Source organism: Achromobacter sp. Marseille-Q4954 (genome assembly GCF_943737025.1).
Classification (GTDB): Bacteria; Pseudomonadota; Gammaproteobacteria; order Burkholderiales; family Burkholderiaceae_B; genus Achromobacter; species Achromobacter bronchisepticus_A.
The window spans coordinates 336127-390717 of sequence record NZ_CALSFQ010000004.1 but is presented as its reverse complement, the minus strand read 5'-3'; the positions used below and the strand labels follow the sequence as shown (position 1 = coordinate 390717).

General features: G+C 66.9%; 61 protein-coding genes (2 of these 61 cut by a window edge). 35 read left to right on the top strand and 26 right to left on the bottom strand.

What is annotated here, in order from left to right:
* From NGK62_RS30125 to NGK62_RS30105, 5 genes are all read left to right on the top strand, one after another.
* A protein-coding gene (locus tag NGK62_RS30125; protein WP_251881765.1) for a molecular chaperone HscC crosses the window boundary here: on the top strand, positions 1-140 show its end. It extends 1591 nt beyond the left edge of the window; the window shows 140 of its 1731 coding nt (coding positions 1592-1731); the start codon falls outside the window, past its left edge; its stop codon occupies positions 138-140.
* A 4-nt stretch (positions 141-144) separates the two neighbouring features.
* The gene (locus NGK62_RS30120; protein ID WP_251881763.1) at positions 145-1578 is read left to right on the top strand and encodes an energy transducer TonB; all 1434 of its coding nucleotides are present in this window, start codon (positions 145-147) and stop codon (positions 1576-1578) included.
* 327 nt (positions 1579-1905) lie between these two features.
* The gene (locus NGK62_RS30115; RefSeq protein ID WP_251881761.1) at positions 1906-2568 is read left to right on the top strand and encodes a class I SAM-dependent methyltransferase; all 663 of its coding nucleotides are present in this window, start codon (positions 1906-1908) and stop codon (positions 2566-2568) included.
* A gap of 132 nt (positions 2569-2700) precedes the next feature.
* The gene (locus NGK62_RS30110; RefSeq protein ID WP_251881759.1) at positions 2701-3009 is read left to right on the top strand and encodes a DUF4148 domain-containing protein; all 309 of its coding nucleotides are present in this window, start codon (positions 2701-2703) and stop codon (positions 3007-3009) included.
* A 26-nt stretch (positions 3010-3035) separates the two neighbouring features.
* Positions 3036-3398, top strand: a complete 363-nt coding sequence (locus tag NGK62_RS30105) for a winged helix-turn-helix domain-containing protein (RefSeq protein WP_118934348.1) — start codon at positions 3036-3038, stop codon at positions 3396-3398.
* A gap of 145 nt (positions 3399-3543) precedes the next feature.
* On the opposite strand, the gene NGK62_RS30100 is transcribed toward NGK62_RS30105, so the two are convergent.
* Together NGK62_RS30100 and NGK62_RS30095 are read right to left on the bottom strand one after the other, a co-directional pair.
* Positions 3544-4701 (bottom strand): porin, encoded by a 1158-nt coding sequence (locus NGK62_RS30100; RefSeq protein WP_118934345.1) that lies wholly within the window; start codon positions 4699-4701, stop codon positions 3544-3546.
* A gap of 206 nt (positions 4702-4907) precedes the next feature.
* Complete coding sequence (locus NGK62_RS30095; RefSeq protein ID WP_251881757.1) at positions 4908-5381, bottom strand: Lrp/AsnC family transcriptional regulator; 474 nt, start codon at positions 5379-5381, stop codon at positions 4908-4910.
* A 108-nt stretch (positions 5382-5489) separates the two neighbouring features.
* Between NGK62_RS30095 and NGK62_RS30090 the strand changes: the two genes are divergently transcribed.
* The gene (locus NGK62_RS30090) at positions 5490-6974 is read left to right on the top strand and encodes an aminotransferase class V-fold PLP-dependent enzyme (protein WP_059379967.1); all 1485 of its coding nucleotides are present in this window, start codon (positions 5490-5492) and stop codon (positions 6972-6974) included.
* 28 nt (positions 6975-7002) lie between these two features.
* On the opposite strand, the gene NGK62_RS30085 is transcribed toward NGK62_RS30090, so the two are convergent.
* Positions 7003-7362: a hypothetical protein gene (locus NGK62_RS30085; protein ID WP_118934343.1), complete on the bottom strand. Its 360-nt coding sequence runs from the start codon at positions 7360-7362 to the stop codon at positions 7003-7005.
* 37 nt (positions 7363-7399) lie between these two features.
* Complete coding sequence (locus tag NGK62_RS30080; RefSeq protein WP_240633426.1) at positions 7400-8488, bottom strand: glycosyltransferase family 9 protein; 1089 nt, start codon at positions 8486-8488, stop codon at positions 7400-7402.
* A 340-nt stretch (positions 8489-8828) separates the two neighbouring features.
* On the opposite strand from NGK62_RS30080, the gene fmdA reads away from it, so the two are divergent.
* Both fmdA and NGK62_RS30070 read left to right on the top strand, forming a co-directional pair.
* Positions 8829-10058 (top strand): formamidase, encoded by a 1230-nt coding sequence (gene fmdA / locus NGK62_RS30075; protein ID WP_059379964.1) that lies wholly within the window; start codon positions 8829-8831, stop codon positions 10056-10058.
* Between the two features lie 10 nt (positions 10059-10068).
* Positions 10069-10401, top strand: a complete 333-nt coding sequence (locus NGK62_RS30070) for a zinc ribbon domain-containing protein (protein ID WP_118934339.1) — start codon at positions 10069-10071, stop codon at positions 10399-10401.
* Positions 10402-10471: 70 nt separating this feature from the next.
* Here the strand turns inward: NGK62_RS30070 and NGK62_RS30065 are convergent, their stop codons facing one another.
* A complete protein-coding gene (locus tag NGK62_RS30065) occupies positions 10472-11209 on the bottom strand; it encodes an ABC transporter substrate-binding protein (RefSeq protein ID WP_118934338.1) in 738 nt (245 codons plus the stop codon).
* An 84-nt stretch (positions 11210-11293) separates the two neighbouring features.
* Entirely contained in the window at positions 11294-11719 is a 426-nt protein-coding gene (locus NGK62_RS30060) for a copper resistance protein NlpE (protein WP_251881755.1), read from the bottom strand.
* Between the two features lie 162 nt (positions 11720-11881).
* Between NGK62_RS30060 and NGK62_RS30055 the strand changes: the two genes are divergently transcribed.
* The 13 genes from NGK62_RS30055 (at position 11882) to NGK62_RS29995 (ending at position 22594) form a co-directional block, all read left to right on the top strand.
* Complete coding sequence (locus NGK62_RS30055) at positions 11882-12355, top strand: OsmC family protein (RefSeq protein ID WP_059379960.1); 474 nt, start codon at positions 11882-11884, stop codon at positions 12353-12355.
* An 11-nt stretch (positions 12356-12366) separates the two neighbouring features.
* Entirely contained in the window at positions 12367-13014 is a 648-nt protein-coding gene (locus NGK62_RS30050) for a glutathione S-transferase family protein (RefSeq protein WP_059379959.1), read from the top strand.
* 112 nt (positions 13015-13126) lie between these two features.
* Entirely contained in the window at positions 13127-13573 is a 447-nt protein-coding gene (locus NGK62_RS30045) for a carboxymuconolactone decarboxylase family protein (RefSeq protein WP_118934332.1), read from the top strand.
* An 11-nt stretch (positions 13574-13584) separates the two neighbouring features.
* A complete protein-coding gene (locus NGK62_RS30040; RefSeq protein WP_251881753.1) occupies positions 13585-14514 on the top strand; it encodes a sigma-70 family RNA polymerase sigma factor in 930 nt (309 codons plus the stop codon).
* Positions 14495-15052 (top strand): GNAT family N-acetyltransferase, encoded by a 558-nt coding sequence (locus NGK62_RS30035; protein WP_251881752.1) that lies wholly within the window; start codon positions 14495-14497, stop codon positions 15050-15052. The genes NGK62_RS30040 and NGK62_RS30035 overlap by 20 nt, the downstream gene beginning before the upstream one ends.
* Before the next feature lie 23 nt (positions 15053-15075).
* Positions 15076-15627, top strand: coding sequence for a cysteine hydrolase family protein (locus NGK62_RS30030; RefSeq protein ID WP_251881750.1), 552 nt, complete (start codon positions 15076-15078; stop codon positions 15625-15627).
* Positions 15628-15632: 5 nt separating this feature from the next.
* Positions 15633-15857 carry a DUF3820 family protein gene (locus NGK62_RS30025; RefSeq protein WP_059379955.1) on the top strand — a complete coding sequence of 75 codons (225 nt, stop codon included), beginning with the start codon at positions 15633-15635 and terminating at the stop codon, positions 15855-15857.
* Between the two features lie 179 nt (positions 15858-16036).
* Positions 16037-16366 (top strand): hypothetical protein, encoded by a 330-nt coding sequence (locus NGK62_RS30020; protein ID WP_059379954.1) that lies wholly within the window; start codon positions 16037-16039, stop codon positions 16364-16366.
* Positions 16367-16467: 101 nt separating this feature from the next.
* Positions 16468-17346: a helix-turn-helix transcriptional regulator gene (locus tag NGK62_RS30015; RefSeq protein ID WP_251881748.1), complete on the top strand. Its 879-nt coding sequence runs from the start codon at positions 16468-16470 to the stop codon at positions 17344-17346.
* 115 nt (positions 17347-17461) lie between these two features.
* Complete coding sequence (locus NGK62_RS30010; protein ID WP_251881746.1) at positions 17462-19585, top strand: TonB-dependent siderophore receptor; 2124 nt, start codon at positions 17462-17464, stop codon at positions 19583-19585.
* 56 nt (positions 19586-19641) lie between these two features.
* Positions 19642-20076 (top strand): cupin domain-containing protein, encoded by a 435-nt coding sequence (locus NGK62_RS30005; protein WP_118934325.1) that lies wholly within the window; start codon positions 19642-19644, stop codon positions 20074-20076.
* 20 nt (positions 20077-20096) lie between these two features.
* Positions 20097-21275, top strand: coding sequence for a RhtX/FptX family siderophore transporter (locus NGK62_RS30000; RefSeq protein WP_502803540.1), 1179 nt, complete (start codon positions 20097-20099; stop codon positions 21273-21275).
* A 65-nt stretch (positions 21276-21340) separates the two neighbouring features.
* The gene (locus NGK62_RS29995; RefSeq protein ID WP_059379952.1) at positions 21341-22594 is read left to right on the top strand and encodes an Hsp70 family protein; all 1254 of its coding nucleotides are present in this window, start codon (positions 21341-21343) and stop codon (positions 22592-22594) included.
* A 5-nt stretch (positions 22595-22599) separates the two neighbouring features.
* Here the strand turns inward: NGK62_RS29995 and NGK62_RS29990 are convergent, their stop codons facing one another.
* Positions 22600-23520: a LysR family transcriptional regulator gene (locus NGK62_RS29990; protein WP_118935240.1), complete on the bottom strand. Its 921-nt coding sequence runs from the start codon at positions 23518-23520 to the stop codon at positions 22600-22602.
* A gap of 200 nt (positions 23521-23720) precedes the next feature.
* Here NGK62_RS29990 and NGK62_RS29985 point away from each other — a divergent pair, with 200 nt between their 5' ends.
* From NGK62_RS29985 to NGK62_RS29975, 3 genes are all read left to right on the top strand, one after another.
* Entirely contained in the window at positions 23721-24740 is a 1020-nt protein-coding gene (locus tag NGK62_RS29985) for a zinc-dependent alcohol dehydrogenase family protein (protein ID WP_251881742.1), read from the top strand.
* Between the two features lie 93 nt (positions 24741-24833).
* Positions 24834-25421: an NUDIX domain-containing protein gene (locus tag NGK62_RS29980; RefSeq protein WP_059379951.1), complete on the top strand. Its 588-nt coding sequence runs from the start codon at positions 24834-24836 to the stop codon at positions 25419-25421.
* Between the two features lie 24 nt (positions 25422-25445).
* Positions 25446-25781, top strand: a complete 336-nt coding sequence (locus tag NGK62_RS29975; protein ID WP_059379950.1) for a 2Fe-2S iron-sulfur cluster-binding protein — start codon at positions 25446-25448, stop codon at positions 25779-25781.
* Here the strand turns inward: NGK62_RS29975 and NGK62_RS29970 are convergent.
* From NGK62_RS29970 to NGK62_RS29935, 8 genes are all read right to left on the bottom strand, one after another.
* Positions 25762-26247, bottom strand: a complete 486-nt coding sequence (locus NGK62_RS29970) for a hypothetical protein (protein WP_251881739.1) — start codon at positions 26245-26247, stop codon at positions 25762-25764. The two genes, NGK62_RS29975 and NGK62_RS29970, sit on opposite strands and share 20 nt — an antisense overlap.
* The gene (locus NGK62_RS29965) at positions 26198-26899 is read right to left on the bottom strand and encodes a DUF899 domain-containing protein (protein ID WP_059379949.1); all 702 of its coding nucleotides are present in this window, start codon (positions 26897-26899) and stop codon (positions 26198-26200) included. The genes NGK62_RS29970 and NGK62_RS29965 overlap by 50 nt, the downstream gene beginning before the upstream one ends.
* 54 nt (positions 26900-26953) lie before the next feature.
* Entirely contained in the window at positions 26954-27418 is a 465-nt protein-coding gene (locus tag NGK62_RS29960; RefSeq protein ID WP_251881737.1) for an SRPBCC family protein, read from the bottom strand.
* Positions 27304-27756 carry an ArsR/SmtB family transcription factor gene (locus NGK62_RS29955; RefSeq protein WP_251881735.1) on the bottom strand — a complete coding sequence of 151 codons (453 nt, stop codon included), beginning with the start codon at positions 27754-27756 and terminating at the stop codon, positions 27304-27306. The genes NGK62_RS29960 and NGK62_RS29955 overlap by 115 nt, the downstream gene beginning before the upstream one ends.
* A gap of 61 nt (positions 27757-27817) precedes the next feature.
* The gene (locus NGK62_RS29950; RefSeq protein WP_059379946.1) at positions 27818-29122 is read right to left on the bottom strand and encodes an MFS transporter; all 1305 of its coding nucleotides are present in this window, start codon (positions 29120-29122) and stop codon (positions 27818-27820) included.
* Positions 29123-29284: 162 nt separating this feature from the next.
* Entirely contained in the window at positions 29285-30469 is a 1185-nt protein-coding gene (locus NGK62_RS29945; RefSeq protein ID WP_251881733.1) for a hypothetical protein, read from the bottom strand.
* A 14-nt stretch (positions 30470-30483) separates the two neighbouring features.
* Positions 30484-31212 carry a helix-turn-helix domain-containing protein gene (locus NGK62_RS29940; protein WP_013394848.1) on the bottom strand — a complete coding sequence of 243 codons (729 nt, stop codon included), beginning with the start codon at positions 31210-31212 and terminating at the stop codon, positions 30484-30486.
* Between the two features lie 97 nt (positions 31213-31309).
* Positions 31310-31744, bottom strand: a complete 435-nt coding sequence (locus tag NGK62_RS29935) for a gamma-glutamylcyclotransferase family protein (RefSeq protein WP_059379945.1) — start codon at positions 31742-31744, stop codon at positions 31310-31312.
* A 137-nt stretch (positions 31745-31881) separates the two neighbouring features.
* On the opposite strand from NGK62_RS29935, the gene clpB reads away from it, so the two are divergent.
* A complete protein-coding gene (clpB, locus tag NGK62_RS29930) occupies positions 31882-34488 on the top strand; it encodes an ATP-dependent chaperone ClpB (RefSeq protein WP_054452508.1) in 2607 nt (868 codons plus the stop codon).
* 93 nt (positions 34489-34581) lie between these two features.
* On the opposite strand, the gene NGK62_RS29925 is transcribed toward clpB, so the two are convergent.
* The 9 genes from NGK62_RS29925 to NGK62_RS29885 all read right to left on the bottom strand — a co-directional run bounded on the left by NGK62_RS29925 (position 34582) and on the right by NGK62_RS29885 (position 43254).
* Positions 34582-35010 carry a DUF1641 domain-containing protein gene (locus NGK62_RS29925; RefSeq protein ID WP_059379944.1) on the bottom strand — a complete coding sequence of 143 codons (429 nt, stop codon included), beginning with the start codon at positions 35008-35010 and terminating at the stop codon, positions 34582-34584.
* Positions 35007-36197, bottom strand: a complete 1191-nt coding sequence (locus NGK62_RS29920; protein WP_118934294.1) for an NAD(P)/FAD-dependent oxidoreductase — start codon at positions 36195-36197, stop codon at positions 35007-35009. Before NGK62_RS29920 ends, NGK62_RS29925 begins: the two co-directional genes overlap by 4 nt.
* A 126-nt stretch (positions 36198-36323) precedes the next feature.
* Positions 36324-36686 (bottom strand): Rieske (2Fe-2S) protein, encoded by a 363-nt coding sequence (locus tag NGK62_RS29915; RefSeq protein WP_118934296.1) that lies wholly within the window; start codon positions 36684-36686, stop codon positions 36324-36326.
* Entirely contained in the window at positions 36661-37533 is an 873-nt protein-coding gene (locus NGK62_RS29910; RefSeq protein WP_251881731.1) for an intradiol ring-cleavage dioxygenase, read from the bottom strand. Before NGK62_RS29910 ends, NGK62_RS29915 begins: the two co-directional genes overlap by 26 nt.
* Positions 37534-37542: 9 nt before the next feature.
* Positions 37543-39003 (bottom strand): aldehyde dehydrogenase family protein, encoded by a 1461-nt coding sequence (locus NGK62_RS29905; protein ID WP_059379940.1) that lies wholly within the window; start codon positions 39001-39003, stop codon positions 37543-37545.
* A 33-nt stretch (positions 39004-39036) separates the two neighbouring features.
* Positions 39037-40056, bottom strand: a complete 1020-nt coding sequence (locus tag NGK62_RS29900; protein WP_059379939.1) for a hypothetical protein — start codon at positions 40054-40056, stop codon at positions 39037-39039.
* Positions 40057-40092: 36 nt separating this feature from the next.
* Positions 40093-40587 carry a cupin domain-containing protein gene (locus tag NGK62_RS29895; RefSeq protein ID WP_059379938.1) on the bottom strand — a complete coding sequence of 165 codons (495 nt, stop codon included), beginning with the start codon at positions 40585-40587 and terminating at the stop codon, positions 40093-40095.
* Positions 40588-40658: 71 nt separating this feature from the next.
* Positions 40659-41627, bottom strand: a complete 969-nt coding sequence (locus NGK62_RS29890; RefSeq protein WP_251881729.1) for a Bug family tripartite tricarboxylate transporter substrate binding protein — start codon at positions 41625-41627, stop codon at positions 40659-40661.
* Between the two features lie 49 nt (positions 41628-41676).
* Positions 41677-43254, bottom strand: a complete 1578-nt coding sequence (locus NGK62_RS29885) for an alkaline phosphatase family protein (RefSeq protein WP_251881727.1) — start codon at positions 43252-43254, stop codon at positions 41677-41679.
* A gap of 140 nt (positions 43255-43394) precedes the next feature.
* Here NGK62_RS29885 and NGK62_RS29880 point away from each other — a divergent pair, with 140 nt between their 5' ends.
* From NGK62_RS29880 to NGK62_RS29855, 6 genes are all read left to right on the top strand, one after another.
* Positions 43395-44213 (top strand): IclR family transcriptional regulator domain-containing protein, encoded by an 819-nt coding sequence (locus NGK62_RS29880; protein WP_118934303.1) that lies wholly within the window; start codon positions 43395-43397, stop codon positions 44211-44213.
* A gap of 282 nt (positions 44214-44495) precedes the next feature.
* Positions 44496-45371, top strand: a complete 876-nt coding sequence (locus NGK62_RS29875) for an NAD(P)-dependent oxidoreductase (protein ID WP_251881725.1) — start codon at positions 44496-44498, stop codon at positions 45369-45371.
* A 66-nt stretch (positions 45372-45437) separates the two neighbouring features.
* Positions 45438-46403 carry a Bug family tripartite tricarboxylate transporter substrate binding protein gene (locus NGK62_RS29870; RefSeq protein ID WP_059379934.1) on the top strand — a complete coding sequence of 322 codons (966 nt, stop codon included), beginning with the start codon at positions 45438-45440 and terminating at the stop codon, positions 46401-46403.
* A gap of 34 nt (positions 46404-46437) precedes the next feature.
* Entirely contained in the window at positions 46438-47115 is a 678-nt protein-coding gene (locus NGK62_RS29865) for an RraA family protein (RefSeq protein WP_118934307.1), read from the top strand.
* A complete protein-coding gene (locus tag NGK62_RS29860) occupies positions 47112-48158 on the top strand; it encodes a hydroxyacid dehydrogenase (protein ID WP_251881723.1) in 1047 nt (348 codons plus the stop codon). The genes NGK62_RS29865 and NGK62_RS29860 overlap by 4 nt, the downstream gene beginning before the upstream one ends.
* A gap of 73 nt (positions 48159-48231) precedes the next feature.
* Positions 48232-48882, top strand: coding sequence for a GntR family transcriptional regulator (locus NGK62_RS29855; protein WP_059379932.1), 651 nt, complete (start codon positions 48232-48234; stop codon positions 48880-48882).
* An 8-nt stretch (positions 48883-48890) separates the two neighbouring features.
* Here NGK62_RS29855 and NGK62_RS29850 read toward each other — a convergent pair whose 3' ends face one another.
* The gene (locus NGK62_RS29850) at positions 48891-49562 is read right to left on the bottom strand and encodes a TetR/AcrR family transcriptional regulator (protein WP_251881933.1); all 672 of its coding nucleotides are present in this window, start codon (positions 49560-49562) and stop codon (positions 48891-48893) included.
* A 147-nt stretch (positions 49563-49709) separates the two neighbouring features.
* Between NGK62_RS29850 and NGK62_RS29845 the strand changes: the two genes are divergently transcribed.
* The 3 genes from NGK62_RS29845 to NGK62_RS29835 are packed head-to-tail and all read left to right on the top strand — an operon-like array spanning position 49710 to position 52263.
* Positions 49710-50921, top strand: a complete 1212-nt coding sequence (locus tag NGK62_RS29845; RefSeq protein WP_251881721.1) for a Tm-1-like ATP-binding domain-containing protein — start codon at positions 49710-49712, stop codon at positions 50919-50921.
* Positions 50922-50932: 11 nt separating this feature from the next.
* On the top strand, positions 50933-51763 hold the full coding sequence (locus tag NGK62_RS29840) for a phosphoenolpyruvate hydrolase family protein (protein ID WP_118934313.1): 831 nt from the start codon (positions 50933-50935) through the stop codon (positions 51761-51763).
* Between the two features lie 56 nt (positions 51764-51819).
* The gene (locus NGK62_RS29835; protein ID WP_059379929.1) at positions 51820-52263 is read left to right on the top strand and encodes an SRPBCC family protein; all 444 of its coding nucleotides are present in this window, start codon (positions 51820-51822) and stop codon (positions 52261-52263) included.
* 16 nt (positions 52264-52279) lie between these two features.
* Here NGK62_RS29835 and NGK62_RS29830 read toward each other — a convergent pair whose 3' ends face one another.
* Positions 52280-53245: a LysR family transcriptional regulator gene (locus NGK62_RS29830; RefSeq protein WP_251881719.1), complete on the bottom strand. Its 966-nt coding sequence runs from the start codon at positions 53243-53245 to the stop codon at positions 52280-52282.
* A gap of 126 nt (positions 53246-53371) precedes the next feature.
* On the opposite strand from NGK62_RS29830, the gene NGK62_RS29825 reads away from it, so the two are divergent.
* Positions 53372-54591: the 5' portion of an N-acyl-D-amino-acid deacylase family protein gene (locus NGK62_RS29825; protein ID WP_251881717.1), read on the top strand. Its footprint extends 250 nt past the window's final position; only the first 1220 of its 1470 coding nucleotides appear in the window; it begins with the start codon at positions 53372-53374; its stop codon lies off the right edge, out of view.

The window sequence follows — 54591 nt, the reverse complement described above, 5'->3', positions numbered from 1 at the left end:
TAGTGCTGTTTGAACAGGCGCTGGAAACCCAGGAGGAGCGGCTTGCCGTGCGTGCCGCAGAGCGGCTGCGTCGCGTGGTCGACGTGCTTGAACGGGCCGCCGTGTTTGCTCCAGGCTTTGATCCCACGCAACAGGACTAGTACCGTGGCAGCAGCGAGCTTTACCAGATTGGGCATCGAGCCCACCAGCGACCAGAAGGTCATCCGCCGCGCCTATGCGGCGGCGCTCAAGCGGATCGACCAGGCCGCTGACCCGGAAGGCTTTGCCATCCTGCGCGGCGCATACGAGCATGCGCGATCCTGGGCCGAGATACAGATCGAGGAAGGGGAATCCGCCGCTTGCAGTGCGTTGCCTTTGTCCGACGCGCCGCAAGCGGGACCTGACGCAGCGCCGGGGGACACGCCCGAGTTCGCGCCCGAGTCCGGGATGGAAGCGGTCCCGAGGCAAGCACCGCCAGCGCATGCGCAGGAGCCAGGGCCAGCGGTTCAAGCAGAATGGTTTCCGCCATCCCGAGAGGAACTGGAAGCAGGTATCGAGCACTGGACCCGCCGTCTGATGCAGGCGCCCGATGACGAGGTTGCGCAGATGCTCGCTAGCGCCCTGGCTGACCGCCGGCTAGACCATCTGGAGGCCAGGGACGCTCTGGCCTGGAGCCTGGCCCGGGCGATGCGCCTGCAGCCGGACGGCCGCCTTGCCCTCTTCAATGGCGCGCGCCGGGCGTTCGACTGGAACGGCCTGAGCGCGCCATTTCCGCAGGACCAGGACCTCTCCGATTGGGTCGACATGCTGTTGGACCAGATGGAACAGTACAGCCAGCTGCCGCCGCCCCTGCGTGTGCGCTTGGATGCAGTCCTGAGGTTGGCGCACAGGTGGGCTGAGCCAAATCTTGTGCAGGCGTACTGGCATGGACGGGATTTCGCGCAATTGCTAAGCATTGCGCCTCATTTGTCGGTGCTGGATCTGGGGTGGGCGCGCATCGAGGCATGGCGCACGGCTTCGGCGCGCTTTGACCGCGGCCGGAACGCGTTGCGGTGGTTGGCGGCCAACAAGCTGAAGATGGTGCTTGCGGCGATTTGCGTCATGGGATTGGCCTTGATGTACCGGGACGCGCGCGACGGCACGACCTACGAGAAGCCAGGGCCGACCCGGGAGCAATTGGCAAATGGCCTGGTGACCGTGCATGCGCAACGCGCGGCGCCCGAAGTTCAGCCGTGCCAGGTGCGATCTCCGCTTTCGCCACCGCTGGGATGTCCCGCGGCGCAGACGGGTCAGGCCTCGCCTGAGCCATGGCCGATGGCCATGCCCAAGGCGCTGTTCATTACCGGAGCTCCCGCGCTCTCCTATCCGCCGCAGGCCAAGTCGGCTGGGGCCAAGGGCACAGTCTGGGTACGTGTGATGCTGGATGTTCAGGGGAAGGTGCTGCGTAGCGCGCTGATTTTCCCCTCAGGGAACAGCACCTTGGATCAGGCCGCCGTCGTAGCCTCGAGCGGGGTGCGAATGATGCCCGCAATCCAGGATGGCAACGCCGTACCGAGCCAGGCGGTGCTTGTGTTCAGCTATGAGATCGCCGCTCCCTGAATCCGGTACTGACGTGCAGTTCAGATTGCGATGAAAAAAGGAGATTGACAGTATGGGTCTCATCGACCCTGGGACGGTCAATTCACGACCCGCGACGCCAAGTCAGTACGCAACACGTGAATGCCGGACGCCAGGAATCATGGAGGCCTTGAGCCTTGTCTTGCAGGTCCGGACCTGCGATCTGATGCCGCTACAAGAATAGGTAAATACGAGTCCAGAAAAACTCAGGATAGAAGAAAAAGCCCCAACCTAGAATTCAAAAAAATGAGGCTGATGGCCTGCTGGAAGGCCACTCGGATATTGGCGTTATTCGGGGTTTTGGGGATCATGAAGTTCATCAAAAAAATATCATATGCCCTGAAGCGGGCGGCTTTCCGGGCTTCTCCGGCTCTTGCCAAGACGCTAGGCGTCGATTTCCGGCTGAGGGTACCTAGCCGGATGTTCATGGAGCAAGAAGTCTTCGACTACGTCAATGAACATTTCCGGCGCGGCGCGGCGGCGCCGGCGGCCAGATGCCTTTTCATCGGTCTGGACAAGCACAACTGGCACTATGACCGGTTGCTGGATCTGGACTTCTATTCGATAGACCTGAATCCGCGCAACGCCGCCTACGGCCCGCCCAACAGGCACGTGGTGGGTTCGGCGACTGAACTGTCTTCGTACTATCCGCCGCATGGCTTTGATGTGGTGTTCGCTAACGGACTGATCGGCTTCGGCCTGGATACGGAAGACGCATTCAATCAGTTGATGTTTGAATGCCATCACGTGCTGGCCGACGATGGGATGTTGGTGCTCGGCTATAACGACAAGCCCGATCGCCTGAGCTTCAAGGTCGAGCAGGCCAAGGGCTTTCAGGTCTTCAAGACATTCGAGCCCGGCATAACGGGGATGACGGGCGCGCGCCACGTCGTGGCGGACGGGTTCCAGCATTGTTATGTGTTCTTGAGACCGCGGCGCCTTGGACTGGCGCAGCAGGGGCTGGCCTGGTAGGGGCGGAAAGCGCGGGGCTGCGTCAGGCCGGCCCGCCATTTCAAAAACGTAATCCCGCTATCCGCTTTCTGTCCGCATCGCTTTCCTAGAATTTGATCGTGCAGTCCCCTCCACGATACATAGGAAGCAAACATGCAGATTATCCGCAAAGCCGCATTGATCCTGGCGCTGTCGGCCGCCGCTACCGGCACGGCGCTGGCGCAGTCCGCGCCGCCGCCCGCTGGGTTGGCCGATCCTTATGGTCCCTCGTTGACGCGCGCCGAAGTGCTGGCCGACCTGGCGCTTTGGAAGCGCGCGGGCGTGGACCGGTTCTGGCGCGGCGAAGAGACGCCGGATATTTACAGCCCGCAGTACAAGGCCGCATTTACGGAGTATTTCCGCCTGCGTTCGGGGCCGGAGTACCAGGCTGAAGTACAACGCCAGAACGCGTCGGGGCGATAGCCGCCGGCGCGGCAGGCGAGCCCGGCGTGGCTGAATCCTCCGTGATCAATCCCCCCGAGTCCAGCCCCAGGTTGCAGCTAGCCGACCTGGAGCTGGACTTATTGCGCTGCCGCGCCTACCGTGGCCGGCAGTTCCTGCAGCTCACGCCCAAGGAATTCGGTTTGCTGGCTTTTCTGATGCAGCGGCCCGGGGTCGTGTGCGTGGAATGGGAGCTGGCCGAGCAGGTCTGGAAAATGAAGCTGCATATCCAAGACAAACGCAATTTCAAGTCGCATGCGGTTGCGGTCGCGATGCGCAGGTTGCGCAGGAAGGTCGACGCAGGGCCGGGGCCCAAGCTGCTGCACACGATGCGGGGCGGCAGCTACATGCTGGCGGCGCGGCCCTTGTGATCAGCGCACGCATGCGAGCCCGGCAACCGCGCGGCATCAGAAAAAGCGCGCGCCGGAAGGGCGCGCGGCGATCATCTGGCCTTCCCTTCGCGGAGGGGGCGCAATCAAGGGATTCCCTGCATACAGCGTCTTATGAAACCTTGCGTTAGAACCGGTGGCGGATGCCCATGTTCACTTCAGTCGCCTTGACGTTGTCCTGGAACGCCCAGTTGGTGGTGTAGGACGCCACGGCATAGAGATCGGTCCGTTTGGACAGGTTGTAGTTGTAGCCGAGGCTATAGGTGTTGCTGGCGGCGTCACCGCCCGTGAGCTGCTTGCTGTTGGCGTCGGCGCGCTGCCATGACGCGAATGCGCCGCCGGATCTGCCGACGGGAACGGCCAGAGCCAGCATGTAGGCATTCGAGCGGAAGCCTTTCACGAAGGCGTAGGAAGGTGTGCCGGTAAAGCCGCCGATGCTGCCGCCATTGGGGAAACCTTTGCCTGCGAACCAGCCATCGCTCATGCGGTTGTAGGCCAGGGCCACCTTGACGACTTCGAAGTCGTAGGAGCCGCCGACGATGTAGGAGCGCGGCGTGGCGTCGGTCTGGCTTGGGCTCAGCTTGTTCGAGGCATTGAGCTGGTCGTAGGTGGCAAAACCCATGATGGGGCCGTTGTCATAGCGCAGGCCGGCCGAGATGGCGCGGGTGTTGTCGGCCGTGGCGAAACCGGTCTGGGCGAGGCGGCGGTCGTCGGCGTTGAAGGCGTAGCCGATGGCGCCCGTGAAGCCGCCCATCGACGGGGTTTCATAGACGACCAGGTTGTCGTAGCGCACGAAGTTGGCCGAGCTGAAGCCCAGGCCTGCGCCGGTGTTCAACTGATTGAAGCCGCCGCCGAACGACGAGCCGAACATGCCGGTGAAGTAGCGCGAGGCAATGTTGTATTGCCGACCCAGGCGTACCCCGCCCCAGTCGGCGCTGCCCAGGGCCACAGTGGCTTCGCGGCCGAACAGGCGGCCGCTTTGCAACGAGTTGCCGTTGCGGCTGTCGTAGCCGGACTCCAGCTGGAAGAGCACGTACAGGCCGTCGCCCAGGTCTTCCTTGCCGCGCAGGCCCCAGCGCGAACCGGCGGTGGTGCCGGTGGTGGATCCGATACGGCTGCTGTCGACGCGGGTGCGGTTGCCGGTGGCGGGATCGGTGTAGGCGCCATCGACGTTGGCATAGCCGATGCCGGTGTCGATAAGGCCATAGAGCGTGACGGAAGAGGGCTGCGCATAGGCGGCGCCGGACAGTGCCGTGGCGACCGCCGCGGCATATAGCTTTTTCATGGGGGACTCCGTGAGCGGGGAAGATCGATATGCGTCTACCGACCGGAAGCCACGGGAACCATGTCTTCTGGCGGATTGGCGGGGCCAGTGTGCAGGCCGTCGCCCGACAATCCGCGGTCATTGGAATTACAAATCCGATCGTCCCGCCGTCACGGTTCTGTCATGTCCGCATGGGTCGGGCGTCCCGTGCGCCATGCTCGCCTGCCTTATCCCTCCAATCCCCCCAGATCCGGCGGCCGGTTCTCGATGATGGCCTCCATGCTGAAGAACCCCGTCACCGTGGAAAGCTCGAAATCCGTGATCAGCTTCTGGTAGAAGCGGTCGTACCCGGCCATGCCGCGGCAGACCACCTTGATCAGGTAGTCCCAGTCTCCGCCGATGCGATAGAACTCTGTCACTTCGGGCAGGCGTTCCACGTGCTGGCGAAATCCGTCGGCCCAGGCCTTGGCGTGGTGGCTGGTGCGGATCATTACGAATACCGTCAGGTCCAGCCCCACTTCGACCAGATTGACCTCGGCGCGGGTGCCGCGAATGATGCCGCAGGCGTTCAGGCGCTGCAGCCTGCGCCAGCAGGCGTTTTGCGACAGCCCGACGCGATCGGCCAGCTCGCGCTGCGACAGCGCGCCATCCTTTTGCAGGCAGGAGATGATATTCAGATCAAATTTATCTATTTTTTCCATTTAAAAGATCAAATGACCCAATTTATGAGGTTTTAGGCAAAATTTAGGTGAGGTTTCAAATTTCTTTCCATCGTATGATATTTCGGTGTGCCCAGGAACATCCCCGACATGAATACGCCTACCAAAACGACCCCCGCCAAGATCACGCCGTTGCAGCAATTCCTAGAAAGCCTGAAGACGGCCGACGTCGCCGCGGCGCTGGCCGAAGGGCTGATCGGCAAGGATGCGGTGGTAGATGGCCCCTATGGCGTCAAGCCGCTGGTGTACGCCGATTACGTGGCGTCCGGCCGGGCGTTGATGCAGGTCGAGCGTTTCATTCTTGAGCAGGTGCTGCCGTACTACGCCAACTCGCATACCGAGGCTTCCTACTGCGGCGGCTTCATTACCCGGTTGCGCCGCGAGGCGCGCGCGGCGATTGCGCGGTGCTGCGGCGCGAGCGATGAGCACGCCGTGATTTTTGCGGGGTCGGGCGCGACGGCTGGCATCAACCGGCTGGTGCACCTGTTCGGCGTGCGCGAGGCCATCGCCGCGGGCCGCCAGGTGCGCGTCATCATCGGCCCCTACGAACACCATTCCAATATCCTGCCGTGGCGCGAATGCGGCGCGGAAATCGTCGAGCTGGCGGAAAGCCCGGCAGGCGGCCCCGACCTGGCGCAGCTGGACGCGGCGCTGCAAGCCGGGGAGGGCGCGCTGGTCATCTGCGCGCTGTCGGCGGCTTCGAACGTGACGGGCATCGTGGCGGACGTGGCGGAAGTGACCCGGCGCGTCAAGGCCGCTGGCGCGAAGATGCTGTGGGACTACGCAGGCGGCGCGCCCTATCTGACGATCCGGATGACGCCTGCTGCCGACGCGGCGATCGACGCGATTGTTTTCTCGCCCCACAAGTTCATCGGCGGTCCGGGCGCGTCGGGCGTGCTGATCGTGCGCCGCGACGCGGTGCTGGACACCAAGCCCACCTGGCCCGGCGGCGGCACGGTGCGCTTCGTTTCGCCCGCGGGCCACGACTACAGCGGCAGCCTGGAAGCGCGCGAGGAAGCGGGCACGCCCAACGTGGTGGGCGATATCCGGGCGGCGCTGGTGCTGCTGGTGAAGGAAGCCCTGGGCGCCGAGTTCATGCGCCAGCGCAATCAACACTTCGTAGAGCGCGCGCTGGCCAGGTGGCAGGGCGCCGAGCAGCTGGAGCTGCTGGGTTCGCTGACGGCGGCACGCCTGCCGATCTTCTCGTTCCGGGTGCGCAACGGCCGCGGCGGCTTCGTGCATCAGCAACTGGTGACGCGCATGCTGAGCGACCGCTTCGGCATCCAGGCGCGCGGCGGCTGCGCCTGCGCGGGACCCTATGTGCATCGCCTGCTGGATATCGGCGCGGATGAGTCGCAGCAGATGCGCCAGGCCATCCTGGATGGCCGGGAAATGGAAAAGCCAGGTTTCATCCGCCTGAACTTCAGCGTGCTGCTGCCGGACGAGAAGGCCGATTTCATCCTGGATTCGGTGCTGGCGCTGGCCGCGGACGCGACCGAGTTCGAGCATCGCTACGGTTTCGATCCGAGCCGTGCGATTTTCTTCCCGCACAGCGCCGAAAAGCAGGCCGCCTGAGCCATGCGCCCGCCGCCTGGCGGGCCGCTCAGTCTTTCATGTGCAGGCCGCAGGTTCTGATCCATGCGGCCTTTTTGTCGGCCAATTCCTCGGACGCGTCGCTTAGCGCGCGCGCCATCTTTGCCGGGAACTCCACGCCTTTGCGGCGGCAGGCCTCGAAGTCGTCGACCAGGGCGTATCTGGCATCCAGCAGGTCCAGGCGGCCCTGGCACAGCTCGCGATTCAATTGCAGATCGTTGGATGCTTCGCGCGTGCGCTGCACGTCCTGCGCGCGGTCGATGCGCGCCTGCTCCGCCTGGACCTGCGCAACGCAGTCTTGCGCGACGGCGGGGGCGCTGGCGGCGCAGAGGAGCAGGATGGCGAGGGAGCGGCGGTCAAGAACGGCCATGCGGGGATACCTTGGGAATGCGACTGAATGGGCAGCATCATAACTGGGGGGAGCATCGGCCCGCCGGAGCGGCAGCTCCGTGCGAATCCGTTGTCGCCAGATGCTTCCAGATCGCCTCGGCCACTGTCTGCGGCGCGATGGTGGCCATGTCGCCTTTTACTGTGGCCTCTACCGGGTACAACCAGGGTACGTACCGCAATGCGGGAGTGGCGCCGAACAGTCCTATCGTCGGGATTCCGTGGGCCGCTGCAATGTGCATGCCCATGCTGTCGTTGGAGACAAACACCGAACAGCTCGCGATCAGTGCCTGGCTATCGCATATGTCCTTGGCCTGTTGCGTCGCATCCAACAAAGTTATGGATTCGGGTAGCAAGCTGCGAATTTCTTGTGCAATGTCCTGGACATCGCTGCCGCCCACCAATACAAAACGCAGTCCGCCATCCCGCGCATGCAAGATGCGCGCCACTTGCGCAAAAGCCCTGCCGCTATAGCGTTTACAGGGTATCGAACCATTCAAGCCGAATCCAATCGTGCGGGATTGCGCATGGCAGAACTGCATGGCCTTGCTGCTCGCCGAATCCGTACAGAACAGCGAGGGATAGCGCGGTTCAAACTGATAGCCCGCCTTCGCATACAGCAACGGCAGCCATGTATAGATGTCAGGGTGCGGGGTCCCTTTGCGGCGTACCCAGATGCGATGCGTGAGCAGCGCTGCAAGATGCGGCTGGTGCATGCGTACGAAACCGATACGTTGCGGAATTCCCGCCAGGCGGGCCGCCAACGCAATGTGAGTACGGAAGGTAAAGAGAAACAGACTGTCGTAGGCGCGGTCCGCCAGTATCTGTTTCACCCGCGTGATGCGCTCCCAACCTCGCAAACGGTTCTCCGAACGCAGAGAGATGACTTCCTTCACGTACGGCTGAGCGCGGAACAGTTCCTGTGCTGACTCATTTTGAGTCATCAGCAATGAAACGGTCCCTCCGGCTTGTTCGGCCAGCGCTCGGACAAAAACCATGCTGAGCACTCCGTCGCCGATGCCGCCGGAAATATAAATCGCACAATTTCGCGCTGTACTACGGGAGACGGAAGAGGCGGCAGGCATGGCATCCAATAAAAATACGCTCACTGCATTTTCAAAAAAGATATCGAACTTCGAATCTATTAGTCTGGTGGAGGTATGTTTATTGGTCGCGTAGTGTTTTGTATTAAATGTTCGAAAAAGTTATGCGCGATGGCGCCCGGACGAAGTGATGGTACATGGGTTGCGGTGAGTGTGGGAAGCGCCCCATGCCGCCTGCGTCCGACGCCAAGGCTACTGGTCGGATACCCAGTTTACGGTTATCTAAAACTCGCCTACTGTGCTTTACATATCAACGACTTACAAGCGCTGCACGGCGCCATCGAATTACACGGTCGTCGATATAAATTTCTGTTTTATCAACAAGTTACGTTGGAGATGAAAGAGAATGACCGATACCCTCATCAAGGTCGACCTGGCCCAATCCCCCTACGAGAACGCGCAGATCCACAATCGCTGGCATCCGGATATTCCGATGGCCGTGTGGGTCAAGCCCGGGGATGACTTCGTGCTGGAAACCTATGACTGGACCGGCGGCGCGATCAAGAACGATGACAGCGCCGACGACGTCCGCGACGTGGACCTGTCCACGGTGCACTTTCTTTCGGGGCCGGTGGGCGTGGAAGGGGCCGAGCCCGGCGACCTCTTGGTGGTGGACCTGCTGGACATCGGCGCCAAGCCGGACAGCCTGTGGGGTTTCAATGGCTTCTTCAGCCGCAACAACGGCGGCGGCTTCCTGACCGAGCATTTTCCGCATGCGCAGAAATCCATCTGGGATTTCCATGGCATGTTCACCTCGTCGCGCCATATTCCCGGCGTCAACTTCGCCGGGCTGATCCATCCCGGGCTGATCGGCTGCCTGCCGGACAAGAAGCTGCTGGACACCTGGAACCGGCGCGAACAGGCGCTGATCGACACCAATCCCAACCGCGTGCCGCCGCTGGCCAATCCGCCCGCGCCGAAGACGGCGCACATGGGTGCCATGCAGGGCGCGGCGCGCGACAAGGCGGCGGGCGAAGGGGCGCGCACGGTGCCGCCGCGCGAGCATGGCGGCAACTGCGACATCAAGGACCTGTCGCGCGGCGCGCGGGTGTTCTTCCCGGTCTACGTGAAGGGCGGCGGCCTGTCGGTGGGCGACCTGCATTTCTCTCAGGGCGACGGCGAGATCACGTTCTGCGGCGCCATTGAAATGGCGGGTTGGGTGCACATGCGCGTGTCGCTGATCAAGGGCGGCATGGAGAAGTACGCGATCAAGAACCCGATCTTCAAGCCCAGCCCGATCACGCCGGCCTACAAGGACTTCCTGATCTTCGAAGGCATTTCGGTGGACGAGTCCGGCAAGCAGCACTACCTGGACGTCAACGTCGCGTACCGGCAAGCCTGCCTTAACGCCATCGAGTACCTGAAGAAGTTCGGCTATTCGGGCGCCCAGGCGTATTCGCTGCTGGGCTGCGCGCCGGTACAGGGGCATATCAGCGGGGTGGTGGACATCCCCAACTCCTGCGCCACGTTGTGGCTGCCGACGGAGATCTTCGACTTCGACATCCAGCCGTCGGCGTCCGGCCCCGTCAAGCACATCCAGGGCGGCGTGGACATGCCGCTGTCGCGCGACCGCTAGGAGCCATCCCATGCCCATGTATGACTATGCCTGCGGCGATTGCGGCGAGTTTGCGGCGCTGGTGCCCCTGGCCAGGTGGCGCGATCCCGCCGCCTGCCCGCAATGCGGCGTGATGTGCGGCCGCATCCTGGGGGGAGCGCCGGCGATCTCGGCGCTGTCGTCCGCCGTGAACCGGGCGCGCGCGGTCAACGAGCGCAGCGCCCACGAACCGCGCAGCTCGCGCTCCGGCCATGGCATGAACTGCGGATGCTGTTCCGGCGGCAAGGCGGCCGGCAAGACGCGCACCACGCCGGATGGGGCGAAATCGTTCGCGGGCGCAAGGCCCTGGATGATCAGCCACTGAGGACGCGCCGCCGGCGTGCAAAGGCCCCGCTTGCGCGGGGCCTTGTTTTTGCGGGGCGGGAGCAGCGGGCTCAGGCTTGCAGCGGCGCCACCGCGGCGCCCTGGATCTTGTGGCGGGCCAGGGCTTCGGCGACGAAGCCCGATTTCTTCATGGCCTCGACGAAGGCGGCCAGGTAGGCGCTGGCCTTGTCGCCGCGGCTCTTGGGCACGCCCATGGCCTGCCGGATCAGCATGAAGTGGCCGTCCAGCAGGCGCAGACCGCCCAGGCGCTGCGCGTCGGCTTCAAGCTGCTGCTTCACGCCTGCGGCGACTTCCATGTTTTCCTGCATGAAGGTGTCGACGACGGCGGGCGAGGTGGGCGCGCGGAAGATCTCCGCTTGCTTGAGTTCCCGCGTAAGGTACAGGTCGTAGGCGCTGCCCTTGCCGACCACCACGCGCTGGCCCTTGCGGTCGACCTCGTCCATGCTCGCGATGGGCGAATCCTGGCGCACCAGGTAGGCGCCTTCGATCACCACGTAGGGCGCGGTGAAGGCGATCTGCGCGCCGCGCAGCGGATCGATGGCGAAGAAGCCTACGTCGGCCTCTTCGGCAGCCACGGCGTTGACGGATTCACCGGCCGACTTGAACACCACCAGCTCCAGCTGGACGTCCAGGCGCCGCGCCAGTTCCGTGGCCAGGTCGACCGAGACGCCGCCGGCCTGGCCGGTGACGGGGTCGGCGTGCGCCAGGATGGGATTGCCCAGGTTGATGGACGCGCGCAGCGCGCCGGTGGGGGCGAAGGCGGAAAGCAGCTCGTGGTCGGTCTTCATGGTTTCCTTGGGCGGAGAGGGCCCCGCGCGTGGGCGCGGATGTTGCGGCAAGCATAGCCGCAAGCGCGCGCGTTGCGCGATGCCTTATTGCGCGCGGCGCAGCACGTAGTGGGGGGCCAGCGGGCCGGTCGGGCGGGTGCCGTCGCGGTACAGCATGGTCACCTGGTTTTCGCCGACGAAGTAGCGCTGGCTGTCGCCGGACGCATCCAGACGGATGGTGCTGCCGTCGGACTCCCAGCTGAATGAACCCGTGACGACCTCGGGTTGCGGCTGGCGGTCCAAATACTGGGTCTGTCTTTGGTAGCGGCCGTCCTGTTCGAGCGTCAGGCGGGTACGGATGCCCGGGCAGTCGGCGCAGGGCAGGGTGCCCTCGTAGCTGCCGGCCCAGTCCAGCGAATCGCGGGCGGTGTGGCTGTCGACGGGGGCGGAACCGCCGGCGCCGGGCTGGGTGGGCGCGCAGCCGGCGAGCAGGGCTAGCGTCAGGGCGCAGGTCAGGGTGGTTTTCATCATGGCGAGCTCCTGTTTGGCAAACCGGTCACGATACGGACAGTAACGGGGCTGTGCTGAAACGGGATGTAAAGCGCAAGGGCCGGTCGCGGCCGCGCATGCGCTACGCTACCTTACTTTCCAGGCGCACCCGCCCGGGCCTCCCTCTTGAACAGGACGATTCCGATGAAAGGCGAACACCGTTACAACGTCACCGTCGACTGGACCGGCAACACCGGCTCGGGCACGTCCAGCTACGCGGCCTATTCCCGCGACCACCTGATCCGAGCGGCGGGCAAGCCCGATGTGCCGGGATCGTCCGACCCGGCCTTTCGCGGCGATCCCGCGCGCTGGAATCCCGAGGACATGCTGGTGGCGTCGCTGTCCGCGTGCCACAAGCTCTGGTATCTGCACTTCTGCGCGGTCGAAGGGGTGACGGTGGAGGCCTACCGCGACGAGGCCGAAGGCGTCATGGTCGAGGATCGCGAGCGCGGCGGCGCCTTCAGCGCCGTCACCCTGCGTCCCGAAGTGACCATCCGCGCTGGCGACGACGCGGCGCTGGCGGCCGAACTGCACGAGCGCGCGCATCATTTCTGCTTCATCGCCAATTCGGTCAACTTCCCGGTGCGTTGCGAACCGCGCATCGTGCACGCTGCCTGAGGACTATCGTCATGCTGACCATTTGGGGACGCCGCAGTTCGTTCAATGTGCAGAAGGTGTTGTGGCTGGCGGGAGAGCTGGGCCTGGAGTACGAGCATGTGCTGGCCGGCGGCCAGCACGGGCTGCTGGACACGGCCGAGTTCCGCGCCATGAATCCGCACGGCAAGGTGCCGCTGCTGCGCGATGGCGCGACCACGGTCTGGGAGTCCCATGCCATCCTGCGCTATCTGGCCGCGCGCGACGGCGCCGGCCGCTTCTGGGCGGACGACCCCGCGCAGCGGGCCGGCGCCGACGGCTGGATGGACTGGGCCCAGACCGCCTTGCAGCCTGCCTTTCTGACCGGCGTGTTCTGGGGCTATTACCGCACCCCCGAGGCGCAGCGCGACACGGCGGCCATCGAGCGCGCCATCGCCGCCACGCATGCCTGCCTGCGGCAACTGGACCGCGCGCTGGCGGACCGCCCGTATCTGGGCGGCGAAACCCTGGGCCTGGCCGACATTCCCGCCGGCACCACGCTCTACCGCTACTTCGAAGTGGACATTCCGCATCCGTCCATGCCCCATCTGCAGGCCTGGTACGAGCGCCTGCAGGCCCGTCCCGCCTATCGCGAACATGTGATGGTGCCGTTCGGGGAATTGCGCGGGCGGCTGGCTTTCTAGGCCGGATTTACAAATTTTCCGGCGGGCGATGTCACATCGTGGCAGGCTGTCTCGTCCTAGGGGTAATGGCGCCGCATCCCGCGGCGCATGCCTGCCTTGCCGGAGACACGCCATGAGCACCGCCCGCCTGAACGCCTACACCGCCTCGCCCAAGGCCATGAAGGCCATGATCGCCCTGAACGACTTTGTCGAGGGCTGCGGCCTGGAACACAGCCTGCTTGAACTGGTGAAGATGCGCGCTTCGCAGATCAACGGCTGCGCCTACTGCCTGCACATGCATTCCACCGATGCCCGCAAGCAGGGCGAGAGCGAAATGCGCCTGTACCTGCTGGATGCCTGGCGCGAATCCTCGCTGTACAGCGAACGCGAGCGCGCCGCGCTGGCGTGGACGGAGGCGTTGACCCGGCTTGCCGACACCCGCGCGCCGGACGCCGACTATGCCGAAATGGCCAGGCATTTCAGCGAGGAAGAGCAGGTCAACCTGACGGTCGCCATCAACATGATCAACAGCTGGAACCGCATCGCCGTCGGGTTCCGCTCGCAGCATCCCAAGCAGTGAGGCCCGGCTGTATGAGCGCGTCCGCCATTCCCGGTGCCGTGGCCGATTTCGAGCCCCATCGCAAGCACCTGCAGGGCCTGGCTTACCGCATGCTGGGGTCATGGGCAGAGGCCGAGGACATCGTGCAGGACGCCTGGCTGCGCTGGCGCGACGCGGACCGCGCTCAAGTCGAGACGCCGCGCGCCTTCCTCTCGCGCACCGTCACGCGGTTGTGCCTGGACCAGCTGAAGTCGGCGCGCGTGCGGCGCGAGGAGTACGTGGGGCCATGGCTGCCGGAACCCTTGCCTGATGCGGGCAGTTATGAGGCGCCGGGGGCGGGGGAGATTGCGCACGATCTGTCGGTGGCGCTGATGCTGGCGCTGGAGCGCCTGTCCGCGCTGGAACGGGCCGCTTTCCTGCTGCACGATGTGTTCGACATACCGTTCGCGGAGATTGCGGCGACGCTGGGCCGCAACGAGGCCGCCTGCCGCCAGTTGGCCGCGCGGGCGCGCAGCCGCGTGCGCGATGCGCGCCCGCGGTTCGCGGTGACGGAACGGGAAGGCGCGCGCATCGCCGATGCATTCTGGCAGGCGTCGCGCGCGGGTGACGTGGATGCTCTGCGCAGCCTGCTGGCGCAGGACGCCGTGCTGCATGCCGACGGCGGCGGCAAGAAGCTGGCCGTATTCAGACCCATCCTGGGCAGCGACAAGATCGCGCGCTTTTTCGCCGGCCTGGCGAAAAAACCCAGCGGCCAGTTCCTGGACGCCGTGGTGACCCAATTGAACGGCATGCCGGGCGTGCTGGCGACCGAACTGGACGGCCTGCCGCGGTCCACCACGCTGGAGGTGCGCGACGGCAGGATCGCCGCCATCTATATCGTGCGCAACCCTGATAAGCTGCGCCATGTCGCGGCGCTGTCGCCGCAGCCGGCCGCGCCCCAGGATGATTCCGCACCTCACTGACTACCCGCAGGACCTGCCCGAACTCGGATTGGATGGCTTGCGGCTGCGCCCATTGCGGGAAGCGGACGCCGACGATTGGCATGCGTATCTGCGCGACGAGGCGGTCACGCGCCATACCAGCTGGCAGTTGGACGGGCCGGATACGCTGGTCCGCCTGATCCGCGGTTATGGTCAGCCGGCGGCATCGCACAGCCTGCGCCTGGCCATCGTCACGGGGGGCGGCGCTTTGGCAGGCACCATAGGCTTGAACGAGATCGCTGCGTCCGCGCGGCGCGCGGAAATCGCCTATGACGTCGCGCCGCTTTACTGGCGGCGTGGCATCGCCACGCGCGCCTGCGTGACATTGACCGAGTGGGCCTTGCGCGAGCTGGGCTTTGCGCGCATCCAGGCCACCGTGCTGGATACGAACGTGGCGTCGGCCGGCGTGCTGGAGCGCTGCGGTTTTCAACGCGAAGGGCTGCTGCGGCGCTACCGCCTGGTGCGCGGCGAACCTCGCGATTTCTGGATGTACGCGCGCGTCAACGCCGCGCAGGGCTGAAGCCCAATCATTTTGAGGAACCCATGACAACCGCTTTGATCGTGATAGACGTGCAGCGCGCGCTGTTCGAGACGATTCCCGCGCCCGCCGATGCCGAGGCCGTGTTGGCGCGCATCAATGCGCTGGCCGAACGCGCCCGCGAAGCAGGCGCGCCCGTCATCTACGTGCAGCACGAAAGCCCTGGCAGCGCCATGGACCACGGCCTGCCGGGCTGGCAGCTGGACTTGCGGCTGCAGCCAGCGGATGGCGACGTCCGCGTGCGCAAGACTACGCCGGACTCTTTCCTGCGCACCGGTCTTGGCGATGCGCTGACTCAGGCCGGCGCCTCGCAACTGGTTGTGTGCGGCTACGCCAGCGAGTTCTGCGTGGACACGACCGTGCGCCGCGCGGCGGCGCTGGGCTACCCCGTCACGCTGGCCGCCGACGCCCACACCACTCAGGACAAGCCGCATGCGCCGGGCGCGCAGATCCGCGCGCATCACAACGCGACCTTGTCGTCCATCTCCAGTTTCGGCGTGAAGATCGCCGCCGTGCCCGCGGCGGACATCGTCTTCGGCGCCGCGACGGCGCGGTGAGCTCCATGGATCCCGAGCTGCTGTCGCTGCTGGTCACGCGCACCATGCCTTTCGGCAAGTACCAGGGGCGCCTGATCGCCGACCTGCCCGGACCATATCTGGCCTGGTTCGCGCGCAAGGGCTTTCCGCCGGGCGAGCTGGGGCGCCTGCTGGCCCTGATGCACGAGCTGGACCACAACGGGCTTTCGTCATTGCTGGCGCCGCTGCGCCAATCCGCGCCGAGGAAGTAGGGCGGCCCGCGTAGGGCGGCCCGCGTGGGGCGGCCTGGCGGGGAAACCGCGGGAAACAACTGTGGCGGATTGTGTAGCGTCTTGGCACGCCGCACTCTGGCGGCCGGGGATACGATAGGGCGGCGTGTCCAGGGCTGCGGTCCGCGTCCTGGATGTCAGTTCATTGAAAAGAGGTCGTCATGAAGAAACTCCACATTTCCGCCTTCCTGCTTGCCGCCCTGTGCGCGGCCGGCGCCGTGCAGGCGCAGAATGCGGCGCCCGTCACGCAGGAATACCAGTACCCCAGCGTACGCTCAAAGGATGGCAGCCTGTCGCCGCCTTCCACGCTGCGCATGACGGTCACGCCCGAATCCGGCTCCGCGCCCGCGGTCATCCGCGACACGCCGGAAAGCCAGGCCCAGTACGTGCGTTGCCGCGAGGTATCGGACCGCGCCGCCGTGTCGAACGCGCAGATGCAGGCCGGCGTGGCGCAGTGCCTGAAAGAGCTGGAGCAGCGCCGCCAGCAGTAAGAAGTGCACGGGCCGCCCAACGGGCGGCTTTCCGTTCTGGTCAAACGGTAATAATATTCAATCTCATCAACAGCGCTGCCCGCCGCGACGGAGCCGCCATCTTGACCGCCGCCCATCCCGAACCTGATTGGACCGTATCGGCCGCCACGCCCGCCATGTCGCTGGCGGGCGGCACGCTGCGCTTCGGTCGCGACGAGCGCGTGCAGGAGCGCCTGGAGCCGGGCCTGAAGCTGGTGCTCGTGCTGGACGGGGACCTGCGCTACAGCGTGCGCGGCGCCGCGCCCACCCGCGTAAGCGGGCCCGCGCTGCACCTGAGCGTGTGCCAGGACGCCATGGGCATGGAGCATGAGTTCGGCGCGCATCAGTCCTTGCGCTTCGTGTCCTTGCGCACGGGCCTGGACCATCTGCGCGAGGCCTTTTCCGTGGATCCGGCCCAATTGGCGGGCCTGCTGCGCGCGCCGCGGGCCGTAGGCGCCTACGCCGAGGCCAATATGCGGGCGGACCGCAAGCTGGAGGCTCTGGGCCACCAGATGCTGGCCTGCCCGGTGCAGGGTGCGCTCAAGCGCATGTACCTCTCGGCCAAGGCGCTGGAACTGGCCGCGCTGGCCCTGGGCGCGCTGCAGCCGGCGGAGCAGGTCGCGCCCATTCGCGGCCTGACGCGCGCCGACGTGGAACGCCTGCAATACGCGCGCGACCTGGTGGCGGCGAACCTGCAGGATCCGCCGTCCCTGCCCGAACTGGCGCGGCGCGCGGGCGTGAACGTCAACAAGCTCACCACCGGCTTTCGCAAGCTGTTTGGCCAGAGCGTCTACGCCTACGTGCGTGAACGACGCATGGAGCAGGCCCAGGTCCTGCTGGCCGAAGGCGCCTATACCGTATCCGAGGCGGCCTACGCCTGCGGCTATACCGATTCGCACTTCACCAAGGCGTTCCTGCGCCGCTACGGCGTGCTGCCCAGCAGCGTCGGGCCGGGCCGCTGAGGCGTCAAAACTTCCGCAATCGCCAGCAAGACTTCCGCAATCGCCAGCGCACGGCTGCCGTCATTCTTAGAATTACTTGAGAATTATTCTCAATAAAGTTCTAAGAGGACAGGCAGTGCGAAAACAGGTGAAAACGGGGGCGCCGCGCAGGAACGCGGCGCGGGCGCAGCATTGGCCGCTGTGGCTGGCGGTGGCGGTGGCGGTGGCGCCAGCGCAGGCGCAGGAGGCCGCGTCGCTGCCGGCGGTGACGGTCAGCGGCGAGGGCGTGGCGCAGGACACGGCGACCCTCGGCAAGCTGCCGCTGACGCTGCGCGAGATTCCGCAGTCGGTGACGGTGATCGGGCAGGAGCGGATGCGCGAGCAGAACCTGCAAAGCCTGGACGAGGTGATGCAGCACGCCACCGGCATCACGGTGCAGCCCTATCAGCTGCTGACCACCGCGTACTACGCGCGCGGCTTCAAGGTGGATTCGTTCGAGCAGGACGGCGTGCCGGTGCTGATGGGCAACATGGCGGCATCGCCTCAGGACATGGCGGTGTACGAACGCGTGGAGATCCTGCGCGGCGCCAACGGCCTGATGCATGGCGCAGGCAATCCCGCCGCCACGGTGAACCTGGTGCGCAAGCGGCCGCAACGCGAGTTCTCGTTCAGCGGTTCCCTCAGCGCGGGAAGCTGGGACCGCTACCGCGCGGAGGCCGACCTGGGCGGCCCGTTGAACGATAGCGGCAGCGTGCGCGGCCGCATCGTCGGCGCCATGGAGGACCGCGGCTATTTCTATGACGTCGCGGATCAGCAGTCGGCCCTGCTCTACGCCATAGGCGAGGTGGACCTGGGGCCGGACACGGTGCTGTCCGCCGGCCTGCAGACCCAACGCATCCGCTCTACCACCAACATGGCCGGCGTGCCGCGCTACAAGGACGGCGGCGATATCGGCCTGAAGCGTTCGACCTACCTGGACGTGGCCTGGGACCGCTTCAACTGGGATACGACGCGCGTGTTCGCGGACCTGGAGCATCGCTTCGGCCAAGGCTGGAGCGCCAAGATCAGCGCCAATTACCTGACTGCGGACAGCAACCTGAAGTACGCAGGCGCCTATGGCGCGATAGACCGCCAGACCGGGCTGGGTTCCTCCTTGATGGGCGCGGCCTACAAGTTCGACAACACGCAGGCCAGCGTGGACGCCTATGTCGGCGGCCCGGTGCAACTGTTCGGCCGGCGCCATGAACTATTGCTGGGCGGCAATGCCCAGCGCACTACGTCCGAGCAATACAGCGCGGACCTGACGCCCTATCCGAACGTGCCGGTCAACGTCTTCGACTGGGATCCGCACAGCGTGCCCGAGCCTGGCGTGGGGCCATACACCTCGCCCGGCGAAACGCGGCTCAAGCAGCAGGGCGTTTACGGCATGGGCCGCTTTTCGCTGGCCGATCCGGTGACGTTGGTGCTGGGCGGACGCATGAGCTGGTGGAACCAGAGCGCGCCTCGCGCGCGCCAGCGCATTGATCCGGAGTTCACGCCGTATGGCGGATTGATCGTGGACCTCGACCGTCAGTGGTCGCTATATGGCAGCTATGCGCAGGTCTTCCAGCCGCAGGGCGAGCTGACGCGCGACGGCAAGCCGCTGGATCCCATTACCGGCACCAACTACGAGGCCGGCGTCAAAGGCGAGCTGGCGGAGGGCGCCTTGAACGTGTCGCTGGCCGTGTTTCAGATCCAGCAGAAGAACCGCGCGCAGGAGGACCCCGCCTGGCCGTGCGTGGGCCGCAACTGCTACTACATCTCGGGCGGGGAAGTGCGCAGCCGCGGCGTCGAGGCCGAAGCCTCCGGCAGCATTACGCCCTATTGGACAGTGGCCGCGGGCTACACCTTCAACACCAGCAAGTACCTGACGGATTCGGAATCCGGCGGACAGCCGTTCGCGCGCTTCACGCCCAAGCACATCTTCCGCGTATGGACCAACTATGCCTTGCCCGGCCTGGAGCGGCGGCTGAGCGTGGGCGGCGGGCTGCAAGTGCAGTCGGGCTACTCCACCGTGTCCGGCCCCGTCACGCTGCGCCAGGGCGGCTATGCGCTGGTGGACCTGCGCATGGCGTACCGGGTGGACAAGCACGTGACCGCGGCGCTCAACGTCAACAACCTGTTCGACCGCGGCTATTACCAGAGCCTGTCGGGCACGGCCTGGAACAACCGCTACGGCGAGCCCCGCAACGTCATGCTGACCCTGCGCGCCGAATACTGATGACCCGCGGCGGGCGCCGTCCGCGCGCGCCCGCCGACAACCAGAAGGAGAGATCGATGAGTGCACCCGATACCGGACCGGTGTTCGACTGGCTGGACCACTTCGTGGCGCTGGGGCGCGAGGGCGCCATGCGCGATGTGGGCCGTTTGCGCCGGCTCGCGCCGCAGGACGAATGGCTGGTCGGCATCAAGGCCGTGGCCAGCGACGCCGACGTGCATGGCGATGTGTGGGAGCGCCACCCGGCGGGCGATGAAATGCTCTGCGTGTTGGAAGGGCGCGTGGTGGTCACACTGATGGCGGAAGACGGCGCCCAGACCGACATGCTGCTGGATACCCGGCGCAGCGCCATCGTGCCGCGCGGCGTGTGGCACCGCCTGCACGTCGCCTGTCCCGGCAAGATCCTGTTCGTGACGCCGGGGCAGGGCAGCGAACACCGCCGCGCGGATGCCGCCGCAATCCCACAGCCCCTCGTCGAAGGAAATCTGAAGTGAACCGTATTGCAAACGCACGCATGTTCGTGATGATAGGCGCCTTGTATTTTTCCCAAGGCATACCGCTGGGCGTGGCCATGGAGGCTTTGCCCACGCTGCTGCGCCGCGACGGCGCGGACCTGCACGCGCTGGCCTGGCTGCCGCTGGTCGGCCTGCCGTGGGTGCTGAAGTTTCTGTGGGCGCCCGTGGTCGACAACCGCTGGACCCGCGCCCTGGGCCGGCGGCGCAGCTGGATCCTGCCGATGCAGGCCGTGGTCCTGGCCTGCCTGCTGGCGCTGTCTTGGCTGGGCATCGATGCCGCGGCGGCGGCCTGGGTGGTCGCCCTGATGGCGCTGGCGTCGTTGGCCAGCGCGACGCAGGACATCGCCACCGACGGCCTGACGGCGGAGCGCTTCCAGGGGCAGGATCTGGCGCGCGCCAATGCCGTGCAGGTGGGCGGCACCATGGTGGGCTTCTTCTTCGGCGGGCCGGGTTGCCTGATGCTGGCGGGCCATATCGGACAGACCGGCGCGCTGCTGACCTTGGCGGCCGTGGTGGCGTTCAGCCTGTTGCTGGCGGCCGCCTGGCGTGAAACCGAACTGGCCATGTCCGCGGCCAGGCGGCGCGCCACGCTGGGCGCCTTCGTGCGCCGCCCCGGCGCCTGGGCTCTGGCCGCAGCCGCGTTCCTGTCGGCCATGACGGCGGTGGCGGGCTATGGCCTGTCCAAGTTGTTCCTGGTGGATGCGGGCTGGGCGGTCGAGGCCGTGGGGCGCGTCGGCATGGCGGGCGGCGTGGTGACGGTGCTGCTGGGCTGCGGCGGCGGCGCCTGGCTGATCGGCCGGCTGGGCGCGCGCGCGGTGCTGGCGCTGGGCCTGGCCGCCTCGGGCGCGGCTGCGCTGGCCTGGATGGCGCAGGCCCAGGGCTGGATGCCGGCGCAGACGGGCACGGCCCTGGGCGCGCAGGCGCTGGGGGCGTTCGGCGCGGGCGCCGCGTCCGTGGCCCTGATGACGCTGGCCATGCGCTTTGCCAGCCGCGGCGAGCAGGCCGGCACCGACATGACCGCGGTGCAAAGCGCGCGCGACCTGGGCGAGATCCTGACCTCGTCCCTCATGACCGGGCTGGCGGCCCAGGTCGGCTACGTCTGGGGCTTTGCCAGCGGCCTGCTGGTGGCGGCCGCGACGCTGGCGTTCACGGCCAGGGCGCTGGCGCGCACGGGCTGATATGGCGATTCTGGCGGTTGCGGCTACACTTGTGCGCCGTTTTGCTTTCAGCACCAGAATTCCCCATGATTTCCACCGCATGCGGCGTCGACTTCGGCACGTCCAATTCCACCGTCGGCTGGAGCCGCCCCGATCAGCGCGCGCTCCTCGCCCTGGAAGACGGCAAGACCACCTTGCCCTCTGCCATTTTCTTCCATGACGAAGACGCCGAAGTCAGCTATGGCCGCGCCGCCATCTCCGACTATCTCGCGGGCTACGACGGGCGCCTGATGCGCTCGATGAAGAGCCTGCTGGGCAGCTCGCTGATTGACGGTTCGACGGAAGTGCAGGGCCGTTCGATTCCGTTCCGCGTCCTGCTCACGCGCTTCATCGCCGAACTCAAGCGCCGCGCCGAAACGGCGGCGGGGCGCGGCTTCACGCGCGCGGTGCTGGGCCGGCCGGTGTTCTTCGTGGACGACAATCCGGCCGCCGACCAGACCGCCCAGGACACGCTGGGCGAGATCGCGCGCAGCGTCGGCTTCACCGATATCGAATTCCAGTTCGAGCCGCTGGCCGCCGCATTCGACTACGAATCGCAGATCGACCGCGAAGAGCTGGTGCTGGTCATCGACATCGGCGGCGGTACCTCCGACTTTTCGCTGATCCGCCTGGGGCCCGGCCGCGCCAACAAGGCCGACCGCCGCGAGGACATCCTGGCCTACGGCGGCGTGCACATCGGCGGGGTGGACTTCGACAAGCAGCTCAGCCTGGCGCACGTGATGCCCATGCTGGGGCTGGGCAGCCAGCTGCGCAGCGGCAAGGACGTGCCGTCCACGCAATACGGCAACCTGGCCTGCTGGCACACCATCAACCAGGCCTATACCCGCAAGGCCGCCGAACACTTCGCCTACATCCGCGCCGAGGCCGGCGACCGCGAGAAGATCGATCTGCTGCTGAACCTGGTCAAACAGCGCGCCGGCCACTGGGTGGCGGTGCAGGTCGAAGAGGCCAAGATCGCGCTGTCGGAGACGCCCGCCGCGCGCATCGACCTGTCGCGCATCGCGCCGGAGCTGGGCGTGGACGTGACGCGCCCCTCGTTCGATGCCTGCGTGGGCCGCCTGATCGAAAAGGTCGAGACCACGGTGGGCGCGCTGTTGCGCGACGCCGGCGTATCGACCGCGGATGTGGACACGGTGTTCTTCACCGGCGGTTCCAGCCGCGTGCCGCGTCTGCGCGAATCCGTCTCGGCCCTGGTGCCGGGCGCGCGCAGCGTCGAAGGCGATCTGTTCGGCAGCATCGGCGCCGGCCTGGCGCTGGACGCCCGCCGCAAGTTCGGCTGAGCCGCTCAGGCGGCCAGCATCGAGGGTACGCGCGCCGCCAGCGCGTCGATGGCGGCGCGCGTCTTGGACGGCAGATAGCGCGCTTGCGGCCAGACGGCGTGCACCTCTTGCGCGGCCAGGCGATCGCCGTGCATCAGCACGTCCAGTTCGCCGGTGCGCACATAGTGCGTCAGCATCCAGCAGGGCAGCCAGGCGAGTCCTGCGCCAGCGATGGCGGCATCCGCAATGGCTTGCAGGTCGTCCACGCGCAGGCTGGGGCGCGGGCGCAGCTCCAGCTCCTGGCCGTCCGGCCCATTCAGCGCCCAGGCCTTGTCCACGCCGTTGCGCGTGTAGACGATGGCGGCATGCTGCCGCAGCTCGTCCACGGTGGTTGGACGGCCATGCGCCTGGATGTAGGCGGGCGCGGCCCCTATGCCCATGGTCTGCATGCCCAGCCTGCGCGCGGCCAGGCTGGCGCTATCGGGCAGTTCGCCCACGCGGATGCCCAGATCGTAGCCTTCCTCGATCAGATCGACGACTCTGTCGTTGAATGAAATCTCGACCTGCAGCTGCGGATGCGCAAGCGCCAGTTCGCGCAGCACGGGTGCGACGCAATGCCGGCCGAACACCAGCGGCGCGCTGACCCGCAGACGCCCCTGGGGCTCGCGGCGGCCGCTGTCCAGCTCGGCCTCGGCGGTTTGCAGTTCGGCCAGCGCGCGCACGCAACGGTCGTAGTAGGCCTGGCCATCATCGGTCAGGCTTTGCTGGCGGGTGGTGCGGTGGAACAGCCTGGCGCCCAGCCGCGCCTCCAGCCGCGCGATGGACTTGCCCACCGCGGAGCGCGTGAGGTTCAGGCGTTCCGCCGCCAGCGCGAAGCTGCCGGCTTCCACGGCCTGCACGAAGACTTCGATGCCGCTCAGGCGGTCATACGTGATCGCGGTCGCCATCATGGACTCCCTGTTTGTTATTGGTTCCTATGGCGATCCGATGAAATGAAAAATATTCGCCACTAGGGAAATTGATTCCCATATATCTTATCGGTACTTGGCCGCCACGGGTAGCCGCTTCAAGGCAAGAAAGCCCCGAGGGGCTGCAAGCCGAAGGCGCAGCGGGACGGCCATTCTTGAATCGATACAGGAGAAACAACATGCAGGCATACACCGTCACCAGCGGCAAGGACATCGCTTCGCTGGAGCGCGTTACGCGCCAGCCGCGCAGCCTGGGTCCCTTGGAGCTGCGAGTGCGCATCAAGGCCGTGTCGCTGAACTATCGCGACCTGATGGTGGCGCGCGGCAATTATCTGAAGGCTGCGGGCGAGCCGGTCATTCCCGCCTCGGATGCTGCCGGCGAGGTGATCGAGGTAGGGACGGGCGTGACCCGCTTCAAGGTCGGCGACCGCGTCATGGGCGCGTTCATGCCGGATTGGATCGACGGCGAGCCCACTCCCGCCACGGTGGCGCTGGCGCCCGGCGCCGCCACCGACGGCCTGCTGTCCACCGAGAGCATTTTTGCCGAGCATGCCCTGGTCGCCATCCCGGCCTCCTTGAGCGACGAGCAGGCCTCGACCCTGCCTTGCGCCGCCGTCACGGCATGGAACGCGCTGTTCGTCGCTGGACGCGCCAAGGCGGGCCAGACGGCGCTGTTCCTGGGCACCGGGGGCGTTTCCATCTGGGGCCTGCAACTGGCCAAGGCGGCCGGCATGCGCGCCATCATCACCTCGTCCAGCGCCGACAAGCTGGCCCGCGCGCGCGAACTGGGCGCGGACCTGACGATCAACTACCGCGAAACGCCGCAATGGCAGGACGAAGTGCTGCGCCTGACCGGCGGCGAGGGCGCGCACGTGGTGGTGGAAGTGGGCGGCGAAGGCACGCTCGAACGTTCCGTGGCGGCTGCGCGCATGGGCGGCACCATTGCGGTCATAGGCGGCGTCAGCGGCTTCGCAGCCGTGCCGGTTGCGCCCCTGGCCCTGATCGCGGGCGTCAAGCGGCTGGAAGGCATCTTCGTCGGCAGCCGCAAGATGCTCGAGGACGTGGCGCGTTTCGTCGACGTGTCGCGCATCGCGCCCGTCATCGACCGCGTCTACCCCTTTGCCGAAGCACGCGAGGCGTTCGAGCACCTGGCGTCGGGCCGGCACTTCGGGAAGCTCGTCATCCGGGTCGCGGAGTAGGCGTCATCGGGGGAGGCGGGCAGCGATGGTAAGCTCGGGCTGCCCGCGCGGACTGGCCATCATCCGTGCGTCCCTTGAGGTATCCGACCCGCCATGACCCGCAAGCCCGACTCCCATCTCGAAGAAAAACTCGTCGCCAGCGAGGCGCCATACAACGGCGCCTTCCTGAAGATCCGCCGCGACACGGTCAGCCTGCCCAACGGCAACACGGCCACGCGCGAGTACGTGGTGCATCCGGGCGCGGTGGTGGTGATCCCCCTGCTGGACGATGGCCGGGTCCTGCTGGAGCGGCAGTTCCGCTATCCCATCGGACGCGTGATGACCGAGTTCCCGGCCGGAAAGCTGGATCCGGGCGAGGATCCGCTGGCCTGCGGCAAGCGCGAGCTGCTGGAGGAAACCGGCTATGCCGCGGATCAGTGGGCGCATGCGGGGGCGCTGCACCTGGCCATCGCCTATTCCACCGAGATCATCCACATCTACTTCGCCCGCGGCCTGCGCGCCGGGCCGCGCCAACTGGACCAGGACGAATTCCTGGATGTGATCAGCGCGGACCCCGCCGAACTGATCGCCGCCTGCGCCAAGGGCGAGGTCACCGACGCCAAGACGCTGACCTGCGTGCTGTGGATGCAGAACGTGCTGTCCGGCGCCTGGCAGCTGGACTGGCAGGACAACGCGGGCTGAGGCCCGCGCGGGATCTGTCCAGCCATGTCCGCTTTTCCCGTTCTGGTGCTGCCAGCCGGCCTGCGCTTCGACGCGCCGGCCGATACCTCCGTGTTGCTGGCGGCGCAGGCGGCCGGCATCAAGCTGCCCAGCTCGTGCCGCAACGGCACTTGCCGCGCCTGCATGTGCCTGTTGCTGGAAGGCGAAATCTCGTACCGCATCGAGTGGCCGGGGCTGTCGCGCGACGAAAAGGAAGAGGGCTGGATCCTGCCCTGCGTGGCGCGGGCGGAATCGGCCCTGGAAATCCAGGCGCCGCTGGCCGCGCCGATCGAGGCCGCGCCTCAGGCACAGCCGCGCCCGCTCACCGGGGCGCGGCGCTAGCGCCTGCAATCAGCGCCGCGGCGGCCGTGGCGAGGCCCATTCCCAGCGCCATGCCGGCAGCCATGCCGCCGAACGGCGCGGCGCCCGCGGCCAGCGCCGCCGCCATGCCCCATTGAGCCCCCGCCAGCATGCCCAGTCCCATCGCCAGCGCGCAGGCCAGCCGCGCGGCCATGCGGGGCGCGCCCGGCAGCGGCAATAGCGCGGCAATCAGCATGGCTGCGCTGCTGGCGGGCATCAGGGCCGCATGGCGCCACGCTTGTTCCAGCAGCCCGCCGGACGCTCCGCACAGGCTGGCCAGCAGCGCCGCCGGCGTGCGCAGCGTGTCCGCCCACAACCCCGCGGCCATGGCCGCGGTGCAGGCCAGCCACAGGAAGGCCGCGTCGGAGGCCATGCTGACGGCGCGGCCGGGCTTGCGCCTAGCCGCAGGCGTGGCAGGCGTGCGCCCGGGCGTCGTCGTAGCGGTCATGGTGGCGTACCCAGTCGCCCAGGTTGAAGTGCGGGCCGTTCTCGTTGCGGCCCAGGGGCGCCAATTCCAGGTAGTTGTAGGCTCCGGCCAGCCTTTCCACGCCGCGCGAGAAGCTTGAATAGGTGTGGAAGATTTCGCCGTCCGGGTCGCGGAAGAAAGCGCTGGCGCCGGAGTTTTCCTCCATGCTGCCGTCGGCCTTGGGTACGGAAGCCTGCAGGTCGAAATTGAAGTCGCTGCCCTCGGACGAGTACCAGGGAAACTGCCAGCCCATGCGTCGCTTGAATGCCTCCAGCTTGGCGTAGGGGGCTCGCGACACGGCGACCACCGTCACGTCATGCTGGCGCAGGTGCATGATCGCGCTGTCCATGTGGTCGGCCAGGAACGAGCAGCCCACGCAGCCTTCCTCCCAGTCCGGGCCGAACATGAAGTGGTAGACGATAAGCTGGCTCCTGCCCTGGAACAGTCCGGCCAGATCCACGGAGCCGGCGGCGCCCTGGAAGCGGTAGGGCTTGTCCACCTTGACCCAGGGCAGGGCCATGCGCTCGCGGGCCAGGGCGTCCTGGGCCCGCGTCAGTTCTTTTTCGCGCCGCAACAGCGCCTCGCGCGCGATGTCCCATTGCGCTCGGGATACGACGGGGTGATCGGTCTGCATCGTGTGTCTCCTTGGATCGGGCCGGCAGGCCCGGATAGGGCGAACGGCAGGGATTCAGGCCGGCTTCGCCAGATGGGCCGCCAGCCGCTCCAGCGCGCCCAGCCAGCCATGCTGGTGGCTGTCGCGGGTGGCCTGGTCGACGAACGGGGTTTGCAGGAAGGCGAGTTCGGTGCCGCCGCCGGCAGGGGTGAATTCCAACGTGATCAGCGAGACTTCAGCGGGCGTGTCGCGCCAGGCCCAGGTGAACACCAGCCGGCGCTGCGGCTCGACTTCGCGGTAGTGGCCGCTGGCGTGGTGCTCCAGCCCGTCCTCGGTGGCGAAGCCCACCTGGTAGGCCCCGCCCACGCGCACGTCGGTTTCCGCCCGCAGCACCTTGCGGGTTTCGGCGGGACCGAACCAGCGCATCAGCGCTTGCGGGTCCGTCCAGGCGCGCCAGACGCGTTCGATGGGGGCGTCGAAGCGGCGTTTGAGCCGGAGTTCGATGGGAGCTGCTTCGTGTCGGGTGCTTCGTTTTTCCATGGGTGGACCTCTTCCTCGTGGTACAGGTACCGCGCCAGCGAATCCAACTGCCCGTTCCAGAACTTCTCGTAGCGGGCCAGCCAGTCGGATGCCGCCCGCATGGGTTCGGGCGATAGCGTGCAGTTCACGACCCGGCCGTCCTTGGCGCGGGCGATCAGGCCGGCGTCTTCCAGCACGCGCAGATGCTTCATGAAAGCGGGCAGGGACATGGCGTGCGGCCGGGCCAGCTCGCTGACCGAGGCCGCGCCTTGTTCCAGGTCGGCCAGCACCCGGCGCCGCGTGCCGTCGGCCAGCGCCGAAAAGATGCTGTCCAGCGTATCGTCTTTAAACTTAACCATAGGGTTAAGTATTAAGCCGAAGCCGCAGGACTGTCAAGCAACAAAGTTGGCGCGAAAGGAATCAGGCGTGCTGGTGCATGGCCGACTGGTGCTTGGTGTCGCGCATGGTGGCGTACACCAGCAGCGAAAGGAAGATGATGCCGGCGAGGTAGTAGTAGAACCACTCCTCATGCCCCTGCTGTTTGAAGAACAGGGCGATGGCCGGCGCCGTGCCGCCGAAGATCGACACCGTTACGGCGTAGGGCACGGCCACGCCGGTGGCGCGGATGTTGGTGGGGAAGAGCTCCGCCTTCACTACCGCGTTGATGGAGGTATAGCCGGCCGTGAACACCCAGGCGCCGCAGATCAGCAGGAAGGCCATGAAGGGCGAACGCGTATGCGACAGCGTCATCAGGATGGGCACCGTGAGCGCCGCGCCTGCCACGCCGAAGAACACCAGCAACGGCTTGCGCCCGATCTTGTCGGACAGCGCGCCATAGACCGGCTGCAGGATCAGCGCGAAGATCAGCGACCCGGCGATGATGTAGGTCGTGACGATGTCGGAGAAGCCCGAGGTCTGCCGCACGAAGGTCTGCATGTAGGTGGTGAAGGTATAGAACGCCGCCGTGCCGCCCGCGGTCAGGCCCACCACGATCGCGACTTCGCGCGGATACTTCAGCAGGCCGCGCAGCGAACTGGTCTGCGGCTTGGGCGCCTTCTGGGCTTCCTTGTAGGAGTCCGTCTCGGGCATGTCGCGCCGCATCAGGGCAGTGATGATGGCCAGCATGGCGCCGATCACGAAGGGGATGCGCCAGCCCCATGCCACCAGCTGCTCGTGGGTCAGGAACACGTTCTGCAACAGCAGCAGCACCAGGATGGCGCAGAGCTGGCCGCCGATCAGCGTGACGTACTGGAAGCTGGAATAGAAGCCGCGATGCTCGGGGTCCGCGATCTCGGTCAGGTAGGTGGCGCTGGCGCCATACTCGCCGCCCAGGCTCAGGCCTTCGACCACGCGCGCCAGGGCCAGCAGCGCGGGCGCGGCCAGGCCGATGGTGGCGTAGGTGGGCGTGACCGCGATGATCAGCGAGCCCACGCACATCATCCCCACCGACACCATCAGCGACAGGCGCCGTCCATGGCGGTCGGCCAGATGGCCGAACAGCCAGCCGCCCAGCGGGCGCACGATGAAGCCGGCCGCGAACAGCGTGGCCGCGTTCAGTTGCTGGACCACCGGGTCGTGCGACGGGAAGAAGGCGGGGGCGAAGTACAGCGCGAAAGCGGTATAGGCGTAGAAGTCATACCACTCCACCAGATTGCCCATGGAGCCGATGAAAATCGCCTTGATGCGGCGCTTGGCGTCGGGGATGTCGAGATGCGCTTGTGTCATATCCATCCTTCGGGTGCGTTTGTCGGGGGACGCCGGACACGCGATCGCGGGCGGGCCGCGAATGGAACATGCATTGCGTTATGTTGCGCCTGTGCGCGCGGAAATGCACGCGTATCAATAGCGCTTCTTGTTCAGCTTTTTGTCAGGCCGGGCCGCGCCGGCTCACTTGCCGCGCGGCTTGATGACTTCGCAAGGCGCGGCGCCGTCGGCCGCCTTGGCCTCGTCGCCCAGCAGCGCCTGCGCGCCGCAGACCGAACCGAACATGCCCTTGCTGTTGTGGCCGATGCCGGCCACTTCGAAGGCGCGCCGGTGCAGCGCGACGGGTTTGGCGCCGCGGGCGGCCAGCACGTATTCGTATTGCGCGTAGCCCGTGCCGCGGGCCAGCCGGGTCGCGCCCTGGGCTTCCGCGCCGCAGGTCTTGTCCAGCAGGCGGTCTTCGGGATTGTTGTCGGCGCCGCCCAGCAGATAGGTGACGTCGCGCGCCGCGTAGCGCACGAAGAGCTTGGATTCGTCGGTCTCGCGCGAGTACGCAGGCAGCTTGTCCGGGCCGTACTTGTACTGGTTGTAGGTGGGGCAGATGCCGCGCTCGTAGGGCGCGTAGCCCTTGCCGTCGGCGCGCGGGCGCTCGTTGCTCAGGTACAGGTAGGACGAGGGATTGGCGACCACGTAGCGCAGCGCCAGCCCGTCGCGCCGCAGCGTGCCGTCGATATTGTTCAGCACCGCGTAGCGCTGCACCAATTGCCCGCCGGCCGAGTGGCCAGCCAGCACGATGCCGGCCAGCGAGGCCAGGCGCTTGCGGTCATCCAGGCTGCGCAGCAGGTCGTCGAGCACCTGGAACGAGCTGACGGGCGCGGGGCGTCCCGCGGCCTGCACGCTGTCTTCCCCTTCTTCCCAGCTGGCCTTGCGCCAGGCCGCCATGCCGCCGAAACCCGAATCGATCGAACCCGAGAAGCGTGGCGCCAGGATCAGGGTGTCGCGCGCCCGTTCCGGGTTGTGCGCCAGCAGCGCGGCGACCGATTCGTAATAGCGGTCGGCATCGCGCTTGACGCCGTGGATCACGACCACGACCTGCTTGATGTTGCGCAGGTCGTCCTTGGCCAGGTCGCGGTTGGCGTAGACCGGCATCTTGTAGCGGTGGCCGGGCTTGCCCAGTTCCACGGACTGCCAGCGCAAGGGCGCCGCGCGCTTGGGCGCGGGTGCGGTCTCGCTGTAGTCGTAAGGGTCGGGCAGGGGCGTCTGGGCGCGCGCGGCCAGCGGCGCGAGCGCCGCCAGGGCGAATAACGCAGCCAGGCCGCACATGCGGTCCGGCCGCGCTTGAAGCAAGGGGAGGATGAGGGCGCGGCGCATGGCGCGGCGGAGATTCAGCAGCTCTCTTGGCCCAGCAACTGCTTGAGCGCGGGCAGGTCCAGGATGCGGACCTCGCGCTGGTTGATCTTGATGAGGCCGTCGCGCGCAAAGCGCGAGAACAGCCGGCTGACCGTTTCCAGGGTCAGGCCGAGATAGTTGCCGATTTCCTCGCGGCTCATGCGCAGCACGAATTCGGTGGAGGAATAGCCCAGCGACGCGTAGCGCTGCGACAGATTCAGCAGGAACGCGGCCAGGCGCTGCTCGGAGCGCATGGAGCCCAGCGATGCCAGCATCTGGTGCGAGCGGTTGATCTCGCGGCTCATCAGGCGGCGGAATTGCTGCTGCAACGAGGGCAGGTGGGCCGCGACCCGGTCGATATCGGCCAGGCGGATGACGCAGACCTCGGAATCTTCCAGCGCCACGGCGGTCGAGACGTGCTTGCCGTCCAGCATGCCGTCCATGCCGACGATTTCGCCGGGCAGATGAAAGCCGGTGACCTGGATCTGGCCGGTCGCGTCTTCCAACTGCGTCTTGAGGCTGCCGAAGCGCACGCTGTAGACCGCGTCGAGCGGGTGGTTCAGCGAATAGAGCGGCTTGCCTTTTTCAAGGCGCACGCGTTCCCTGACCAGTTCGTCCAGCTTTTCCACTTCGGCGGCTGCCATGCCCACGGGCACGCACACATGCCCCAGCATGCATGTGGAGCAATGGGCGGCATCAGGGGCAACGGGGACCCGTTTTTGCATACGATGACCTCTATAGTGCCCATTGCGCGGACGGTTGCCGGAATGGGTATAAAGCTTAAGACAAGCTGTATTGTAGTCCGTTGTTACTACGGGCGTCTTACGGGTCGTCCGAGAGAGGGCGGGCAAGGCGGTACGCGACCCAGTCGTCGGAGGCAATATCGACCGCCGCGCCGCGCAGGGCGGGGTCTATCGGGTAGTACTGGCAGCGCAGTTCCGACGCTTGCGCGGGCGGTTCCAGGCGCGCCACGACCTCGCGCCGCACGAAGCAGCAGGGCTTGCCGGGCTCGTACTCTTCGATTTCGTCCATCAGCGCCACCAGGGCCGGTTCCACCTGGAAAACATCGCCGCGCACGCGCCGGCCGTCGTCCGCCGGGATCAGGCCGGGCCAGTCGCCGAAATCCACCAGCCGGCCCGGCACGCTGGCCGGACCGACATGGCGGGCCGCGGGCAGGCCGCGCCGGGCGGCGGCTTGAGCCAGATCATTGATTTCGCCCGCGCGTAGGGTGCCGTAGACAAAAACGTATATGCTCATAAGTCAGGTTGTTGCTGCACGTCGAAAAAACCATGGCGCGGGCAGGGTGTTGAAATTCTCGCATCCGGCCGCATATTCAGGATATCGAGCCAGCCGGCACGTATCGGTCAGGCTCCCCAACAAGCCAAACGACCATTATGCGATTCGACAAACTGACTACCAAGTTCCAGCAAGCCCTGGCCGACGCTCAAAGTCTGGCCGCCCGCAACGACCATCCCTACATCGAGCCCATCCACGTGCTCTCCGCCTTGCTGTCGGATTCCGACAGCGGCGCGGGCAGCCTGCTGGCGCGCGCCGGCGTGGCCGTCAACCGGGTGCAGTCGGCCATCGACAGCGCCCTGAAGTCCCTGCCGCAGGTGCAGGGCGACGACAACGTCCAGGTCGGCCGCGATCTGCAGGCGGTGCTGACCCGCACCGACAAGGAGGCCGCGCGCCGTGGCGACACCTATATTGCCAGTGAATTGTTCCTGCTGGCGCTGGCGGACGACAAGGGCGACGCCGGCCGCATCCTGCGCGACGCGGGTCTGCAGAAAAAGGCCCTGGAGGCCGCGATCGACGCCGTGCGCGGCGGCGAGAACGTCTCCGGCGCGGAAGGCGAATCCAACCGCGAAGCCCTGTCCAAGTACACCATGGACCTGACCGAGCGCGCCCGCCAGGGCAAGCTCGACCCGGTGATCGGGCGCGACGACGAAATCCGCCGCACCATCCAGATCCTGCAGCGCCGCACCAAGAACAACCCCGTGCTGATCGGCGAACCCGGCGTCGGCAAGACCGCCATCGTCGAAGGCCTGGCGCAGCGCATCGTCAACGACGAAGTGCCCGAAACCCTGCGCGGCAAGCGCGTGCTGTCGCTGGACCTGGCCGCGCTGCTGGCCGGCGCCAAGTTCCGCGGCGAATTCGAAGAACGCCTGAAGGCCGTGCTGAAGGAGCTGTCGCTGGACGACGGCAGCAACATCGTCTTCATCGACGAACTCCACACCATGGTGGGCGCGGGCAAGGCCGAAGGCGCGATGGACGCGGGCAACATGCTCAAGCCCGCGCTGGCGCGCGGCGAGCTGCACTGCATCGGCGCCACCACGCTGGACGAATACCGCAAGTACATCGAGAAGGACGCGGCGCTGGAGCGGCGCTTCCAGAAGGTGCTGGTCGACGAACCCGACGTGGAATCCACCATCGCCATCCTGCGCGGTCTGCAGGAACGCTATGAAATCCACCACGGCGTCGAGATCACCGACCCGGCCATCGTGGCCGCGGCCGAACTCTCGCACCGCTACATCACCGACCGCTTCCTGCCCGACAAGGCCATCGACCTGATCGACGAGGCCGGCGCGCGCATCCGCATGGAAATCGATTCCAAGCCGGAAGTGATGGACAAGCTCGACCGCCGCATCATCCAGCTCAAGATCGAACGCGAAGCCGTCAAGAAGGAATCCGACGACGCTTCCAAGCGCCGCCTGGGCGTGATCGAGGACGAACTCGAAAAGCTGCAACGCGAGTACAACGACTTCGAGGAAATCTGGAAGGCCGAGAAAGCCGCGGTGCAAGGCACGCAGGCCATCAAGGAAGAAATCGACAGCGTGCGCGCCGAAATGGCGGAACTGCAGCGCAAGGGCCAGTTCGACAAACTGGCCGAGCTGCAGTACGGCAAGCTGCCTGACCTGGAAGCGCGCCTGAAGGCGGCCGAAGTGGGCGCCGCGGAAGCGGCCGAGGAAGCCGAGGGCGGCGAAGGGCGTCCGCGCCTGTTGCGCACCCGCGTCGGCGCCGAGGAAATCGCCGAGGTCGTGTCGCGCGCCACCGGCATTCCGGTGTCCAAGATGATGCAGGGCGAACGCGAGAAGCTGCTGCACATGGAGGAATACCTGCACAAGCGCGTGGTGGGCCAGGACGAGGCCGTGCGCCTGGTGTCCGATGCCATCCGGCGTTCGCGCGCCGGGCTGGCGGACCCGTCGCGCCCCTATGGCTCCTTCCTGTTCCTGGGCCCCACGGGCGTGGGCAAGACCGAGCTGACGCGCGCGCTGGCCGAGTTCCTGTTCGATTCCGAAGAGCACATGATCCGCATCGACATGAGCGAATTCATGGAGAAGCATTCGGTGGCCCGCCTGATCGGCGCGCCGCCGGGATACGTGGGCTACGAAGAAGGCGGCTACCTGACCGAGGCCGTGCGCCGCAAGCCGTACAGCGTGGTGTTGCTGGATGAAGTCGAAAAGGCCCATCCGGACGTCTTCAACGTGCTGCTGCAGGTGCTGGACGACGGCCGCCTGACCGATGGCCAGGGCCGTACGGTGGACTTCCGCAACACGGTGATCGTGATGACGTCCAACCTGGGTTCGCACCATATCCAGAGCCTGGCCGGCAAGCCGTACGAAGTGGTCAAGGAAGTGGTGTGGGACGAGCTCAAGCAGACCCTGCGCCCCGAGTTCCTGAACCGCATCGACGAAGTCGTCGTGTTCCATGGCCTGGAAGCGCAGCACATCGAGTCCATCGCCCGCATCCAGCTGCGCCGCCTGGGCGAGCGCCTGGAAAAGCAGGAGATGCGTCTCGAAGTGAGCGAACCCGCGTTGGCGGAACTGGCCCGCTCCGGCTTCGATCCGGTGTTCGGCGCGCGCCCCTTGAAGCGCGCGATCCAGCAGCAGATCGAGAACCCGGTGGCGCGCCTGATCCTGGAAGGCCGCTTCGGCCCGCGCGACGTGGTGCCGGTGGACTGGCAGGACGGGCAGTTCGTCTTTACGCGGACCCTGCAGTAAACGGACCCGGCGCGGCGAGATCCAAGCCGCGCATGAAAACAACCCCCGGAAGCTGGACTGACATCCAGTTTCCGGGGGTTTTTACGTGGGCCTTCAGGTCGCGTCGGCGTAGTCCTTGCGCTGCGCCGCCATCTGACGGCCCAGCGTTTGCAGCGCCCGCAGCACCACGGCCATGCCGCGGCGGGTGTCCTCATCGCGCATCAGGCCGATGAGGCCTGTCAGGCTCGGAGGACGCGCCTCCTGCAATGTGCGCGCGTGGGCATCGCGCAGCGTGTTGGCGGCGGTCCAGGCCGCGCTGCTGGCCTGTTCCGACAGCAGCGCCAGCTTTTCCACCATGGACTGGTCCAGCAGGTCCACCAGGTCGGACGCCAGCGACAGCAGGTCGGCGATGTTGTCCAGCCGTCCCGCTTCGGCCAGCAGGCCCAGCCTGTCGGCCAGGGCGCGCGCGCCCGGGCCGCCGCCCAGGAACGGAGCGGCCGCGTCGGCGGCCTGCGTGGCGCTTGCTTCGTGCGGCGCGTTCATAGCATTCCCCTTGCGACGGCCCAGTACAGGCCGCGGTTGAACCCGTGGCGCAGCAGGCCGCCGAGCTTGGTGGGCGGCGTGGGCAGCACGTCATGGGTGTAGTCGTACCAGAGCGGCATGCCGGCGTTCAGCCCCATCTGGGCCACCGCCTGCACCCGGCCGTCATAGGCGCTGCACGGACGGCCCAGCCGTATCTCGCCGGCGATGTTGTTGGCGATGACTGGCGCCTGGTTATGGCAGGAGCCGCCCGCCTTGCTGACCGGCAGGTCGACGGTGTCGCCGATGACGTAGACGTTCTGCAGCCCGTAGACCTGCAGCGTCTCGTGGTCGGTCGGCAGCCAGCCTTCGTTGTTCTCGGCTTGCGACACGCCGGACTCCAGCACCACGTCCACCGCGCGGATCGGCGGCGTGGCCATGAGGATGTCGAAGGGTTGCTCGCCGCCTTCCTCCGAGTAGGCGATGCGCCGGTCGGGATCGACCCGCGACAAGGTGAAGCCGCGTTGAAACTGGATGCCCTTCTGCTCGAAGATGGCGGGCAGCACTTCGCAGGTCGGCCGTTGCAGGAACAGGCAGTTGCGCAGCAGCTGCGAGGTAGTCGGGTAGGTGTAGATGATCTCCACCTTGTCGCGCACGCCGCGCCGCCGCAGGTAGTCGTCCAGCATCAGCGTGGTTTCGATCGGCGCGATGCCGCACTGGTGCGGGACGTTGGGCGTCTTGGGGAAGGTGACGCTGATGAACACCCGCCCGCGCTCGATGCGCGACAGGCGGTCGGCCAGCTGCCTGGCGGGCGCGTACTGGTAGAAGTGGTCTCCGGCTTCCTTCAGGCCTTCGATGCGCTCGGGCGAGGGCACGCAGCCGGTGGCGATGACCAGGTAGTCATAGCCGTAACGCTTGCCGCTCTGCGTGGCGACTTCCTGGCGGTCGAAGTGGAACCGCGTGACCTTGTCGACGCGGAACTCGATTTCGGGGCGCAGCAGGGAACGTTCCGGCCGTTTCAATTCCTCTTGGAAGAAGAGGTTGAAGGCCACGTACATGAATGCCGGTTTGTAGTAGTGATCCGGCGTGTCCGAGAGCAGCGTGATGGAGACTTCACCGCGGCTGATTTCGGGGTAGAGCTTTCCGGCGAGCTGATTGGCGAGCATGGTGCCGCCTACGCCGCCGCCTACGACAACAATACGCTTGTTCATAAACCACCTCTTGTGGAGAGATCCTGAGGGCAAGTGCAGTGCGTCTGTGTGTGTAACAACTGTTGTCGGCGGCGTCAACCTTTCAATCAATATCCCATTGCCGCGTGGGCTTGGGGTTCGGGCCGGTTACTGGCTCGAATCGGCCGCGTAGACGCGTCCCGCGTCCACGCGCAGCGGCTGCGGATCCAGCGCCGCGCCCTGGCAAGGGCCTTCGATGCAGAGCCCGTCCTCGAAGCGGAACAGGGCCGAGTGATGCGCGCACATCAGCACCTGAGCGTCATAGGTGAGGACGGCGCCATGTGCCGCGTCCAACGTGACCGAGAAGTGCGGACAGCGGTTCAAGTAAGCCCATACCGCCTGGCCGCGGCGCAGCAGGATCACCGGCCGCGCGCCGATTGCCGCCGTCAGGGATCCCCCATCCGGTATGTCCTCGATCCGGCACAGCGCCGCTCCGGCGGCTGCTTCAGGCGCGGGGCAGCACGAAGTCATAGCGTCCCTCGTGGAAGTCCGACTCGAAGCCATAGCGCTTGCCGATCGCCGAATCGGCGGCCTGCCGGCTGTATTGCAGCACCAGCGACGGCTTCACGCCGAACACCGCGTCCGACGCGAGATAGGGATCGCCGGCATTGAACAGGTGGGTGACCAGCCGCTGGTGCCCCGGCGCGTCGATCATGAAATGCAGGTGCGCGGGCCGGAAGATGTGCCGGCCGGTCGCCGCCATCATGCGGCCGACCGGACCGTCGCCCGGGATCGGATAGGACACTGGCAGGATGCTGCGGATCGCGAAACTGCCGTCCTCGCCGCTGCGGTAGCGGCCGCGCAGATTGCCGTGCGGCTGGTTCAGGTCCTGGCCCGAGTACATGCCGTTGGCGGCCGTCTGCCACACGTCGAGAACCGCGCCGGCCAGCGGCCGGCCCTCGGTGTCGCGCACGGTCCCGTGCACCAGCGCGGGTTCGCCCGGCGTTTGCGCCATGTCCTCGCCCGCCGCGCGCTCGGGCATGCCGGCCATGTAGAAGGGGCCGAACACCGTGCTCTCGGTGGCCTGGCCCGGCTTGCGGTGGTTGATCGCGTCCACCAGCATCGACACGCCCAGCGTGTCGGACAGCAGGATGAACTCCTGCCGCACCGCGCCGTCACAGATCTGGCCGGTCTCGGTCAGGAACCGGATCGCCGCCATCCATTCGGCCTCGGTGGGCTCGACGTCGGCAACGAAGGCGTGCAGATGCCGCACCAGGGATTGCATCAGCTGGCGCAGCCTGGGATCCGGGGTTTGGGCAAAGGCGGCGGCGACCGTGTCGGTCAAGGCGGTTTCGGCGTTCGGCATGGCAGGGTTCATGGCGGCTCCTCAGCGCTTGTAGTGCGGCGGCACGGCGGCGTCCACATTGACCCACACGGACCTGGCCTCAGTGTAGTCATGCATGGCTTCGAAGCCCATTTCGCGTCCATAGCCGGACTGGCCCACGCCGCCGAACGGACTGCCGGGATTGACCCGCTTGTAGCAATTGATCCAGCACATGCCGGCATGGATGGCGCCCGCCAGCTTGTGGGCGCGCGCCAGGTCGCGCGTCCACAAGCCGCTGCCCAGGCCGTAGTCGGTGGCGTTGGCGATGGAGAGCGCCTCCTCGTCGCTGCCAAAGCGCAGCACCGTGACGAAAGGGCCGAAGACTTCTTCCTGCGCGACGCGGTCCTGCGGCCGGGCCTCGACGATGGTGGGCGCGACGTAGTAGCCGCGGGCCAGCTCGCCGCCGGGCGCCTTGCCGCCAGCCAGCAGGCGCGCGCCCTGTTCGGCGGCGATGCCCACGTAGGACAGGACCTTGTCGCGATGCTGCGCCGAGGTCAACGGCCCCATTTCGGTGTCGGGCGAACGCGGGTCGCCCAGCCGGATGGAGTTCGCCAGCGTCGTGAAGCGCTCCAGAAAGGCATCGGCGATCTTCTCATGCAGCATCAGGCGCGAGCCCGCGATGCAGGCCTGGCCCTGGTTGTGGAAGATGGCCCAGGCCGCGCCATTGACGGCGGCGTCGAGGTTGGCGTCATCGAATACGATGTTGGCGCCCTTGCCGCCGAGTTCCAGCTGTACGCGCTTGAGGTTGCCCTGGGACGCTTGCACGATGCGGCGGCCGGTGGCAGTCGACCCCGTGAAGGCGATCTTGCCCACGCCGGGATGCTCGGCCAGGCGTTGGCCAGCGGTGTGGCCGTAGCCGGGGACCATATTGACCACGCCTTCCGGAAAGCCCGCCTGGGCCATCAGTTCGGCGATGCGCAGGGTCGACAGCGGGGTGAGTTCGGACGGCTTGAGCACCACCGTATTGCCAGCGGCCAGCGCCGGGCCCAGCTTCCAGCTGGTGAACATCAGCGGGAAGTTCCACGGCACGATCTGCCCGACCACGCCGATGGGGGCGCGCTGCACGTAGTTGAGAAAGCCCGCTTCCACCGGGATGACGCTGCCCTGCAGCTTGTCGGCCATGCCGCCGAAGTAACGGAAGCAGCCGGCGGTGCGCGGCACGTCCAGGCCGCGCGTGTCGCGTATCGGATGGCCGGTGTCCAGCGTTTCCAGCTGCGCCAGTTCTTCCGCGTTGGCTTCGATCAGGTCGGCCAGCTTGAGCAGCAGGCGTCCGCGTTCGGCCGCCGCCATGCGCGACCAGGCGGGAAAGGCGCGTTGCGCGGCCGCTACGGCGCGGTCCACGTCTTCGGCTTCGGCGGCGGCGATGGCGGTGATGAGGGTCGCGTCGTGCGGGTTGAGCACGTCGATGGTGCCGCCTGCGGCCGCGTCCACGAAGCGGCCGTCGATAAAGAGTTTGTTCTGCATGGCTCTGGATACGTGTTGAGTGGGAAGGGAGGGTCAGAACTCGACGGGGTAGGGCGCGAGTTCGCCGCTTTCGTAGCGCTGGGGCAGGTCGGGGGTGGCGTTCTCCCAGACCAGCAGCATCGAGCGCTTGGTCGAATAGCCCTGATGGCGGATATCGGCGGGCATGGCGCAGATGTCGCCGGCGCGCATGGTGATGCGGGCGCGCGGCGCGCCGGTGTCCTTGTCGCCGATGTCCCAGACGATCTCGTCGGACAATTGCAGAAACCATTCGACGCGGTCGTTGCCATGGAACACCGGCAGGATGAATTCCTCGGTGGTGGGGCAGAACAGGCTGGCGCCGCAGACGGAAGTGACGGAGGGATTCCAGGTGACGTCGGAGCGCGACAGGTACTTGAACAGGCTGAACGCATGCAGCGCGCCTTCGTAGCCGGGTTCGGCCTGGATCTGCGGCTCATCCTGGGTTACGTCGGCGAAGGCCCGGTTGACGGGCAGGTCGTCGCGCAGCGGCGAGTCTTCCGGCAGGCCTGGCATGCGGCGGGTAGCGATGCGCGACCGCTCGATGGCGGCGATGTTGTCGCCGTGCTTGCGGCCGAAGGCGGAGCCGGTTTCCTCGGGCGCGGCGAACGGGTCGAAGCCTTCGTTGGTCCAGTCGTGCAGCATGGCCTTGAAGGTGGCCATGATGAGCGGCGTTTCGAAAGTCTCCGTGTAGTCCACGCCCGCGGCCTTCATGACGCCGTTGAACGAGCCGGCGTAGACGTCCACCTTGCCGTAGTGGTTGCGCGTGCCGAACACGTGGTCGAAGTTGACCCAGCCGTAGAAGAAGCCCCAGGCCACGTCGCGCATCAATGCGCGCAGGAACGCATCGGCCGCGATCGCGTGGGTGCGTGTCTGGCCCTTGGAAGGCCAGTGCACCTTGACGAAGTACTCGTCGCGGGTGAAGGTGAACGCGCCGAGATCGAAACGCTTGTAGCCGGTGGCGGCGTCGGCGGAGCTGGCCGCGACTTTGCCGGCGGCAAAGGAAGCGGCGGGAGCGGGGGTGTCCAGCATGGCCATATCGGTACTCCTGAAAGGGGATGAGGGGGTAGCGGCTTACTGCAGGCAGATGTCCGCCCACTTCTCGACGGACAATTCGCCGGCGCGGGTCTGGACCAGCAGCACGCCCGGATACGGCGCGGTAAAGCGGTAGGCGCAGCCGGCGGGCAAGAGGCATTGGTGTCCGCGGCCCAGCAGCACGCGGCCCATGGCCTTGCCGGCGGGCGCCGCGCCCGCCAGCACCGTGCCGTCCGCGGCTGCGGGGGGCTGGTCCAGCGCCAGGAACTCGACCTCGACCTGGCCGTCCATCAGGATCGCGAACTCGTCGTGGCTGCAGGCGTACCAGGGCGACACGCCTTCGGCGCGCAGCGTTTCGATGACGTATTCCAGGTTCTTGCCGACGACGACCTTTTCGTAGGGCGCCGAGTTCGCGGCCACCTCGAAGATGTTGGAAAAGACGTAGTGGCGCGGCGAGCCTTGCGTGATCTCGATGGAGCCCTTGCGGTAGTCCTTCAGCGAGCCGAAGACGGTGGTCGGTGTTGCGGTGTTCATGGAGCCTCCTGTGTCGGGTACTGCTGGCCGCGCGGCGGGGTGGCGCGGACGTGGGGAGCGGGGTGGGCGTGTCAGTCCACCTTGAGATTGATCTTGCGGATGACGCCGGTCCATTTGGCGGCGTCGTCGCGCAAGCGCTGCGCCGTGGCGTCGGGCGATTCTGGCTGCGGATCGAGGTCGTTGCCCTGCAGCTTCTGCTTCACTTCCGGAAGCGCCAGGGCGCGCGCCACCTCGGTATTCATGCGTTGCACGATGGCGGCCGGCGTGCCTTTGGGCGCGAACAGCATTTCGCGGAAGGTGGCGTCGTAGCCGGCCACGCCGGCCTGCTGCATGGTCGGCACGTCCGGCGCCTGGACCGAGCGCGCGCTGCCCGACACTGCCAGCCCGTGGAGCTTGCCGGCCGCGACGTAGGGCGCTACCACCGGCGAGGCCAGATAGCCGCAGGGCACCTGGCCGGCCAGCACGTCCTGCGTGGCGGGCGACGGCCCCTTGTAAGGGACGTGCAGGATGTCCAGGCCGGCGCCCGACAAATAGAGCTCCATTGCCAGATGGCCAGGCACGCCCTGGCCGCCGGAGGCATAGCTGAGGGCGCCGGGCGTCTTCTTGGCCTGCGCGTCCAGCTGCGCCAGCGTGCGCAGGCCCGAAGCGGCCGAGCACACCAGCATCTGGTTGAAGTTCGCCAGCGCGACCACCGGCGTGAGGTCGTCGGCCTTGAAATTCAGCTTGCGGTAGATGGCGGGATTGATGGTGACGACGGTGTCGGGCGCTTCGAGGAAGGTGTAGCCGTCGGCGGGAGCACGGGCCACCGCTTCGGCGCCGATGTTGCCGCCCGCGCCGGGGCGGTTCTCGATGATGACGGGCTGCTTGAGCGACTGCCCCACGGCGTCGGCCACGATGCGCGCGGCGGTGTCGCCCGGCGATCCCGCGGGGAAGGCGACCACGATGCGGATGGCGCGCGCGGGCCACTCCTCCTGCGCCTGGACGTGCGACGCCGTGCTGGCGGCCATACAGGCTGCCAGCGCAAGTAATTGCGGTTTCATGCTGTCTCCTGAGTTTATTTTTCAGGCGCCCTGGTCCGGGCGCGCTGCGCTACCACCTGCCGATATGGATGCCGACCGAGTCCTCCTTGCGTGTCCATCCCGTCATGGCGGCGTGGCTGACGGTGGGGTGGATCCTGCGGTTGCGCAGCCAGTCGAACAGCATGGCCTGGTAGCGTTCCCGCACGGACGCGTGCGCGGGATCCGCGCCCAGGTCGTCGTACTCGTCCGGGTCGGCGCGCAAATCGAACAGCTGCGGACGCAGGCCTTCGAAATGGACGTACTTCCAATCGTGGTCGCGCACCATGATGGTGTGGCAGCCGTCGGCGGGACGGTCCAGCGGTTCGCGAACGAAGTCGCGGAACGCGTAGTTGTTCTCCGAGAACACGGCGCGGCGCCAGTCGGCGGGCTGCTCGCCGCGCAGCAGCGGAAGCAGGGAGCGGCCTTCGAGAATGTGGTCGGGGATCTCGGCGCCCAGGGCGTCCAGGATGGTGGGCACCAGGTCTATGGCTTCCACCAGCCGCGATTCCACCGCGCCGCGACGCGCGCCGTCGCCGGGCAGGCGCACGATCAGCGGCACCTTGGCCACGCAATCGTGGAACAGCTCTTTCTCGCCCAGGTAGTGATCTCCCAGGTAGTCGCCATGGTCGCTGCAGAAGATGACCATGGTGTCCTGGTCGCGGCCGCTGCGCCGCAGGTAGTCGAACAGCACGCCCAACTGGTCGTCGACCTGCTTGATGAGGCCCATGTAGGTGGGTATCACGGTCTCTCGCACCTGGTCGCAGGAGAAGTTCCTGCTGACCTCGGCCTGGCGAAAGCCCTGCAATACGGGATGCGCGTTGTCCAGTTCGCGAGCGGATCTCTTCGCGGCGGGCACGTCGTCGACCGAGTACATCGCGTGATAGGGCGCCGGCGCGACATAGGGCCAATGCGGCTTGATGTAGGACAGATGCAGTACCCAGGGCTGCTCGCCGCTTTGTTCCATGAATTCGATCGCGCGCCGTGTCATGTAGGGCGTTTCGGAATCGGCTTCCGCGACGCGCGCCGGCAGGCCGGCATAGCGCATGTTCCAGCCGGAGAGGATCTCGCCGTTGGCGCCCAGCGCCGAATTGGCGTGGTCGTGCCAGGGATTGCCGCCGTCGTAGCCTTGCTTGCGCAGGTATTGCGTGTAGTGGTGCGATTCGTCGCTGAAGCCCGGCGGCCAGATGCCGTCGTCGCGGTCGTAGGGTTCGAATCCGCCTTGCGCGGCCAGCAGGCCGCTCGCGCTTGCCGGGTCTATGCCCAGGCGCCGCATGCCGGACCTGTCGGCCTCCACGTGGGTCTTGCCCGCCACCGCCACGCGCACGCCCAAGGGGCGCAGGTAGTCGCCCAGCGTCATTTCGCTGACAGGCATGGGGACGAAGTTCCACACCGCGCCGTGGCTGGTGACATAGCGGCCGGTGTAATAGGACATGCGCGACGGCCCGCATACCGGGCCCTGCACGAAGGCATTGTCGAAACGCAGACCTTCGGCGGCCAGGCGGTCGATATTGGGGGTGTGCAGGCGCGGGTGTCCATAGCAGGACAGGTAGTCCCAGCGCAGTTGGTCGCACATGATCCAGAGCACATTGCGTACAGCCTGTCCGCTCATTCCCGCCTCTCTTCCCGTTCCGCCAGCCACCACGGCTTGCGTTAGACGCCACGATATTTCGCCGGGACTGGGCGGCTCAAGCAGGTTTTGCTAGAGTTTCACTCAGTGAAATTTATGGCGATGCGGAAAGAGAGGGCGCAATGAGCCGTTGGACGCCGAAGGTGAAGACCATAGACGCGCTGGAGCGCGGCCTGATCGTGCTGGACGAGGTGCGCGCCACGCAGGGCGCCAGCCTGCAGGAACTCCACCTGCGCACCGGCTACGCCAAGGCAACGCTGCTGCGCATTCTGGCGACGCTGCAATTGCGCGGCCTGATCTGGCGCCGGATCGCGGACGACTATTTCTGCCCCGCCAGCTCGCTCAACGAGCCCAGCCGGCGCGCGCGCGTGCTGGATCTGCTGGGCCAGTGCGCGGCGCCGGAACTGGACCGCCTGCAGGCGCAGGTGCTGTGGCCGTCGGACCTGACGGTGCGCCGCGGCAATGCCATGATCGTGCGCGAAACCAACCGCAGCCAGTCGTACTTCACCATCCGCCGCGACAACATCGGCTTCCAGATCAACATGCTGCGCTCCGCGGTGGGGCGCGCCTATCTGGCGTTCTGCGCCGAGAAAGAGCGCGATTCGATCCTGGCCGCGCTGCGCCGCAGCCGGCGCGAGGGCGACGCGCTGGCCCACGATTGCGCCGCCGTGGAGAAAATGCTGGAACAGACGCGCCGCCAGGGCTATGGCCTGCGCGAACAGCGCTTTGGCGGCGACTACGACAAGACCCGCAAGGACCAGAACGACAGGCTCGAGGCCATCGCCCTGCCCATCATGGCCGGGCCGGGGCGGCTCTACGGCTGCGTCAACATCGTGTGGATCCAGGGCGTGCGCTCGACCGAGCAGATGGTGGAGCAGTGCCTGGAGCCGCTGTGCCGCACGGCGCGCGCCATCTCCGCCGGCATGAACCGGCGCGCCTGAAGCGCCGGGTAGGCGCTGCCGCGCCTTGCTCCAGGGCGGCCGCGCGGATCGCGCCCCGTCACGCCTCTTCAAGCAACCGCAAACCTTCGTAGGCACACGTGCCAATCCGGCGCCCATCCTGCGTGGCGCGGCCCTTGCACGTCTGTCTGGTTCTCATCGCTTGATTCATGGATTGTTTTTTCGATGTACTCAAAAATAGACAAATACTAGGGTTTATACGAATAATATCGGCAATATTTTCATTCTATAAAGCTTCATTGTTTTTTTATTGTATTTATAGAGATGAAAATTGCTCTGATGGGCTGCGGTGAGGTTGGTTCCTGCTATGCGCAGGCTTGGAGCGCCGCCGGGCATGCGCTGGTCGGGATCTGCGAGCTGCGGCAGGACCTGGAAATGGCGGGCCGTGCCCGGCGTCATGGCGCCGGATTGCATGCCGAGCCGGGGGCGTGGCTGGGCGAGGCGGACATCGTGGTGTCGGCGGTGTATGGCCATGCGGCGCTGGAGATGGCGCGGCAGAGCTTCCCGCACATGCGCCAGGACGCGGTCTACGCCGACTTCACGACAGCCAGCGCGCCGGACATGCAGGCCGCTTCGGCCGCCGCCGCCGCACAGAACATCGACTTCACCGACGTCGCGATCATGGGCGCCATTGCCCTGCTGGCGGAACGCACGCCCTTGCTCTGCGCCGGGACCGGCACGGACACCGTGCTGCGGCTGGCCGAGAGCGGCGGGGCGCCGGCGCGCGCCATACAAGGAGCGGCGGGCGATGCCGTGCGCCTGAAGCTGCTGCGCAGCATCATGACCAAGGGCATGGAAAGCCTGGCCGTGGAATGCCTGGTGGCAGCCGAGTCCATGGGATTGAGAGCCTCGCTGTACGAGGTGCTGGCGGATATCGACCAGACGCCGCTTACGGCCTTCATGGATTCGTTCGTCCGATCCCACGTGCTGCATGCGCAGCGCCGCCAGGCGGAAGTCCAGGAGGCCCGCGAGCAACTGCTGGAGGCGGGACTGGAGCCGCTGGTTCTCGACGGCGTCGAACGGCTTTTTGGCCGCACCAGCAGAGGTATCCAGGATGCGCGGGCGGATGGCGATTTCAATCTGCCGGACTCCGTCGAGGCCCGCCTGGCCTGGCTCACGACGCTGGCGCGCGAACGCTGAACGTCGTACCGCAACGCGATGCCGCGGACGGCATATCCAACAAAAACCAACTGTGTGAGGAAGACAATGAAGGTCCTGAAGAAACTCCTGGCCGCCACGCTCGTGCTGGGCTGCGCCGCCGCGAACGCGGCCGATATGGGCACGGCGCCCATCACGCTCATTTCCCCGTTCCCGCCCGGAGGCGGCACGGATACGCTGACGCGCATGATCGGCAGCGCGATCGGCCAGGACCAGGGCTGGAACATGGTGGTGGAGAACAAGCCGGGCGCCGGCGGCAACCTGGCGCTGGACGCCACCGCCCGCGCGCGTCCGGATGGACATACGCTGGTGATGGCCCAGACCGACAACATCGTGCTGAATCCCTGGCTCTACAACAAGCTCAGCTACGACACGTTCAAGGATTTCAAGCCGGTCGGCCCGGTGGCCACGTCGCCGAGCGTTTTCGTGGTGCTGCCCGAATCGCCGTTCAAGACGGTCGGCGATGTGGTCAAGGCGGCACAGGCCCGCCCCGGCGTGGTGTCGCTGGGGATTCCCGGCATCGGCGGCACTGGCGACCTGACGGGCTATCTCTGGCGCAAGGCGGCGAACATCGAATTGATGCACGTGCCGTACCGCGGCTGGGGCCAGGCGTTCCCGGACCTGGCCAGCGGCCGCATCGACATGTATGTGGGCTCGGTGGCTTCGCTGCTGCCGCAGATCCGCGGCGGCAAGGTCCGCGCGCTGGCCGTGGTTGCCAAGGAGCGCGCGCCGGCCTTGCCCGACGTGCCCACGTTCGCGGAAAGCGGATTCAAGACGATAGACCAATCGATCTGGTGGGGCCTGATGGCTCCCGCGAAGACGCCGGACGACGTGGTCGCCGCGCTGAACAAGGCTCTGCAGCAAGTCCAGTCCCAGCCCGAGCTGGTGAAGAAACTGGAGGACGCCGGCTATAGCGTGCTCAAGGGCACGCCCGAGGATCTGGCCCGCCAGCATCGGGCGGACCACGAGATCTTCGGCAAGGTGGTGCAGGACGCCGGCATTCCCAAGCAGTAATGGCAACGCATTGCAATTCCCGACAGGAGCAAAAATGATCGGTTTCGAGATCCATGCCCGCAAGCGCGCGGTGAGCAAGCAAACCGTGGACAAGTTCAAAGGCGTGCCGGTCGCCAATATCAGCGACTGCATGTCGCGGATGACGGCCGGCGGCGCGCCCTTGCAACCCATGCACGACGGCAGCCCGCTGGCCGGTCCGGCCCTGACCGTGCGCACCCGTCCTGGCGACAACCTGCTGGTGCACAAGGCGCTTGATCTGGCGCAGCCCGGCGACGTGATCGTGGTGGACGCGGGCGGCGACCTGACCAACGCCATCATCGGCGAAATCATGACCAGCTACGCGCAGACACGCGGCATCGCAGGCATCGTGATCAACGGCGCCATCCGCGATAGCGGCACGATCCGCCGCGGCGCGTTTCCCGTCTACGCGGCCGGCGTGACCCACCGCGGGCCCTACAAGGACGGGCCTGGCGAGATCAACTGCGTCATTGCCTTGAATGGCATGACGATTGCGCCGGGAGATCTGATCCTGGGCGACGAGGACGGCCTGCTGTCGATTCCGTTCGAGCAGACGGAAGCGGTTTACCAGGCCGCTCAGTCCAAGCACGAACTGGAAACGAAGATGCTGGCGGATATCGCGGCGGGTTCGCTGGACACGTCCTGGGTCGATGCCCGGCTCAAGCAACTGGGCTGCGCGGAGGCGCGGCCGTGAGCCTGACGGCGCGGCTGGCGGACAAGATGCGCGTCGTCCGGCTGGACCTCTGGATCGATCCTGCGTTCGACGCCTGCCTCGGGCGCGAGCCGGCCCTGAGCATCGAAGTGTTGCCTGCGAAGGGTGACGCGATCACGGCGGCGGGGCTGGCCGGCGCGGATGCGTATCATGTCAGCGCGGCCAAGGACGAAGTCCCCGCGCGCTGGCAGGTAACGGAAAGCCTGCTGGCGCAGTGTCCGGAATTGCTTTGCGTGTCCTCGGGCGGCGCGGGCTACGACACCGTGGACGTCGCCGCCTGCACGCGGGCCGGGGTTGCGGTGGTGAACCAGGCAGGCGCCAATGCCGCGTCGGTGGCGGAAATGACGTTCGCCTTGCTGCTGTCGCTGGTCAAGCGCCTGCGCGAATCCCAGGCCGCGCTGCAAGCGGGATCCGCCGCTACGCGCGAGGCCCTGATGGGGCGCGAGATCGACGGACGCGTGCTGGGCATCGTGGGCATCGGTGAAATCGGCCGCAGAGTCGCGCGCATTGCCGCTGGCTTTGGCATGCGGGCGATTGCCTGCGACCCGCTGCTGCCTCCCGAGGAAATCCGGGCGCGCGGCGCCGAACCCGTGAGCCTCGCGCAGTTGCTCGAACAGGCCGACGTGGTGAGCCTGCATTGTCCGCTGAATGACGACACGCGGGGCATGATCGGGACCGAAGCGTACGCCAGGATGCGTCCCGGCGCGCTGTTCATCTCGACCGCGCGCGGCGGCATCCATGACGAGCAGGCGCTGCTTGCCGCCTTGCAGGACGGACGGCTGGCGGGAGCGGGACTGGATGTCTGGAGCCAGGAGCCCCCTTCGCCCGGGCATGGTCTGCTGCTGCGTTCCGACGTGGTGGCAACCTATCACACGGGAGGCGTCACGCACGAGGGCCGGCGCAAGGTCGCGCAAGGGTCCGCCAGCCAGATCATCGACATGCTGGCCGGTCGCCGTCCCGCCCGGCTGCTGAATCCAGAGGTCTGGCCCAGGTTCCTGGAGCGCCTCGCGCAACGCCAGCGTTGACGCGGTCAGGCGCGAATGCCGGGACAGCCTTCCGGTATAGTTCGGGAACCCGGATCAGGAGTCATGCGCCATCATGTCGAGCGCCCGCGATTACGTCTATGCAGAGCTGCGCCGCCGCTTGATGGCAGGCTCTTTCATGCCCGGTGAACGGCTGCGCGAAGAGCACATCGCGGCCGAGCTTTCCGTCAGCCGGACGCCGGTGCGCAGCGCGATCGAGCGCCTGGTGACGGACGGCCTGGTCAAGCACGAAGGCCGGCGCGGAGCGGTGGTATTGGGCTGGCAAGACCGGGACATCGATGAAGCCTTCGAGCTGCGCATGCTGCTTGAACCGTATTCCGCCAAGGCGGCCGCCGAACGGGCCAGCCCGGAGCAGATACTCGAACTCGAGCGCATCAATCAGTGCATGCTCGATGCCATCAACGCCGATGCGCCCGACAGCGTGGCGCAGGTGCAGCACTACAACAACCAGTTCCACCACGCGCTGCTCGACGCGGCGCAGTCCGCGCGGGTGCGTTCCATGGTGGAAAACCTGCTGGACATGCCCATCATCATCGGCTCGTTCTACTTCTATACCAAGGACGACATGCTGCGCAGCGTGGAGCATCATCGCCAGATCATCGCGGCGCTGCGCGCGCGCGATGCGGAATGCGCGCAGATCGCCATGCGCTTCCACCTGGCTGCCACGCATCTGCTGTTCCGCAGCCACCGCAAGCCGGGCCAGTAGCCCAGGGCTTACTCCCGAACGCGCTTTTCCGGTTGTTTTTTCTCGGATCGGGCCTCGGCCCGCGCCTGCGCGATGATGGCCTGGGCGGTCCAGCGCGCCACGTCCGTGAGTTCGGGCAGCTCCAGTTTCCAGATGTCCTTCAACACCAGGAACACCTCCGTTCCATAGACCAGCGACAGGGCCTGGGCCACGCGGTCCAGCTGGGCCGGCGTCAGCTCGGGCGCCAGCGGCGCGATGGCGCGCCTGAGGATGTCGACGCGATGGCCACGCACCAGCCGGGGCTCGGTCGCGGCGCGTCCGGCGCTGGCTTCGGCGTGCTGCTGCAGCGACACCATGATGGCGGCGCGCAGCGGCGCTTCGTGCGCGGCCAGCCGGGGGTAGGCGAAGCGCAGCAGTTCGTCGACGCGGTCGGCGGCGTCGGGCGCGGTGGAGTCCCAGGCCAGGATGGGCCCGAGGCTCTCGTCCACCACCGCGGCGATCAGCGCGCTCTGGCTGGGGAAGTAGCGGTAGGCGGTGGCGCGCGATACCTGCGCGTGTTCGGCCAGTTCGGCCACCGACGGCGTGATGCCCTGGGCCATCAGCCGCTGCGCCGCATCCAGCAGGATCTTGCGCATGCGCGCGCGCGGCCCATGCGGCGGTTCGCCGCTGGCGGCGGCTTGCGGGCTGGCGGGCGCGATCAGGCGCGCCGTGCCGGCCGTGGAGGGGGCGGGAGTTTGACGTGAGACAGGTGTCTCAGTATGATTCTTTCGTCTCATTTCTAGATTCTACAGGCCTCGCGGCCTCACATATCGAGGCGCGCACCGAGTGTAGCCGCCCGCGGAGGAGTCATGACGCATTCGAACCGGCGGGTCTACGTGGCCGCCACCTACGACACCAAGGGCCAAGAGGCTGAATATGTGATGGACCTGCTGCGCCGGGACGGACTGGATCCGGTGTCGGTGGACGTGTCCACTTCCGGCGCCGCCAGCGCGGCGCAGGTGCAGGCCAGCGTAGTGGCCGCCAGCCATCCGGACGGCGCCGGCGCGGTCTTCACCGGCGACCGGGGCACGGCCATCGCGGCCATGGCGCTGGCGTTCGAACGCTATGCGGCCGGCAACGCCGGGATCGGCGCGCTGCTGGGACTGGGCGGCTCCGGCGGCACCGCCTTGATCACGCCCGCGATGCGCGCGCTGCCGATCGGCACGCCCAAGCTGATGGTGTCGACGATGGCCTCGGGCAATGTCGCGCCCTATGTCGGGCCCTCGGACATCGCCATGATGTATTCCGTGACCGACGTCGCGGGCCTGAACCGCATTTCGCGCCGGGTGCTGGCCAATGCCGCCGGCGCAATCGGCGGCGCCTTCAAGCAGGCGGCGAGCGCCGCGGCCGATGACGGCCGGCCCGCCGTGGGCATCACCATGTTCGGCGTCACTACCGCCTGCGTGCAGCAGGTGACGCCGCTGCTGGAGTCCCGCTACGACTGCCTGGTGTTCCATGCCACCGGCACGGGCGGGCAATCGATGGAGAAGCTGCTGGACAGCCATCTGCTGGGCGGCGTGCTGGACCTGACCACCACCGAAGTCTGCGACTTCCTGTTCGGCGGCGTGCTGGCCTGCACCGAGGACCGTTTCGGCGCCGTGGCCCGCACCGGCCTGCCCTACGTGGGCTCCTGCGGCGCGCTGGACATGGTGAACTTCGGCGCCATGGACACCGTTCCGGAACGCTACCGCGGCCGCAAGTTCTATCCGCACAATCCGCAGGTGACGCTGATGCGCACCACCGTGGAAGAAAACACCCGCCAGGGCGAGTGGATCGCCGCCAGGCTGAATCACTGCCAGGGTCCGGTGCGCTTCCTGATTCCGGAGGGCGGCGTCTCCGCGCTGGACGCGCCGGGGCAGGCGTTCTGGGATCCGCAGGCCGACGCGGCCCTGTTCGCGGCGCTGGAGAAAAACCTGGTGCAGACCGCCGAGCGCCGCCTGGTGCGCGTGCCTTGCCACATCAACGACCCGCTCTTCGCCCAGACCGCGGTCGACCAATTTCTTGAAATCGCTACACACTGAGGACCGCCGCCATGCCGCGCTTTGACCGCAACGAACTCCTGGACAAGTATCGCGCCATGGTGCGCGCGCGCACGCCTATCGTCGGCGGTGGCGCGGGCACCGGCCTGTCGGCCAAGTGCGAGGAAGCGGGCGGCATCGATCTGATCGTGATCTACAACTCGGGCCGTTATCGCATGGCGGGCCGTGGGTCGCTGGCGGGGCTGCTGGCGTATGGCAACGCCAACGAGATCGTGGTGGACATGGGACGCGAAGTCCTGCCGGTGGTGAAGAAGACGCCGGTGCTGGCCGGCGTCAACGGCACCGACCCGTTCTGCGATTTCGACGTGTTCCTGGACGACCTCAAGCGCCAGGGCTTTGCCGGCGTGCAGAACTTCCCCACCGTGGGCCTCATCGACGGCACCTTCCGCGCCAACCTGGAAGAGACCGGCATGGGCTACGCGCTGGAAGTGGACATGATCCGCCTGGCGCACAAGAAGGGCATGCTGACCACGCCCTACGTGTTCAACGAGGACGACGCCGTGGCCATGACGAAGGCCGGCGCCGACATCATCGTGGCCCATATGGGCCTGACGACCGGCGGTTCGATCGGCGCCGAGACCGCGCAGACGCTGGACGGCTGCGTGGCGGCTATCGACCGCATCGCCGCGGCTGCGCTGGCGGTGCGGCCGGATATCATCGTGCTGTGCCACGGCGGCCCCATCGCCACGCCCGAGGACGCGGCCTACGTGCTGCGCGCGTGCAAGCATTGCCATGGCTTCTATGGCGCAAGCTCGATGGAGCGGCTGCCCACCGAACAGGCGCTGACCGCGGCGACCCGCGAGTTCAAGAGCCTGACGTTCTGATTCCGTCGTTTCCGACGTTTTCCCAATCCCTGGGCCGCGCGCCCGCAGGAGTCCGCATGCCGCATACCGTACACGTCAGCGCCATCATCCACGCGCCGCTACAGCAGGTCTGGGCCAGTTTCCGAGATTTCAACGGCCTGGCCGCCTGGCATCCCGGCATCGCCGAAAGCCGCCTGGAAGAGGGCGGCCGCCACGACGCCGTAGGCAGCGTGCGGCATCTGTCGCTCAAGCCTTCCGGCTTCGTGCGCGAGCAACTGCTGATGCTGGACGATCCGGGCACGGCGCTGCGCTATTCCATCATCGAAACCGATCTGCCCATGCGCGACTATGTCGCCGGCGTGGCGCTGCATGCCATCACCGAAGGCGGCCACACGCTGGTGGAGTGGTGGGCGGATTTCCGCGTCGAGGGCGCGGAGTTGAGCGACGTGGCCAACGCCGTGGGCCGCAATGTGTTCGCGGCGGGGCTGGCGGCGCTGGATGAGAAGCTGCGCGGGGCCTGACCGCGCCGGGTATCCTTCAGGCTTTCAAACCCTTGGCCGGCATGCGCTTGCAGCCGGCCGGCAGCGGCGCGGTGCGCAGGTAGTCGTGGATCGCGCGGATCAGCGCCTGCGCGGCGGGGCTCAAGGGGTATTCCTTGTGCCGGATGATGCAGACCGTGCGTATGACCGTGGGGCGGGCCAGCAGCGCGTAGGCCAGGCCCGGCTCCATCACCCGCTGCGCGGCCAGCGCCGGCAATAGCGCCACGCCCAGGCCGGCCTGGACCAGCGCCGCCTGCGAGGTGGTGCTGGACGCTTCGTAGAACGGCGCGCCGGCTTCTATCGGCAAGTCGGCGCGGGCGCGCAACAGCGCCATGATGCCGGTCTCGTCCACCACCCCCACCAGTTTGCGGCCGGCCAGGTCCGACCAGCGCATCGTGCCGTCGCGCGCGGGGCGCAGGCTGGCGTCGTCTTCCCGGTACAACACGCCGAAACGGTCGTCCAGCAGGGCGTCGAACTGCAGGCCGGGCGCGTCGGCCCAGCGGCTGGTCAGGCCGAAGTCCACTTCGCGCGCGGCGACCTTGCGCTGGATGCGGCCGGAGTTGTCGTCGCTGAGATACAGGCGCACGGCCGGGTAGCGGGCGGAAAAGGCCGCGGCGGCGGGCGCGATGATCTGCGTGATGGCAGACGGTGCCGCCGCCACTCCCACGCGCCCGCGTTCCAGTGCGCCATAGCGTTGCACGTCGTCTATCACGCCATCGAAATCCGCCAGCAGCCGCATGACGCGCGGCAGGAATTCCTCGCCGGCCGCCGTCAGCAGCACGCGCCGGCTGGTGCGCGCGAAGAGCTGCGTGGCGAGCGCGTCCTCCAGCTGCCGCACCAGGCTGGTCACCGACGACTGCGTCTGGAACAGGCGCTTGGCGGCGTGCGTGAAGCTGGATTCCTGGGCCACGGCGACGAAGGCGGTCAGGTGCTTCAGGGTGACGTGCTTGGGCAGACGATTCATTTCAAATCACGATAGATGGATCAATAAAAACAATTTTCACAGATTGATCGGGCGGACGATACTAGACCCTTTCGGCGTCCGCTGGCCTGGCGTATCCGCCGACAAGACCCTCAAGGCAGGAGCACCATGCGGCAGGAACCTCTGGATCTGATCATTGAAGGCGGATGGGTCATCGACGGCCTGGGCGGCCCTAGGCGGCGCGCCGACGTGGGCGTGGCGGGCGAGCGCATCGCCGCCATCGGCGACCTGTCGGGCAAGGCGGCCGCGCGCCGGGTGGATGCGCGCGGCAAGATCGTGGCTCCCGGCTTCATCGACGTGCACGGCCATGACGACCTGATGTTCGTGGAGCGGCCTGGCCTGGAATGGAAGACCACGCAAGGCATCACGTCGGTGGTGGTGGGCAATTGCGGCGTGAGCGGCGCGCCGGCGCCCTTGCCGGGCAATACCGCCGCGGCGCTGGCCTTGCTGGGGGAAACGCCCTTGTTCGCCGACATGCAGGCCTATTTCGGCGAGCTGCGCGCGCAGCAGCCCATGATCAACGTGGCGGCCCTGGTGGGGCACGCCAACCTGCGCCTGGCCGCCATGCGCGACCCGGCGGCGCAGCCTACGGCCGAGGAGCAGGAAAGCATGCAGCGCATGCTGGACGAAGCCCTGGCCGCGGGCGCGGTGGGCTTCAGCACCGGCCTGGCCTACCAGCCTGGCGGCGCGGCGCGTCCCGCCGAACTGGAGGGGCTCGCGCGGGTGGCGGCGGCGCGTGGCGCCATGCACACCAGCCATATCCGCAACGAGGGCGACGAGGTCGAGGCAGCCGTCGACGAGGTGCTCTCGGTGGGGCGCAACACGGGCTGCGCCACCGTGCTGTCGCACCACAAATGCATGATGCCGCAGAACTGGGGCAAGAGCCGCGCCACGCTGGCGAACATCGACCGCGCGCGCGGCGACGGCGTGGAGGTGGCGCTGGACATTTACCCGTACCCCGGCAGCTCCACCATCCTGATTCCGGAGCGCGCCGAAACCATCGAGGACATACGTATCACCTGGTCCACACCGCATCCCGAATGCGGCGGCCAATTCCTCAGCGACATTGCGGCGCGCTGGGGCTGCGACAAGACCACCGCGGCGCAGCGCCTGTGTCCGGCGGGCGCGATCTACTTCGCCATGGACGAGGCCGAGGTACAGCGCATCTTCCAGCACGAGTGCTGCATGGTGGGTTCGGACGGCCTGCCCAACGACGCCCATCCGCATCCCCGGCTGTGGGGCAGCTTCACGCGCGTGCTGGGCCGCTACGTGCGCGAGGCCGAGCTGATGACGCTGGAGACCGCCGTCGCCAAGATGACTTCCCTGCC

Coding starts and splice junctions, on each gene's coding strand:
- NGK62_RS30115 (WP_251881761.1), top strand. CDS start 1,906: ATGAAGTTCATCAAAAAAATATCATATGCCCTGAAGCGGGCGGCTTTC.
- NGK62_RS30110 (WP_251881759.1), top strand. CDS start 2,701: ATGCAGATTATCCGCAAAGCCGCATTGATCCTGGCGCTGTCGGCCGCC.
- NGK62_RS30100 (WP_118934345.1), bottom strand. CDS start 4,701: ATGAAAAAGCTATATGCCGCGGCGGTCGCCACGGCACTGTCCGGCGCC.
- NGK62_RS30095 (WP_251881757.1), bottom strand. CDS start 5,381: ATGGAAAAAATAGATAAATTTGATCTGAATATCATCTCCTGCCTGCAA.
- NGK62_RS30090 (WP_059379967.1), top strand. CDS start 5,490: ATGAATACGCCTACCAAAACGACCCCCGCCAAGATCACGCCGTTGCAG.
- NGK62_RS30085 (WP_118934343.1), bottom strand. CDS start 7,362: ATGGCCGTTCTTGACCGCCGCTCCCTCGCCATCCTGCTCCTCTGCGCC.
- fmdA (WP_059379964.1), top strand. CDS start 8,829: ATGACCGATACCCTCATCAAGGTCGACCTGGCCCAATCCCCCTACGAG.
- NGK62_RS30070 (WP_118934339.1), top strand. CDS start 10,069: ATGCCCATGTATGACTATGCCTGCGGCGATTGCGGCGAGTTTGCGGCG.
- NGK62_RS30065 (WP_118934338.1), bottom strand. CDS start 11,209: ATGAAGACCGACCACGAGCTGCTTTCCGCCTTCGCCCCCACCGGCGCG.
- NGK62_RS30060 (WP_251881755.1), bottom strand. CDS start 11,719: ATGATGAAAACCACCCTGACCTGCGCCCTGACGCTAGCCCTGCTCGCC.
- NGK62_RS30055 (WP_059379960.1), top strand. CDS start 11,882: ATGAAAGGCGAACACCGTTACAACGTCACCGTCGACTGGACCGGCAAC.
- NGK62_RS30050 (WP_059379959.1), top strand. CDS start 12,367: ATGCTGACCATTTGGGGACGCCGCAGTTCGTTCAATGTGCAGAAGGTG.
- NGK62_RS30045 (WP_118934332.1), top strand. CDS start 13,127: ATGAGCACCGCCCGCCTGAACGCCTACACCGCCTCGCCCAAGGCCATG.
- NGK62_RS30040 (WP_251881753.1), top strand. CDS start 13,585: ATGAGCGCGTCCGCCATTCCCGGTGCCGTGGCCGATTTCGAGCCCCAT.
- NGK62_RS30035 (WP_251881752.1), top strand. CDS start 14,495: ATGATTCCGCACCTCACTGACTACCCGCAGGACCTGCCCGAACTCGGA.
- NGK62_RS30030 (WP_251881750.1), top strand. CDS start 15,076: ATGACAACCGCTTTGATCGTGATAGACGTGCAGCGCGCGCTGTTCGAG.
- NGK62_RS30025 (WP_059379955.1), top strand. CDS start 15,633: ATGGATCCCGAGCTGCTGTCGCTGCTGGTCACGCGCACCATGCCTTTC.
- NGK62_RS30020 (WP_059379954.1), top strand. CDS start 16,037: ATGAAGAAACTCCACATTTCCGCCTTCCTGCTTGCCGCCCTGTGCGCG.
- NGK62_RS30005 (WP_118934325.1), top strand. CDS start 19,642: ATGAGTGCACCCGATACCGGACCGGTGTTCGACTGGCTGGACCACTTC.
- NGK62_RS30000 (WP_502803540.1), top strand. CDS start 20,097: ATGTTCGTGATGATAGGCGCCTTGTATTTTTCCCAAGGCATACCGCTG.
- NGK62_RS29995 (WP_059379952.1), top strand. CDS start 21,341: ATGATTTCCACCGCATGCGGCGTCGACTTCGGCACGTCCAATTCCACC.
- NGK62_RS29990 (WP_118935240.1), bottom strand. CDS start 23,520: ATGGCGACCGCGATCACGTATGACCGCCTGAGCGGCATCGAAGTCTTC.
- NGK62_RS29985 (WP_251881742.1), top strand. CDS start 23,721: ATGCAGGCATACACCGTCACCAGCGGCAAGGACATCGCTTCGCTGGAG.
- NGK62_RS29980 (WP_059379951.1), top strand. CDS start 24,834: ATGACCCGCAAGCCCGACTCCCATCTCGAAGAAAAACTCGTCGCCAGC.
- NGK62_RS29975 (WP_059379950.1), top strand. CDS start 25,446: ATGTCCGCTTTTCCCGTTCTGGTGCTGCCAGCCGGCCTGCGCTTCGAC.
- NGK62_RS29970 (WP_251881739.1), bottom strand. CDS start 26,247: ATGACCGCTACGACGACGCCCGGGCGCACGCCTGCCACGCCTGCGGCT.
- NGK62_RS29965 (WP_059379949.1), bottom strand. CDS start 26,899: ATGCAGACCGATCACCCCGTCGTATCCCGAGCGCAATGGGACATCGCG.
- NGK62_RS29960 (WP_251881737.1), bottom strand. CDS start 27,418: ATGGAAAAACGAAGCACCCGACACGAAGCAGCTCCCATCGAACTCCGG.
- NGK62_RS29955 (WP_251881735.1), bottom strand. CDS start 27,756: ATGGTTAAGTTTAAAGACGATACGCTGGACAGCATCTTTTCGGCGCTG.
- NGK62_RS29950 (WP_059379946.1), bottom strand. CDS start 29,122: ATGACACAAGCGCATCTCGACATCCCCGACGCCAAGCGCCGCATCAAG.
- NGK62_RS29945 (WP_251881733.1), bottom strand. CDS start 30,469: ATGCGCCGCGCCCTCATCCTCCCCTTGCTTCAAGCGCGGCCGGACCGC.
- NGK62_RS29940 (WP_013394848.1), bottom strand. CDS start 31,212: ATGCAAAAACGGGTCCCCGTTGCCCCTGATGCCGCCCATTGCTCCACA.
- NGK62_RS29935 (WP_059379945.1), bottom strand. CDS start 31,744: ATGAGCATATACGTTTTTGTCTACGGCACCCTACGCGCGGGCGAAATC.
- clpB (WP_054452508.1), top strand. CDS start 31,882: ATGCGATTCGACAAACTGACTACCAAGTTCCAGCAAGCCCTGGCCGAC.
- NGK62_RS29925 (WP_059379944.1), bottom strand. CDS start 35,010: ATGAACGCGCCGCACGAAGCAAGCGCCACGCAGGCCGCCGACGCGGCC.
- NGK62_RS29920 (WP_118934294.1), bottom strand. CDS start 36,197: ATGAACAAGCGTATTGTTGTCGTAGGCGGCGGCGTAGGCGGCACCATG.
- NGK62_RS29915 (WP_118934296.1), bottom strand. CDS start 36,686: ATGACTTCGTGCTGCCCCGCGCCTGAAGCAGCCGCCGGAGCGGCGCTG.
- NGK62_RS29910 (WP_251881731.1), bottom strand. CDS start 37,533: ATGAACCCTGCCATGCCGAACGCCGAAACCGCCTTGACCGACACGGTC.
- NGK62_RS29905 (WP_059379940.1), bottom strand. CDS start 39,003: ATGCAGAACAAACTCTTTATCGACGGCCGCTTCGTGGACGCGGCCGCA.
- NGK62_RS29900 (WP_059379939.1), bottom strand. CDS start 40,056: ATGGCCATGCTGGACACCCCCGCTCCCGCCGCTTCCTTTGCCGCCGGC.
- NGK62_RS29895 (WP_059379938.1), bottom strand. CDS start 40,587: ATGAACACCGCAACACCGACCACCGTCTTCGGCTCGCTGAAGGACTAC.
- NGK62_RS29890 (WP_251881729.1), bottom strand. CDS start 41,627: ATGAAACCGCAATTACTTGCGCTGGCAGCCTGTATGGCCGCCAGCACG.
- NGK62_RS29885 (WP_251881727.1), bottom strand. CDS start 43,254: ATGAGCGGACAGGCTGTACGCAATGTGCTCTGGATCATGTGCGACCAA.
- NGK62_RS29880 (WP_118934303.1), top strand. CDS start 43,395: ATGAGCCGTTGGACGCCGAAGGTGAAGACCATAGACGCGCTGGAGCGC.
- NGK62_RS29875 (WP_251881725.1), top strand. CDS start 44,496: ATGAAAATTGCTCTGATGGGCTGCGGTGAGGTTGGTTCCTGCTATGCG.
- NGK62_RS29870 (WP_059379934.1), top strand. CDS start 45,438: ATGAAGGTCCTGAAGAAACTCCTGGCCGCCACGCTCGTGCTGGGCTGC.
- NGK62_RS29865 (WP_118934307.1), top strand. CDS start 46,438: ATGATCGGTTTCGAGATCCATGCCCGCAAGCGCGCGGTGAGCAAGCAA.
- NGK62_RS29855 (WP_059379932.1), top strand. CDS start 48,232: ATGTCGAGCGCCCGCGATTACGTCTATGCAGAGCTGCGCCGCCGCTTG.
- NGK62_RS29845 (WP_251881721.1), top strand. CDS start 49,710: ATGACGCATTCGAACCGGCGGGTCTACGTGGCCGCCACCTACGACACC.
- NGK62_RS29840 (WP_118934313.1), top strand. CDS start 50,933: ATGCCGCGCTTTGACCGCAACGAACTCCTGGACAAGTATCGCGCCATG.
- NGK62_RS29835 (WP_059379929.1), top strand. CDS start 51,820: ATGCCGCATACCGTACACGTCAGCGCCATCATCCACGCGCCGCTACAG.
- NGK62_RS29830 (WP_251881719.1), bottom strand. CDS start 53,245: ATGAATCGTCTGCCCAAGCACGTCACCCTGAAGCACCTGACCGCCTTC.